The organism is Salinisphaera sp. PC39 (genome assembly GCF_040361335.1).
Classification (GTDB): Bacteria; Pseudomonadota; Gammaproteobacteria; order Nevskiales; family Salinisphaeraceae; genus APNM01.
In genome coordinates, this window is sequence record NZ_APNM01000002.1 from 169,340 (window position 1) to 225,814 (window position 56,475).

Sequence of the window (56,475 nt, forward strand, 5' to 3'; positions counted from 1 at the left end):
TAATCAACGTGATCAGTGATCAGTGAGCCGTGATTGGTCGGATAAGTGGTTCTTGCGAATCACGGATCACCAATCACGAATCACAACGACTTTAGGAGTTTAGTAATGGCTGCTAGCAAAGAAGAGGTACTTGAGGCGATCAGCGAGATGTCCGTGATGGACATCGTCGAGCTGGTCGAGATGATGGAAGAGAAGTTCGGTGTGTCCGCCGCGGCGCCGGTCGCCGTGGCCGCCGGCGGTGCCGCCGGCGGTGAGGCTGCCGAGGCCGCCGAGGAGAAGACCGAGTTCGACGTCGTCATGTCCAGCTTCGGCGAGAACAAGGTCGGCGCCATCAAGGCCGTGCGTGCCATCACCGGCCTGGGTCTCAAGGAGGCCAAGGAGCTGGTCGAGGGTGTGCCCGCGACCGTCAAGGAAGGCGTGGCCAAGGACGACGCCGAGGAAATGAAGAAGCAGTTGGAAGAGGCCGGAGCGACCGTCGAGCTCAAGTGATTGATTTTTGCTGCCAGAAATCAATCACTCCGGCCGCGCGATACGAGAGCCGGGGTCTCCTTCGGGAACCCCGGCGCTCTGACGAGGTCGGAGCGGCTTGATTGCCGCACAAAGATCGATCTCCCGCGGTCAGGGCTGCGGCATGCGTGCGGATGTCCGACGCGCGTTCCCAGCCCGGCCGGTGGGTGATATCATAGAGTGAGACTTGTTTCCGACCGCATTCCGACACTAGAACCCGGGATTGGGCTGGTGGCCTTCGCCGCCGGCCCTTTGCCGTTTTGTCGCGAAAGGGGTCCGGCGGTTGGCCGGGCCTCCCAGGGCCGCTGCCTCCCCGCAGCGTGACGCAACGAGGTTTTGACTGTCATGGCCTACTCCTTCACCGATAAAAAGCGCATCCGCAAGGATTTCGCCAAGCAGCGCTCCGTCCTGGAGCTGCCGTTCCTGCTGGCGACGCAGCTGGATTCGTACCGCCAGTTCCTGCAGGAGGGCGTGGCCTCCAACGGACGCGCCGAGGTCGGGCTGCACGGTGCCCTGTCGTCGGTTTTCCCGATGGCCAGCTATTCCGGCAGCGCCGCCCTGGAGTACGTCAGCTATCGCCTGGGCGAGCCGGTGTTCGACGAGAAGGAGTGCCGCGTGCGCGGGCTGACCTACTCGGCGCCCCTGCGCACCACCGTGCGCCTGGTGATCTACGACAAGGACAGCAAGGCCAACCCCAAGCCGGTCAAGGACATCAAGGAGCAGGAAGTCTACATGGGCGAACTGCCGCTCATGACCGACACCGGCACCTTCATCATCAACGGGACCGAGCGGGTTATCGTCAATCAGTTGCACCGCTCGCCCGGTGTCTTTTTCGATCATGACCGCGGCAAGACCCACTCCTCGGGCAAGTTCCTCTACTCCGCCCGGGTGATCCCCTACCGCGGCTCCTGGCTCGACTTCGAGTTCGATCCCAAGGACAACGTCTTCGTGCGCATCGACCGGCGCCGCAAGCTGCCGGCGACCATCCTCCTGCGCGCGCTCGGCTACGACACCGAGCAGATGCTGGAGATGTTCCACGAGACCAACATGTTCCACCTCGGCAAGGACAAGGTCGAGATGGAACTGGTGCCGGAGCGCCTGCGCGGCGAGACCGCGACCTTCGACATCAAGGCCGGCCGCAAGACCATCGTCGAGGAAGGGCGCCGTATCACCGTGCGCCATATCAAGCAGCTCGAGGAGGCCGGCGTCGACAAGCTGGTGGTGCCCGAGTCCTACCTCGTGGGCAAGATCCTCGCCCGCAACATCGTGGACCAGGACACCGGCGAGCTGCTGGCGGGCGCCAACGACGAGATCACCGATGAGCTCGTGGCGCAGTTGCGCGAGGCCGGCGTGGTCGACGTGCCCACGCTCTACATCAACGACCTCGATCACGGGCCGTACATCTCGAATACCCTTCAGATCGACCCCACCACCTCGCAGCTCGAGGCGCTGGTGGAGATCTACCGCATGATGCGTCCCGGCGAGCCGCCGACCAAGGATGCCGCGGAGGGCCTGTTCCAGAACCTGTTCTTCAACCCCGAGCGCTACGACCTGTCCGCCGTCGGCCGGATGAAGTTCAACCGGCGCCTCGGTCGCGACGAGGTCACCGGCGAGTCGGTGCTGTCCAACGAGGACATCGCCGACGTGCTGAGGGAGTTGATCAGCATCCGCAACGGCATCGGCGCAACCGACGACATCGACCACCTGGGCAACCGTCGCGTGCGCTCGGTGGGCGAGATGGCCGAGAACGCCTTCCGCACCGGTCTGGTCCGGGTCGAGCGCGCCGTGCGCGAGCGCCTGAGCCTGGCCGAATCCGAGGGCTTGATGCCGCAGGACCTGATCAATGCCAAGCCGGTGGCGGCCGCGATCAAGGAGTTCTTCGGCTCCTCGCAACTGTCCCAGTTCATGGATCAGAACAACCCGCTGTCCGAGGTCACCCACAAGCGCCGGGTCTCGGCGCTGGGTCCGGGCGGCCTGACGCGCGAGCGCGCCGGCTTCGAGGTGCGCGACGTGCACCCGACCCACTACGGCCGCATCTGCCCGATCGAGACCCCGGAAGGTCCGAATATCGGCCTGATCAACTCGCTGTCCGTCTATGCCCGCACCAACGAGTACGGCTTCCTGGAGACGCCGTACCGGAAGGTCGTGGACGGCAAGGTCACCGAGGAGGTCGAGTACCTGTCGGCGATCGAGGAAGGGCGCTACGTGATCGCCCAGGCGAACGCCAAGACCGACGAGAAGGGCAATCTCACCAGTGAGCTGGTGTCCTGCCGGCATCAGAACGAGTTCACCATGGCCTCGCCGGAGCGCGTCCAGTACATGGACGTGTCGCCGAAGCAGATCATGTCGGTGGCGGCCTCGCTGGTGCCGTTCCTGGAGCATGACGACGCCAACCGCGCGCTGATGGGTTCCAACATGCAGCGCCAGGCCGTTCCCTGCCTGCGGGCCGAGAAGCCCCTGGTGGGTACCGGCATCGAACGCAAGGTGGCGATCGACTCCGGCAATGCCGTGACCGCCCGCCGCGGCGGCCTGGTCGACAAGGTCGACGCCGCGCGCATCGTGGTCCGGGTCGGCGACGACGAGACCAACCCGAACGAGCCGGGCGTGGACATCTACAACCTGGTCAAGTACACCCGCTCGAACCAGAACACCTGCCTCAACCAGAAGCCGCTGGTGAAGCCGGGCGACGTGATCGAGCGCGGCGACGTGCTCGCCGACGGCCCGTCCACCGACCTGGGCGAGCTGGCGCTGGGCCAGAACTTCCTGGCCGCCTTCATGCCCTGGCACGGCTACAACTTCGAGGATTCGATCCTGATCTCCGAGCGGGTGGTCGAGGAAGACCGCTTCACCTCGGTACACATCGAGGAGATGACCTGCGTGGCCCGCGAGACCAAGCTCGGGCCCGAGGAGATCACCGGCGACATCCCCAACGTCAACGAGGCGGCGCTGCAGAAGCTGGACGAGTCCGGGATCGCCTACATCGGCGCCGAGGTCAAGGCCGGCGATATCCTGGTGGGCAAGGTCACGCCCAAGGGCGAGACCCAGCTCACGCCGGAGGAAAAGCTGCTGCGGGCCATCTTCGGTGAGAAGGCCTCGGACGTGAAGGACACCTCGCAGCGCGTGCCGCCGGGCATGGACGGTACCGTGATCGACGTGCGCGTGTTCACGCGCGACGGCGTCGACAAGGATGCGCGCGCCCTGTCGATCGAGGATGACGAGATCACCTCGGTGCGCAAGGACCTGAACGATCAGCTCCGCATCTTCGAGGACGACATCTTCGACCGTCTGCGGACCATGCTCCTGGGCAAGACCGCCGACGGCGGCCCGTCCAAGCTCAAGGCCGGCGCCAAGATCACGGCCGCCTACCTGGACGAGCTGGAGCGCGACAAGTGGTTCGACATCCGGCTGCGTAACGAGGAGGCCCAGGCCCAGCTCGAGGCCATCGCCAAGCGTCTGAAGGACCAGAAGGCCGAGTTCGACCGTCGCTTCGCCTCCAAGAAGGAGAAGATCACCCAGGGCGACGAGCTGGCCCCGGGCGTGCTCAAGATGGTCAAGGTCTATCTGGCGGTGAAGCGTCGCTTCCAGCCGGGCGACAAGATGGCCGGCCGCCACGGCAACAAGGGCGTGGTCTCCCAGATCGTGCCGGTCGAGGACATGCCGCACCTGGAGGACGGTACCCCGGTCGACGTGGTGCTGTCGCCGCTGGGCGTGCCCTCGCGCATGAACATCGGCCAGATCCTGGAGGTGCACCTGGGCTGGGCCGCCAAGGGCCTGGGCGAGCGCATCGACGAGATGCTCGAGCAGCAGCGGGCCGTGTCGGACCTGCGCAAGTTCCTCGAGGAAATCTACGCCGGCGACGGTGCGCGTCAGGAGGACATCGGCAGCCTCACCGACGACGAGGTGCTGACCCTGGCCCGAAACCTGACCAGCGGCGTGCCCATGGCCACCCCGGTGTTCGACGGCGCGCACGAGGACGAGATCCGGCGCATGCTCAAGCTCGCGGGCCTGCCCGAGACCGGTCAGGCGACCCTGATCGACGGGCGCACCGGCGAAGCCTTCAGCCGGCCGGTGACCGTGGGCTACATGTACATGCTCAAGCTCAACCATCTGGTGGACGACAAGATGCACGCGCGTTCCACCGGGCCGTACTCGCTGGTTACTCAACAACCTTTGGGCGGCAAGGCCCAGTTCGGCGGCCAGCGCTTCGGCGAGATGGAGGTCTGGGCCCTGGAGGCCTACGGCGCGGCCTACACCCTGCAGGAGATGCTGACGGTGAAGTCCGACGACGTCTCCGGCCGGACGCGGATGTACAAGAACATCGTGGACGGCAACCACCAGATGGAGGCCGGCATGCCGGAGTCCTTCAACGTGTTGACCAAGGAGATCCGGTCGCTCGGGTTGGACATCGAGCTCGAGGAAGACGAATGACGGACAGTCGCGCAAGCGACACCGCGTCCTTTCCCCTGCTTGCGGGGGAAACCGAAAGAGGGCTGCAGTGAGTTTGCCCCTCACACCGGCCCTCTCCCCGGCGGGGAGAGGGGGACGGTACTTGATTGAAGCCCTCTCGCCGCCGGTGAGAGGCGTGAAGGAATTATTGGCGCACCCAGCGTGAGAATGCCATGCGAGACCTACTGAACCTGTTCAAGACCCAGGACCACGTCGAGGAGTTCGACGCGATCAAGATCGGTCTGGCGTCGCCGGACACGATCCGGTCCTGGTCCTTCGGCGAGGTCAAGAAGCCGGAGACCATCAACTACCGTACCTTCAAGCCGGAGCGCGACGGCCTGTTCTGCGCCCGCATCTTCGGGCCGGTGAAGGACTACGAGTGCCTGTGCGGCAAGTACAAGCGCATGAAGCACCGCGGCGTGATCTGCGAGAAGTGCGGCGTCGAGGTCACCCAGACCAAGGTGCGGCGCGAGCGCATGGGCCATATCGAGCTGGCCTCGCCGGTCGCGCACATCTGGTTCCTCAAGAGCCTGCCGTCGCGCATCGGCCTGCTGCTGGACATGCCGCTGCGCGGCATCGAGCGGGTGCTGTACTTCGAGGCCTACGTGGTCATCGATCCCGGCATGACGCCGCTGGAGACGGGCACCCTGCTCACCGAGGAGGAGTACCTGGACACCGTCGAGCAGTACGGCGACGAATTCGACGCGCGCATGGGCGCCGAGGCCGTGCTGGAGCTGCTCAAGCATCTCGATCTCTCGACCGAGGCGGCCAAGCTCCGCGAGGAGATGAACGCCACCGGTTCGGAGACCAAGATCAAGCGCCTGGGCAAGCGCCTCAAGCTGATCGAGAGCTTCCTGCTGTCCGGCAACAAGCCGGAATGGATGATCCTCACGGTGCTGCCGGTGCTGCCGCCCGACCTGCGGCCGTTGGTGCCGCTGGACGGCGGACGCTTCGCCACGTCGGACCTCAACGACCTGTACCGGCGGGTGATCAACCGCAACAACCGTCTGCGCCGGCTGCTGGAGCTCAACGCCCCCGACATCATCGTGCGCAACGAGAAGCGCATGCTGCAGGAGTCGGTGGACGCGCTGATCGACAACGGCCGCCGCGGTCGCGCCATCACCGGCTCCAACAAGCGCCCGCTCAAGTCCCTCGCGGACATGATCAAGGGCAAGCAGGGCCGTTTCCGGCAGAACCTGCTGGGCAAGCGCGTGGACTACTCGGGCCGTTCCGTGATCGTGGTCGGCCCCACGCTCAAGCTGCACCAGTGCGGCCTGCCCAAGAAGATGGCCCTGGAGCTGTTCAAACCGTTCATCTTCTCGCGCCTGCAGCGCCTGGGCCTGGCCTCGACCATCAAGGCCGCCAAGAAGATGGTCGAGCGCGAGGAGCCGGAAGTCTGGGACATGCTCGAGGAGGTGATCCGCGAGCACCCGGTCATGCTCAACCGCGCGCCCACGCTGCACCGCCTGGGCATCCAGGCCTTCGAGCCGGTGCTGATCGAGGGCAAGGCGATCCAGCTCCACCCGCTGGTCTGCACCGCCTTCAACGCCGACTTCGACGGCGACCAGATGGCGGTGCACGTGCCGCTGTCCCTGGAGGCGCAGCTCGAGGCCCGCGTGCTGATGATGGCCTCCAACAACATCCTGTCGCCGGCCTCCGGCGCGCCCATCATCGTGCCCACGCAGGACGTGGTGCTGGGCGTGTACTGGATGACCCGCGAGCGCGTGAACGCCACGGGCGAGGGCATGATCTTCGCCGACGTCACCGAGGTGCGCCGCGCCTACGATTCCGGCGTCGTCGATCTCCAGGCCAAGGTCAAGGTCCGCATCGCGGACGTGACCCTGGGCGAGGACGGCGAACGGGTCATCGGCGAGCCCGAGCTGGTCGAGACCACTGTCGGCCGTGCCCTGCTGTCCGAGATCCTGCCGCCCGGCATGCCCTTCTCGCTGATCAACCGCGAGCTGGACAAGAAGCAGATCAGCGAGGTGATCAACGGCGCCTACCGCAATGTCGGCCTCAAGGAGACCGTGATCTTCGCCGACCAGATCATGTACACGGGCTTCCGGATGTCGACCAAGGCCGGCATCTCCATCTGCCTGGACGACATGGTCGTGCCCCCGGAGAAGGACGCGATCCTCGAGCGCGCCGAGGACGAGGTCAAGGAGATCGAGGAGCAGTACACCTCCGGTCTCGTGACCCAGGGCGAGCGCTACAACAAGGTGATCGACATCTGGTCGCGCGCCAACGAGCAGATCGCCGGGGCGATGATGGACCGGCTCGGCACCGATGCGGTGACCGATGCCGAGGGCAACGAGGTCGAGCAGACCTCGTTCAACTCCATCTTCATGATGGCCGATTCCGGCGCCCGCGGCTCCGCCGCGCAGATCCGGCAGCTGGCCGGCATGCGCGGCCTGATGGCCAAGCCGGACGGTTCGATCATCGAGACCCCGATCACCGCGAACTTCCGCGAGGGTCTCAACGTCCTGCAGTACTTCATCTCCACCCACGGCGCCCGCAAGGGCCTGGCGGACACGGCGCTCAAGACCGCCAACTCCGGCTATCTCACCCGGCGCCTGGTGGACGTCTCCCAGGACGTGGTCGTCACCGAGAACGACTGCGGCACCGAGGAGGGCGTCTGGATGTACCCGATCGTCGAGGGCGGCGACGTGGTCGAACCCCTGCGCGAGCGGGTGCTGGGACGGGTCGTGGCCAGCGATGTGACGCTGCCCGGCAGCGACGGGGTGCTGGTCGAGGCCGGTACCCTCCTGGACGAGGCCCTGGTGGAGTCGCTGGAGCAGAATTCCATCGACGAGATCCACGTGCGCAGCCCGATCACCTGCGAGACCGCCTTCGGCGTGTGCGCGCAGTGCTACGGCCGCGACCTGGCACGCGGGAACAAGGTCAACATCGGCGAATCCGTGGGCGTGATCGCCGCGCAGTCGATCGGCGAGCCGGGCACGCAGTTGACCATGCGGACCTTCCACGTGGGCGGCGCCGCCTCCCGCGCGGCCGCGGCCGACGGCGTCGAGGCCAAGTCCGACGGTACCGCCAAGCTGCACAACATCAAGACCGTGGAGCATGCCGAGGGCGGGCATCTGGTCGCGGTGTCGCGTTCCGGCGAGATCGGCGTGCTGGACGCCAATCACCGCGAGAAGGAGCGTTACAAGATCCCCTACGGCGCCACCATCCGGGTGGCGGACGGCGACCCCGTGGCTTCGGGCGACCGTCTGGCGGACTGGGATCCGCATACCCACCCGATCGTGACCGAGGTGGCCGGCACGGTGAAGTTCCAGGACTTCATCGAGGGCGTCACCGTCGCCCGCGATGTGGACGACATCACCGGCCTGTCCACCCTGGTGGTCACCGAGACCCAGTCCCGCGGTCAGCAGGGCAAGGACCTGCGGCCGGTGGTCAAGTTGGTCGACGACAAGGGCAAGGACCTGCACTTCCCGGGCACCAGTATCCCGGCGGCCTACTCGCTGCCGCCCAAGGCGATCGTCGTGGTCGAGGACGGCCAGCAGACGGTGGTGGGCGACATCCTCGCCCGTATCCCGCAGGAGTCGTCTAAGACCCGCGACATCACCGGCGGTCTGCCGCGGGTGGCCGACCTGTTCGAGGCGCGCAAGCCCAAGGTGCCGGCGATCCTGGCCGAAGCCGCGGGCACCATCCGCTTCGGCGAGGGCACCAAGGGCAAGCAGCGGCTCAAGATCGTGGACGCCGACGGCCACGAGACCGAGCTGCTGATCCCGAAATGGCGCCAGATCAACGTGTTCGAGGGCGAGCACGTGGAGAAGGGCGAGATCATCTCCGACGGCGAGCCGATGCCGCACGATATCCTGCGTCTGCAGGGCATTCCCAAGCTGGCGGAGTACCTGGTCAAGGAGATCCAGGACGTCTACCGCCTGCAGGGCGTGCGCATCAACGACAAGCACATCGAGGTGATCATCCGGCAGATGCTGCGACGGGTGGAGATCGTCGATCCGGGCGATACCCGCTTCCTGCAGGGCGAGCAGATCGAGTACCAGAGCCTGCTGGAGGAAAACCGGCGGGTGCGGGCCAAGGACGAGCAGCCGGCGACGTGCGAGCGCCTGTTGCTGGGCATCACCAAGGCCTCGCTGTCGACCGAGTCCTTCATCTCGGCGGCCTCCTTCCAGGAAACCACCCGCGTGCTCACCGAGGCAGCCGTGCGCGGCGCCCGCGACGATCTGCGCGGCCTGAAGGAGAACGTCATTGTCGGTCGCCTGATCCCGGCCGGCACCGGCCTGGCGTACCACGAGCAGCGCCGTCGCGAGCGCGGCGGCCTGCTCGACCTGCCGCCGGCATCGGCGTCGGCCGAGGAGGCCGAGGCCGAGACCGAAGTCTCGGATGGCGCCGCTGCGAGCGACACGGCCAAGGATCAAGGCGAGGAGTAGGGCGTGACCGTGCGGCCGCGAGGCCGCACGGATTTCATGTTTCGCGACGGACGGTCGCGACCGTCACGAGGTCGAGGGCGGCACATGAGGCATGAAACGCGACACACGAAACAGACGTGCGCCGAGGGCGCGCGCCTTGACACGAAGCGGCCGGCACTTTAATATCCGCCGCCTCACCGCGGCAGGCCGGCCCGTTTCGGCCTGCCATTTTATTACTGGAAACAAGGTTTTAGCGAACAGTGGCTACGGTTAATCAGTTGGTCCGCAAGGGCCGCAAGGACAAGCCGGAGAAAAACAGCGTTCCCGCGCTGCAGGGCTGTCCGCAGCGCCGGGGCGTATGCACCCGTGTGTATACGACCACGCCGAAGAAGCCGAACTCGGCCCTCCGGAAGGTGGCGCGCGTGCGTCTGACCAACGGCTACGAGGTCACGAGTTACATCGGCGGTGAGGGGCACAACCTCCAGGAGCACTCGGTGGTGCTGATCCGCGGCGGTCGTGTGAAGGACCTGCCCGGTGTTCGCTACCACACCGTGCGCGGCGCCCTGGACGCCTCCGGCGTGGAGGCCCGGCGTCAAGGCCGTTCCAAGTACGGCGCCAAGAAGCCGAAGTCGTAAGGAGATAGCCCATGTCCCGACGCGCCGCCGCCCCGAAGCGGGAAATCCTTCCCGATCCGAAGTTCCACAGCGATCTTCTCGCCAAGTTCATGAACATGATCATGAGCCACGGCAAGAAATCGAAGGCCGAGGCCATCGTCTACGGCGCCCTGGCCAAGATCGCCGAGCGCAAGAAGACCGACGACCCGCTGGAGGTCCTCGAGCAGGCGCTGGACAACGTGCGCCCCGCGGTCGAGGTGAAGTCGCGCCGCGTCGGCGGTGCCACCTACCAGGTGCCGGTCGAGGTGCGCGCCGTGCGCCGTACCACCCTGGCCATGCGCTGGGTGATCGACGCCGCCCGCAAGCGCGGCGAGCACTCCATGGCCGACCGCCTCGCCGGCGAGCTGCTGGACGCCGCCGAGTATCGCGGCGCCGCGGTCAAGAAGCGCGAGGACACGCACCGCATGGCGGAGGCCAACAAGGCCTTCTCGCATTTCCGCTGGTAGCGGCCCCAATTTACGACGTTTGAGACGACTCTCATGGCCCGCAAGCATCCCATCGAGCGCTATCGCAACATCGGCATCATGGCTCACATCGATGCCGGCAAGACCACCACGACCGAGCGCATCCTCTATTACACCGGCATCTCCCACAAGATGGGCGAGGTGCACGACGGCGCCGCCGTGATGGACTGGATGGCGCAGGAGCAGGAGCGCGGCATCACCATCACCTCGGCCGCCACCACCTGTTTCTGGCAGGGCATGGAGCAGCAGTACCCGGAGCAGTACCGGGTCAACATCATCGACACCCCGGGCCACGTGGACTTCACCATCGAGGTGGAGCGCTCGCTGCGGGTGCTCGACGGCGCCGTGTGCGTGCTCGACGCCAACGCCGGCGTGGAGCCGCAGACCGAGACCGTCTGGCGGCAGGCGAACAAGTACCACGTGCCGCGGATGGTGTTCGTCAACAAGATGGACAAGCTGGGCGCCGACTACTATCGCTGCGTGGACATGATCAGCGAGCGCCTGGGCACCAAGCCCGTCTCGATCCAGTTGCCGATCGGCGCCGAGGACGAGTTCGAGGGCGTGGTCGACCTGATGCGCATGCAGGCGATCTACTGGAACCAGGAAGACTTCGGCCAGACCTTCGAGGCGCGCGAGATCCCCGACAATCTCAAGGCGGATGCCCAGAAGTACCGCGAGGAGATGATCGAGGCGGCGGCCGAGGCCAATGAAGAGTTGATGGACAAGTACCTCGGCGGCGGCGAACTGACCGACGACGAGATCAAGGCCGGCCTGCGCCAGCGGGTGCTCTCCACGGAGATCTGCCTGTGCCTGTGCGGCACGGCCTTCAAGAACAAGGGCGTGCAGGCGCTGCTCGATGCCGTCATCGACTACCTGCCGTCGCCGGTGGACGTGCCGGCGATCCGCGGCGTGGACGCCAACGACGAGGACAAGCCGATCGAGCGCCACGCCACGGACGACGAGCCGTTCTCGGCGCTGGTGTTCAAGATCGCCACCGACCCCTTCGTGGGTTCGCTGGCCTTTATCCGGGTCTACTCGGGCGTGCTGTCCTCCGGCGATTCGATCTACAACCCGATCGACGGCAAGAAGGAGCGCATCGGCCGCCTGTTGCAGATGCACTCGAACTCCCGCGAGGAGATCAAGGAAGTCCGCGCCGGCGATATCGCCGCGGTGGTGGGCCTCAAGAGTGTGACCACGGGTTACACCCTGTGCGCGCTGGACTCGCCGGTCATCCTCGAGCGCATGGAGTTCCCGGAGCCGGTGATCTCCGTGGCGGTCGAGCCCAAGACCAAGTCCGACCAGGAAAAGATGGGCATGGCGCTGGGCAAGCTGGCGCAGGAGGACCCGTCCTTCCGTGTGCGCACGGACGAGGAGTCCGGCCAGACCATCATCTCCGGCATGGGTGAGCTGCACCTGGAGATCATCGTCGACCGCATGAAGCGCGAGTTCAAGGTCGAGGCCAACGTGGGCGCGCCCCAGGTGGCCTACCGCGAGACCATCCGCCAGCCGGTCAAGCAGGAAGGCAAGTTCGTGCGCCAGTCCGGCGGCCGCGGTCAGTACGGCCACGTCTGGCTCGAGATCGAGCCCCAGGAAGAGGCCGGCGCCGGCTACGAGTTCATCAACAAGATCGTGGGCGGCGTGGTGCCCAAGGAATACGTCGGCGCGGTGGACAAGGGCGTGCGCGAGGCCATGGACAACGGCGTGATGGCCGGCTATCCGATGGTCGATGTCAAGGTCACCCTGTACGACGGCTCGTATCACGACGTGGATTCCAACGAGACCGCCTTCAAGATCGCGGGCTCGATGGCTTTCCGCGAGGGCGCCCGCAAGGCCTCGCCGGTGATCCTGGAGCCGATGATGGACGTCGAGGTGGTCACGCCCGAGGAGTACATGGGCGACGTCATGGGCGACCTCAACCGCCGCCGCGGCACCATCAAGCACATGGGTGACGGTCCGGCCGGCAAGGTGCTGTCCGCCGAAGTGCCGTTGTCCGAGATGTTCGGCTACGCCACCGACCTGCGTTCCATGAGCCAGGGTCGCGCGACCTACACCATGCAATTCGAGAAGTACTCGGAGGCGCCCAACAGTGTCGCCGAGACCCTGATCCAGAAACAGCCCGAGAGTGCGTGACGGGGATCGGGGGTTCGCGAGTCGAACCCGCCATTCGCCGGCACGAACGAGCGAGCGAACGGAATTACGACTCACATGGGCGTGGCAACGCTAGCGCGCCCGGTTTGATCGACTAACCAGACGAAGGCAAGCAGCAATGTCCAAGGCAAAATTCGAGCGCACCAAGCCGCACGTAAACGTGGGCACGATTGGTCACGTGGACCATGGCAAGACGACGCTGACGGCGGCGTTGACGGTGGTGTCGAACAAGCTGTTTGGATCGGAGGCGCGAGCTTTCGACCAGATTGACAACGCGCCGGAAGAGAAGGCGCGCGGCATCACGATTGCGACGGCGCACGTGGAGTACGAGTCGGAGAAGCGCCACTACGCGCACGTGGACTGCCCGGGTCACGCGGACTACGTGAAGAACATGATCACGGGTGCGGCGCAGATGGACGGCGCGATTCTCGTGGTGAGTGCGGCGGACGGTCCGATGCCGCAGACGCGCGAGCACATTCTTCTGGCGCGCCAGGTGGGTGTGCCGTTCATCGTGGTCTACCTGAACAAGGCGGACATGGTGGACGACCCGGAGCTTCTGGAGCTGGTGGAGATGGAAGTCCGGGAGTTGCTGGACGCCTATGATTTCCCCGGCGACGACACGCCGATCATCGTGGGCAGCGCGCTGAAGGCGCTGGAAGGCGACGAGGGCGAGCACGGGATCGAATCGATCGCCAAGCTGGTTCGGGCGATGGACGAGTACATTCCGGAGCCCGAGCGCGCGGTGGACGGCGACTTCCTGATGCCGGTGGAGGACGTATTCTCGATTTCGGGCCGCGGCACGGTGGCCACGGGCCGCGTGGAGCGCGGCATCGTCAAGGTGGGCGAGGAAATCGAGATCGTCGGCATCAAGGACACGGTCAAGACCACGGTCACGGGCGTGGAGATGTTCCGCAAGCTGCTTGACGAGGGTCAGGCGGGTGACAACATCGGCGTGCTGCTGCGTGGTGTGAAGCGCGAGGACATCGAGCGCGGCCAGGTTCTGGCGAAGCCGGGCAGCATCACCCCGCACACGAAGTTCGAGTGCGAGGTGTACGTGCTGAAGAAGGAAGAGGGCGGCCGCCACACGCCGTTCTTCAAGGGCTATCGTCCCCAGTTCTACTTCCGCACGACGGACGTGACGGGCACCTGCGAGCTGCCGGCGGACGTGGAGATGGTGATGCCGGGCGACAACGTGACGATGAACGTGGAGCTGATCCACGCGATCGCCATGGAAGAGGGCCTGCGCTTCGCGATCCGCGAGGGCGGCCGCACCGTGGGTGCCGGCGTGGTGACGAAGATCACCGAGTAAGACGGTGACTGGTGATTCGTGATGGGTGATTCGCGGGAATCGCCTCGCTAGCTGCGCATCACGGATCACCAGTCACGAATCACGGCCGGCAGCGCTTGCGCCTGCCGGCAGATATGGTAGTATTCGCGCCCCTTCGGTGGGTGCGGAAAGTTACGGCAACGTGACGCCGGCCGGCCCCGAGGGCCGGACAGGCCACTGCTCAGGAATCACGGAATTCAAATGGCGACGAGTCAAAATATCCGCATCCGGCTCAAGGCTTTCGATCATCGTCTGATCGACAAGTCCGCGCGGGAGATCGTCGAGACCGCCAAGCGCACCGGCGCCCAGGTCCACGGTCCCATCCCGCTGCCGACCAAGAAGGAGCGGTACACCGTGCTGGTATCGCCGCACGTCAACAAGGACGCGCGCGACCAGTACGAGATCCGCACCCACAAGCGGATGATGGATATCGTCGAGCCGACCGAGAAGACCGTGGACGCCCTGATGAAGCTGGACCTGGCGGCGGGTGTCGACGTGCAGATCAAATTGCAATGAAGAGGTGATCGGCGGTCCGGGCCTTCTGGCCGGATCGTCACCGGGCGCGACAGCGCCCCCGCGTAAACGGACCTCTCCAACAACTTGAACTGTCGCCCCCGCTAGCGAGTGGCGATAAGCAAGAAGGTGTTTCAGATGAGTATCGGACTTGTTGGCCGCAAGCGCGGCATGACGCGCGTGTTCACCGACGACGGCGTGGCGGTGCCGGTGACCGTGGTCGAGGTGTCGCCGAATCGCGTCACCCAGATCAAGGCGCCGGAGACCGATGGCTATCGCGCGATCCAGGTGACCGCGGGCGAGCGCAAGCCGTCGCGCGTGACCAAGCCGCTGGCGGGCCATTACAAGAAGGCCGGTGTCGAGGCCGGTCGCGGGCTCTGGGAATTCCGTGTCGAGGGCGACGAGCTGCCCAAGGTCAAGCGCGCCGTCGCCGCCGAGGCGGAAGCCGAGGGCGAGGACGCGGAGCCGCAGTTCGAGGAAGTCGAGCTGGGTATCGGTGACGAGCTCAAGGTGGATCTGTTCGAGGCCGGCCAGGTCGTGGATGTGACCGGCCGCTCCATCGGCAAGGGTTACGCCGGTGTGATCAAGCGTCACAACTTCCGTTCGCAGCGGACCACGCACGGTAACTCCAAGGCGCATCGCGCGCCCGGCTCCATCGGCCAGAACCAGACCCCGGGTCACGTCTTCAAGGGCAAGAAGATGTCCGGTCATCTCGGCAACGCCCGGACCACGGTGCAGAACCTCGAGGTCGTGCGCGTGGATCCCGAGCGCAACCTGCTCCTGATCCGGGGCGGTGTGCCGGGCGCCAAGGGTGCGGACCTGATCATCCGGCCGGCGGTCAAGCAGGCGCGGTAAGACGAAGAGACGATTATGGAACTCGCGGTAGCCAAAGAATCCAGCGGTGTGAAGGTGTCGGACGCCACCTTCGGCGCCGATTTCAAGCCGGCGCTGGTGCATCAGGTGGTCACGGCCTATCTGGCCGCCGGCCGGGCGGGCACCAAGGCCCAGAAGACGCGCGCCCAGGTGCGCGGCGGCGGCAAGAAGCCGTGGCGCCAGAAGGGCACGGGCCGGGCGCGTGCCGGCACCATCCGCAGCCCGCTGTGGACCGGTGGCGGCAAGATCTTCGCGGCGTCGCCGCGTGATTACGGCCAGAAGGTCAATCGCAAGATGTACCGTGGCGCGCTGCGCTCGATCCTGAGCGAGCTTCTGCGCCAGGAGCGTCTGGTGGTGGTCAAGGATCTGGCGGTGCCGGAGCGCAAGACCAAGGCGCTGCTCAAGCAGCTCGACGACCTGGGTGTCGGGCACAAGGGCCTGATCGTGGTCGCCGAGCGCAACATCGACCTCGAGTACGCCGCGAACAACGTGCCGTACCTGGAGGTCGCCGATGTCGCGGGGCTGGATCCGGTCTCGCTGGTCGGGGCCGAGAAGGTCGTCGTGACCGTGGATGCGCTGCAGAAGATCGAGGAGTGGCTGTCGTGAATCAGGAAAGGCTGCTGCAGGTGCTGCGCGCGCCGCACGTCTCGGAGAAGTCGACCATCGTCGCCGACAGCGACAACCAGGTCGTGTTCGAGGTCGCGCCGGACGCCGCGAAGCACGAGATCAAGGCTGCCGTCGAGCAGTTGTTCAAGGTCAAGGTGACGGGCGTCACCACGCTCAACGTCAAGGGCAAGATCAAGCGTTTTCGCGGCCGCCCGGGCAAGCGTTCCGGCTGGAAGAAGGCCTACGTCTCGCTTGCCGAGGGCGAGGAGCTGGATTTCCTCGGCGGCGCCGCGGAATAACGGGAGCGAACAGACATGGCACTCAAGAAAGCCAGACCGACATCGCCGGGTCGCCGTTTCGTGGTCGGCGTGGAAAACGCCGACCTGCACAAGGGCAAGCCGTATCCGGGGCTGGTCGCCAAGAAGAGCAAGACCGGCGGCCGCAACAATACGGGCCGGATCAGCACGCGTCATCGCGGCGGCGGCCACAAGCAGCGCTACCGTCTGGTCGACTTCAAGCGCGACAAGGAGGGCGTGCCCGCCAAGGTCGAGCGCCTGGAGTACGACCCGAACCGCAGCGCGAATATCGCCCTGCTGCTGTATGCCGACGGTGAGCGTCGCTACATCATCGCGCCCAAGGGCCTGAAGGCGGGCGATCCCGTGCAGACCGGCAACGAATCGCCGATTCGCGCGGGTAATGCGCTCAGCCTGCGCAGCATCCCGGTCGGCACCACGGTGCACTGCGTCGAGATGCGGCCGGGCAAGGGCGCGCAGCTCGCGCGCAGCGCGGGTGCCGCCGCCCAGCTCGTGGCGCGCGAGGGCGATTACGCCACGCTGCGCCTGCGCAGCGGCGAGATGCGCCGGGTGTATGCCGGCTGCAAGGCCACGGTGGGCGAGGTCGGCAACGACGAGCACAACCTGCGTTCGCTGGGCAAGGCCGGCGCCAAGCGCTGGCGCGGCCGTCGGCCGACGGTGCGCGGCGTGGCCATGAACCCGGTGGATCACCCGCATGGCGGCGGCGAGGGCCGCACCAGCGGCGGCCGGCACCCGTCGAGCCCGTGGGGCTGGAAGACGAAGGGTTACAAGACCCGCGCCAACAAGCGCACGGACGACATGATCGTGCGGCGGCGCGGCAAGCGTAAGAAGCGTTAAACGAGTCAGCAGCGGAGCAGTCAATGCCGCGTTCGATCAAGAAAGGGCCGTTTGTCGATCTGCACCTTGCACGCAAGGTGGCGGCGACCGAGGGTGCCCAGACCAAGCGTCCGATCAAGACCTGGTCGCGCCGGTCGATGATCACGCCCGACATGGTGGGCCTGACCATCGCCGTGCACAACGGCCGTCAGCACGTGCCCGTCTTCGTGTCCGAGAACATGGTCGGCCACAAGCTGGGTGAGTTCGCACCCACCCGGACCTTCAAGGGCCACGTCGGGGATCGCAAGGGCTAGCACCATGAGTACCGAGACAGTCGCAAAACTGCGTTTCGCGCGTATCTCGCCGCAGAAGGCGCGCCTGGTCGCCGACCAGGTTCGCGGTCTGCCGGTCGAGCGTGCCCTGGAGCTGCTGCAGTTCTCGCCCCGCAAGGGTGCCCGCATCCTGCACAAGGTGCTGGAGTCGGCGATCGCCAACGCGGAGCACAACGACGGCGCGGACGTGGATGAACTGAAGGTGAGCGAGATCATGGTCGACGAGGGGCCGACCCTCAAGCGGATCAAGCCGCGGGCGCGCGGGCGCGCCGACCGCATTTTCAAGCGCACCAGCCACGTCACGATTCGCGTGGCGGACAAGTAACGAGGCAGCTATGGGTCATAAAGTCCATCCAACCGGCTTCCGGCTCGGCGTCACCACCGAGTGGAGCTCGCGCTGGTACGCGGAGAACCGCGGTTACCGCGATACGCTGAACACGGACCTCGAGGTGCGCGATTTCATTCGCGAGAAGCTCTCGCACGCCTCGGTCAGCCGCATCCAGATTGATCGTCCGGCGCGTTCGGCGCGGATCACGATCCATACGGCGCGGCCGGGCATCGTGATCGGCAAGAAGGGCGAGGACATCGACAAGCTGCGCACCGAGGTGTCGCGCAAGATGGGCGTGCCCGTCCATCTGTCGGTCGAGGAAATCCGCAAGCCCGAGCTGGACGCACGATTGGTCGCCGAGAACATCGCGCAGCAGCTCGAGCGCCGGATCATGTTCCGGCGCGCGATGAAGCGCGCGGTCGGCAACGCCATGCGCCTGGGTGCCGGCGGTATCCGCGTGAACGTGGCGGGCCGTTTGAACGGCGCCGAGATCGCGCGCTCCGAGTGGTATCGCGACGGCCGCGTGCCGCTGCACACCCTGCGCGCCGACATCGACTATGGCGTCGCCGAGGCCAAGACCACCTACGGCGTCATCGGCGTCAAGGTCTGGATCTTCAAGGGCGAGGTTTTCGAGGCGGACAAGAAGGCGGCCGTGGCGGAGAAAGCCGAGGCGGCCGAAGCCCCGGCACAAGGTTGATACGACATGTTGCAACCCAAGCGCACCAAGTTTCGCAAGCAGCAGAAGGGCCGCAACCGCGGTATGGCGCAGCGCGCCAACCAGGTCAGCTTCGGCGAGTACGGCCTCAAGGCCGTCGACCGCGGCCGCGTGACCGCGCGCCAGATCGAGGCCGCGCGGCGTGCGATGACGCGCCACATCAAGCGCGGCGGCAAGATCTGGATCCGCGTGTTCCCGGATGTGCCGGTGACCAAGAAGCCCATCGAGGTCCGCATGGGCAAGGGCAAGGGCAACGTGGAGTACTGGGTGGCCAAGGTGCAGCCCGGACGCATGCTCTACGAGATGGAAGGCGTGCCGCGCGAAGTCGCGCAGGAAGCCTTCCGGCTGGCCGCCGCGAAGCTGCCGGTCCGTTGTGCCTTCGTGGACCGCAAGATTCTTTGAGGAAGACGGCATGAAAGCGGCTGAACTCAGAAAGAAATCGGCGGACGAGCTCCGCAAGGAACTGCTGGAACTGCGGCGAGAGCAGTTCAACCTGCGCATGCAGGCGGCGACCGGCCAGTTGGCGGGGTCGCATCAGTTCCGGGAAGTGCGCCGCAACATCGCACGGGTCAAGACCGTGCTCGGCGAGCAGCAGGGTGATTCGGCATGAGCGAGCAGAACAGCGAGCAGCAGGCGGCCACGAACCAGCGGGTGCTGGCGGGTCACGTCATCGGCAACAAGATGGACAAGTCCATCGTGGTGGCGGTCGAGCGGCGCGTGAAGCACGAGCTGTACGGCAAGTACGTTCGGCGCACGACCAAGATCGTGGCGCACGACGAGAACAACGAGTGCAATCCCGGCGATTTCGTCGAGATCGCGGAGTGCCGTCCGATCTCCAAGAGCAAGTCCTGGCGCTTGGTCCGGGTGGTCGAGGCCGCCGGCGAGCTCGAGACGACGGGCTGAGGAATCAAAGGCGATGATCCAGACTGAAACGGTACTCAACGCGGCGGACAACAGTGGCGCGCGCCGGGTCCAGTGCATCAAGGTGCTGGGCGGCTCGCACCGCCGTTACGCACGCGTGGGCGACATCATCAAGGTCACGGTGAAGGACGCCATCCCGCGCGGCCGCGTCAAGAAGGGCGACGTGCTCAAGGCGGTGGTGGTGCGCACCCGGCGCGGCATCCGGCGTTCGGACGGCTCGCTGATCCGCTTCGACAATAACGCGGCGGTTCTGCTCAACAACCAGAACGAGCCGGTCGGCACCCGTATTTTCGGTCCGGTGACGCGCGAATTGCGCGAGAAGTTCATGCGCATCATTTCGCTGGCTCCCGAGGTGCTCTAGTCATGGCGATGCAGAGAATCCGAAAGGGCGACGAGGTCGTGATCATCGCCGGCAAGGACAAGGGCCGGCGTGGCACCGTGCTCCGGGTCCGCGACGACGACCGCGTGGTGGTCGAGGGTCTGAACCTGGCCAAGAAGCACGTGAAGGCCGATCCCAACCAGGGAATCGCCGGCGGCATCGAAGAACGGGAAATGCCGCTGCATATCTCGAATGTGATGTTGTACAACCCGGACAGCGGCCGCGGCGAGCGCGTGGGCTTCAAGTACCTCGGCGAGGGCGGCGACCGGCGCAAGGTGCGCTACTACAAATCCACCGGTGAAGTCGTCGACGCGTAACCATGGGCGAAGCTATGACGGAAAACACACCCGAGACCGCGCGGCTGAAGGCCGAGTATCGCGAGCGGATCGTGCCGGCGCTGATGGAGCGCTTCGGCTACTCCAGCCCGATGGCCGTGCCGCGCGTGGTCAAGATCACGCTCAACATGGGCGTCGGCGAGGCCGTGGCCGACCGCAAGGTCATCGACCACGCCATGCAGGACATGGCGGCCATCGCCGGTCAGCAGCCGGTGATGACGCGTGCGCGCAAGTCCGAAGCCGGGTTCAAGATCCGCGAGGGCTGGCCGATCGGCTGCAAGGTCACCCTCCGCCGTGGTCGCATGTACGAGTTCCTGGACCGGCTGGTGAACGTGTCGCTGCCGCGCATCCGCGATTTCCGCGGGCTCAACCCGCGGGCGTTCGACGGCCGCGGCAACTACAGCCTCGGCGTCAAGGAGCAGATCGTGTTCCCGGAGATCGACTACGACAAGGTCGATGTCCTGCGGGGCATGGACATCGTGATCACCACGTCGGCCCGGAACGACGAAGAGGGACGGGCGCTGTTGGAAGGCTTCAACTTCCCGTTCCGCAAGTAAACGCGAGTAACGAGTTATGGCAAAGAAAAGCATGATCGCACGCGAGAAGAAGCGCGCGGAGACGGTGGCGAAGTACGCCGCCAAGCGCGCGGAGCTCAAGGAGCGCATTCGCGATCCCGAGGCGACCATGGAGGAGCGCTACGCGGCGGTCCAGGAACTGCAGCGGCTACCGCGGGACGCGTCTCCGGCGCGGCTGCGGAATCGCTGCGAGGCGACCGGTCGTCCGCGCGGCTATTACCGGAAATTCGGTCTGGCGCGCAACAAGCTGCGCGAGGCCGCCATGCGCGGCGAAATCCCCGGGCTGGTGAAGTCCAGCTGGTAACCGTCGTGTCGCAAACGTACAGCGTGGGTATCGATATATGAGTATGACTGACCCCATCGCCGACATGCTCACCCGCATCCGGAACGGGCAGTCGGCCGAGAAGGACCAGGTCGAGATGCCGTCGTCCAAGCTCAAGGTGGCGATCGCCGAGGTGCTCAAGGACGAGGGCTACATCGCCGACTACCGGGTGACGGAAGTCGACGGCAAGCCGCGCCTGCAGGTGGTGCTCAAGTACTTCCAGGGCCGGCCGGTGATCGAGCGGCTGGAGCGTGTCAGCAAGCCGGGACTGCGGGTCTACCGCGGCAAGAACGATCTGCCGACCGTGGTCGGCGGGCTCGGCGTGGCGATCGTCTCCACCTCGCACGGGGTCATGACGGACAGCGCGGCGCGCGCGGCCGGTCACGGCGGCGAAGTGCTGTGCACGGTCGCGTAAGAGGTTTTTAACTATGTCCAGAGTCGCAAAGGCACCGGTAGAGATTCCCAGCGGCGTCGAGATCGCCGTGGCGGCGCGCGCGGTGCGGGTCAAGGGCAAGAACGGCGAGCTGTCGTTCGACCTGCCCGATGGCGTGGACCTCAAGGTCGAGGAGGGCGTGGCCCGGGCCGAGCCCACCGGCCGCGAGAAGAACCTGGCCATGGCCGGGACCGTGCGCGCCATCGTCGCCAACATGGTGCACGGTGTCACCGAGGGCTTCGAGCGCAAGCTCGAGTTGGTCGGCGTCGGCTACCGCGCCCAGGCGCAGGGCCAGAAGCTGAACCTCTCGCTGGGCTTCTCGCACCCGATCGACTACGCCGTGCCGGACGGCGTGACCGTCGAGACGCCCAGCCAGACCGAAATCCTGGTCAAGGGTGCCGACAAGCAGGTGGTGGGTCAGGCCGCGGCGGAGATCCGCGCCTTCCGGCCGCCGGAGCCGTACAAGGGCAAGGGCGTGCGCTACGCCGACGAGCGCATCATCCGCAAGGAAGCGAAGAAGAAGTAACGCACGCCGACATACATCGGAAAGGTCACGACGATGCACAGGAAACAGATTCAACGTTTGCGCCGCGCGCGCCGCACCCGGATGAAGATCCGGGAGCTGGGAGCGCACCGCCTCGCGGTGCACCGTACGCCGCGGCACATTTACGCCCAGATCCTGACGCCGGACGGCGGCAGCACCCTGGTGACCGCCTCGACCGTGGAGAAATCGCTGCGCGAGGCGGTCGGCAGCACGGGCAATGCCGAGGCCGCCGCCGCCGTGGGCAAGGCGATCGCCGAGAAGGCGAAGGCCGCGGGTATCGAGGAAGTGGCCTTCGACCGCTCCGGCTTCGCCTATCACGGGCGCGTCAAGGCCCTGGCCGACGCCGCACGCGAGAACGGACTCAAGTTTTAATGAACGTGATTCGTGATCTGTGACTGGTGACTGGGCCTGCCGGCCACCTTTCTGACCAATCACGAATCACCAATCACCAATCACCGAGATAGTTATGGCAAAGGTGGAACGTACCGAAGGCGATCTGCTCGAGAAGCTCGTCGCCGTCAATCGCGTCGCCAAGGTGGTCAAGGGCGGCCGTCAGTTCGGCTTCACCGCGCTGACCGTGGTCGGCGACGGCGAGGGCCGCGTGGGCTTCGGCTACGGCAAGGCACGCGAGGTGCCGCTGGCCATCCAGAAGGCGATGGAGGCCGCGCGCAAGAACATGGTATCGGTGCAGCTCGCCGGCAACACCATCCAGCACGAGACCGTCGGCCGGCATGGCGCCACCAAGGTGATCATGCGGCCGGCCTCCGACGGTACCGGCGTGATCGCCGGCGGCGGCATGCGCGCGGTGCTGGAAGTGGCCGGTGTGGGCAACGTGCTCGCGAAGAGCTACGGCTCGCGCAACCCGATCAACGTGGTTCGCGCGACCGTGAACGCCCTGAGCGAAATGCACGATCCGCACTACATCGCCGCCAAGCGCGGCAAGAGCGTCGACGAGCTCGTCTCCGCCTAGGGAAAGCGATCATGGCCAAGAGCAAGACCGAACGACTGAAGCTGACCCTGGTCAAAAGCCCCGCCGGGCGGTTGGCCAGGCACCAGGCCTGCGTGCGCGGGCTCGGCCTGCGGCGCATGCATCACAGCGTGACCGTCGACGCCACGCCCGAGAACCTGGGCATGGTGAACAAGGTGAGCTACCTGCTCAACGTCGAAAAGGTTTAAATGAAAATGAACCACAGAGGCACAGTGGCACAGAGAGAAAACTGCTGATTACGACGCAGGCCTGATCATCTTTTTTGTCATTGTCCCTGTGCCTCCGTGTCTCTGTGGTTAATTTGAGGCTTTATCATGCGTTTGAATGACCTACATCCCGGCGAAGGTGCCCGCAAGTCGGCCAAGCGCGTCGGTCGCGGCCCCGGTTCCGGCCTGGGCAAGACCGCCGGCCGCGGCCACAAGGGCCAGAAGTCGCGCTCGGGCGGCTATCACAAGGTCGGCTTCGAGGGCGGCCAGATGCCGCTGCAGCGGCGCGTGCCCAAGCGAGGTTTCCGCTCGGTCACCCCGCAGGCCGCGGAGGTGCGGCTGGATTCGCTCGGCCGCCTGTCCGGCGATGTCGATCTGATGGCGCTGAAGCAGGCCAAGATCGTGCCGCGCGACGCGGCGCGTGCCAAGGTGATCGCCTCGGGCAAGATCGAGTCCGCGGTCAACCTGAAGGGCGTCGCCGCCAGCGCCGGCGCGGTCAAGGCGATCGAGGCCGCCGGCGGCTCCGTGGAGAACGGCTAGGCCATGGCGCGGGGTCAGCCCAACATGGCCGGCATGCTGCCGGATGCCGGCAAGCTGACGGAGGTGCGGCAGCGCCTGCTGTTCCTGCTGGGCGCCCTGATCGTGTTCCGCATCGGCACCTTCATCCCGGTGCCCGGGATCGATCCGGAGCAGCTCGCGCGCATGTTCGAGCAGCAGTCGGGGACCATCCTGGACCTCGGCGTGATGTTCACGGGCGGTGCGCTGGAGCGCCTGTCGATCTTCGCCCTGGGCGTGATGCCCTACATCTCCGCGTCGATCATCATGCAGTTGATGACGGCCACGGTGCCGACGCTCAAGGAGATGAAGAAGGAAGGCGAGGCCGGCCGCCGCAAGATCACCCAGTACACGCGCTACGGTGCCCTGGGCCTGGCGACGTTCCAGGCGATCGGCACCGGCATCGCGCTATGGAATCAGGGGATCGCCCTGCCGGGGCTGACGCAGTACGGCTTCATCTTCACCACGGCGATCTGTCTCGCGACCGGCGCCATGTTCCTGATGTGGCTGGGCGAGCAGGTGACCGAGCGCGGGATCGGCAACGGTATCTCGATGCTGATCTTCGCCAGTATCGTCTCCGGGCTGCCTTCCGCCCTGGGCGGCACGCTGGACCTGGTGCGCACCGGCGAGATGAATCCCGTGACCGCGGTCGCGATGCTGCTGGGCGCGCTGGCGGTGACCGGCTTCGTGGTCTTCGTCGAGCGGGCGCAGCGCCGGATACCGGTGCATCACGCCCAGCGCCAGCGCGGTCGCCGTATGTACTCGGCACAGACCCAGCATCTGCCGTTGAAGCTGAACATGTCGGGCGTGATCCCGCCGATCTTCGCGTCCAGCATCATCCTGTTCCCCGCGACCCTGATCCGGTTCCTGGGCGAGGGCGGCACGGTCGCGAACTGGGTGGCCAACGCGATCTCGCCGGGGCAGCCGCTGTATGTGCTGTTCTACTCGCTCATGATCGTCTTCTTCTGCTTCTTCTACACCGCGCTGGTGTTCGATTCGCGGGAAACGGCCGAGAACCTGAAGAAGTCGGGTGCCTTCATCCCCGGCGTGCGGCCCGGCATGCAGACCGCGAACTACATCGACACGGTGCTGACGCGGCTGACCGTGGCCGGCGCCGCCTACGTCACGGCCGTGTGCCTGCTGCCCGAGATACTGATCCTGCAGTACAACGTGCCGTTCTACTTCGGCGGCACCTCGCTGCTGATCATCGTGGTCGTCGTGATGGACTTCATGTCCCAGCTACAGGCGCATCTGATGTCGCATCAGTACGAAGGGCTGATGAAGAAGGCGAACCTGAAGTCCCACGGCAAGGCCGGGATGCTGCGTTAAGCATGTGATTGGTGACTGGTGATTGGTGATTCGTGGGCTTGCCAATCACGGATCACGGATCACGAATCACGGAGTTTTTAGGAAATGAAAGTCAGAGCATCGGTCAAGAAGATTTGCCGCAACTGCAAGGTGGTGCGTCGTCATGGCGTGGTCATGGTGATCTGTTCCACCGATCCGCGGCACAAGCAGCGCCAGGGCTAGACACGGGTCTGGCCGATTGGCATTGATTTTGACGTGCGCGGACGGTATATTGGCCGGCTTTTCGGGCGGTTTTCCTCCCGTTTCCGCCGGTCACCGGTAGCGACACTGATTCTTTAATCTAGGGAATCCCTGACGGGGAGAACGTTCGAATGGCGCGAATCGCTGGAGTCAATCTCCCGATCAACAAGCATGCCGCGGTCGCACTGACCGCGCTGTACGGCGTGGGCCCGACCCGGGCGGCCAGCATCTGCGAGGCCGCCAGCGTGGCGCCCGACACCCGCATCAAGGACCTCACCGAGGGCGAGGTCGAGGCGCTGCGGGCCGAAGTGGGCAAGTACACGATCGAGGGCGACCTGCGGCGCGAGGTGTCGATGAACATCAAGCGGCTGATGGACCTCGGCTGCTATCGCGGGCTGCGCCACCGGCGCGGTCTTCCGGTGCGGGGACAGCGGACCCGGACCAACGCGCGCACCCGCAAGGGGCCGCGCCGGCCGATCCGCCGCTAGGGCGTACGCTCTCCCCGGCGCATAACAGGCAACCGGCCGCCACGGCGGCTTCCACCGAAGATAGACGGACACGATTATGGCGACAGCCACCGGCAGTAGCACCCGATCCCGCAAGGCGAAGGCCAAGCGCAACGTCGCGGACGGCATCGCGCACGTCTACGCGACCTTCAACAACACGGTCATCACCATCTCGGACCGGCAGGGCAACGTCTTGTCCTGGGCCACGTCCGGGAGCAGCGGGTTCAAGGGGTCGCGCAAGAGCACCCCGTTCGCGGCGCAGGTCGCGGCGGAGCGTGCCGGACAGGCGGCCGCCGAGTACGGCGTCAAGAATCTCGAGGTACGCGTCAAGGGCCCCGGCCCGGGGCGCGAAGCCGCCGTCCGTTCGTTGAACGGCGCGGGTTTCAAGGTCACCAGCATCATCGATGTGACGCCGATCCCGCACAATGGCTGCCGGCCGCCTAAAAAGCGCCGCGTTTAACAGGACAGGATTCGATCGACTATGGCCAAGTACACCGGTCCCAAGTGCAAGCAGGCCCGCCGCGCCGGAACGGACTTGTTCCTGAAGGCGCGCGGACGTTCGCTGGAAGGCAAGTGCAAGCTGGATACGCCGCCGGGCGCCCAGGGCCCGCAGCGCCGCCAGCGCCTGTCCGACTATGCCCTGCAGCTGCGTGAAAAGCAGAAGCTGCGGCATATGTACGGCGTGCTGGAGCGTCAGTTCCGGAACTATTACAAGAAGGCGTCCAAGTCCAAGGGCGCCACGGGTACCACGCTGCTGCAGTTGCTGGAGCGCCGGCTCGACAACGTCGTGTACCGGATGGGCTTCGCCAGCACGCGCGCCGAGGCGCGTCAGCTCGTCAGCCACAAGGCGGTGGCGGTCAACGGCTATCCGGTGAACGTGCCCTCCTACCAAGTGTCCGAGGGCGATGTGATCGAGATCCGTGAAAAGGCCAAGCACCAGTCGCGGATCCGGACCGCGGTCGAGGTCGCCACCCAGCTTGGTATCGGCGAGTGGCTCGAGGTCGACGACAAGAAGCTGCAAGGCACCTTCAAGACGGTGCCGGATCGGGATCAGATCCTGCAGGACATCAACGAGAGCCTGGTCGTCGAGCTCTACTCCAAGTAAACACCGCCGCCATCCGCGAGAGGTCCCAACGACATGCAGTCAGCTGCCAATCAATTGCTCAAGCCGCGCCTGGTCGAGGTCGAGCAGGTCAACGAGCGCCGCGCCAAGGTGGCGCTGGAGCCGCTCGAGCGCGGCTACGGCCACACGCTGGGCAACGCCCTGCGTCGCATCCTGCTGTCCTCGATCCCGGGCGCCGCGATCACCGAGGTCGGCATTGAAGGCGTCCTGCACGAGTACTCGACCGTCGAGGGCATGCAGGAGGACGTGATCGACGTCCTGCTCAACCTCAAGGGCGTGTCGGTGCGCATGCACAGCCGCGAAGAGGCCGAACTGCATCTGCAGAAGTCCGGCAAGGGAGTGGTCACGGCCGCCGACATCACCACGGACCACGACGTCGAAATCGTGAATCCGGACCACGTGATCGCGCACCTGACCTCGGGCGAGCTCAAGATGAGCATCAAGGTCAAGCGCGGGCGCGGCTACCAGCCGGCCCAGAGCAAGGCCGAGCCCGGCGAAGAGGATACGGGCGCGAGCGAGATCGGCGCCCTGCGCCTGGACGCCTCCTTCAGCCCGATCCGCCGCGTCAGCTACAGTGTCGATCGCGCGCGCGTCGAGCAGCGCACCGACCTGGACAAGCTGGTCCTGGACATCGAGACCAACGGTAGCATCGAGCCCGCCGAGGCGGTGCGTACCGCGGCCGGCATCCTGCACGACCAGCTCTCGGTCTTCGTCGACCTGGAAGCGCAGGAAGACACGGGTCGCGGCGGCGACGTGGAGGAGGTCAATCCGATCCTGCTCAAGCCGATCGACGAGCTGGACCTGACCGTGCGCTCCACGAACTGCCTGAAGGCGGAGAATATCCACTTCGTCGGCGACCTGGTGCAGCGCACCGAGACCGAGCTGATGAAGACGCCCAACCTGGGCAAGAAGTCGCTGACCGAAATCAGCGAAGTGCTCGCCGAGCACGGCCTGCAACTGGGGATGACCCTGGAAGACTGGCCGCCGGCGGAGCTCGAGAACGCCACCACGACTTCCTGAGGAGAGCGGAGCATGCGTCACCGCAAGAGCGGCACTAACCTGGGGCGTGATGCCAGTCACCGCCGCGCCATGCTGCGGAATCTCTCGGCGTCCCTGTTCAAGCACGAGCTGATCCGGACCACCTTGCCCAAGGCCAAGGAACTGCGCCGTGTCGCGGAGCCGCTGATCACGCTGTCGAAAGAGGACAGCGTCGCCAACCGTCGGCTGGCCTTCTCGCGCCTGCGCGACAAGGAGGCGGTGGGTAAGCTCTTCGCCGATCTCGGGCCCCGCTACGCGCATCGGCCCGGCGGCTACCTGCGTATCCTCAAGTGCGGCTTCCGGCCCGGCGACTCCGCGCCCATGGCGTATGTCGAGCTGGTCGACCGGCCCGACCCCGAGACCGAGACCGAGGGCGAGGGCACAAGCGCGGCGACCGCCGAGGCCTGACACGCCGGGCATGTTCCGGAAGTCAGAAAGGCCGGCCCAGTGCCGGCCTTTTTGTTGCGCGTCGACGCCATTGTCGCGACATTCCAAACTTGCATATCCGGGGGTATCTGGTGACTATCCGCTATCGCACCGTTTTCGTCCTGCTGACGCTCCTCGCGGCCGGTCAGGCGAGCGCCGACACGCTTTATCTGCGCGACGGCAGTGTCGTCAACGGTTCGCTCCTGACCCTGCGGGACGGCATTTATCGTTTCGACACCAAGTTCGCCGGCGAACTGGAGATTCCGCAGAAGCAGGTCACGGGTGTGCGGACCGACGAGCCCCATACCGTCGTACTCGACGGCGGCGACGAGCTCGGCGTGCGACTGGCGTATGACGAGACCGGGGGGCAACGCCTGGTCAGCGAGCGATTCGGCACGCGCGAGCTGATGCCCGCCGATATCGCGGGCGTCCGCGACCTGGGTGCCCCGGACCCCGCTTTGGTCGAGGCGCGTGAACGGTTGTCGCGCGATCCCTGGTCGGGTCGCATGGCGTTCGGGCTTTCCGGCTCCTCCGGCAACACCGACAGCCGGAGCATCAATTTCCGGGCCGAAGCGCTGCGGGAAACCAACGGCGATCGCCTGAGCCTGTCGCTGCGCACCCTGCGCCAGCGGGACGACGGCGAGCAGACCGAGAACGAAACCATCGCCAAGGCCCGACTCGAACGCGATTTCACCCGGCGCTTTTTCCTGTTCGGGCAGACCGAGATCGAGAAGGACGAATTCGAGAACATCGACCTGCGGTTCCGGGCCACGCTCGGTCCGGGTTACTTCTTCATCCGCGAGAAGAACCACACCTTCAAGGGCCGTCTCGGTCTGGGCTACGAGCACGAGGCCTACGACGACGGTGGCAACGATTCCAGCATCGTCATGACCTTCGGCTGGGACTACCTGCGCGTGCTCACGGACTGGTTCCGGTTCACCCACGAACTGACCGTGATCCCGCAGGTGGACGATGAGCCCAGCGAGAATTTCCGTATCGATTCGTTGTTGGGCGGCGAACTGCCGCTGGGCACCGGCTCGCTGTGGAAGGTGCGTGCCGAGTACGGGCATCAATACGACAACAACCCCGAGCCCGGCGTCGACGAGCTGGATACGACCTATCTCCTCAGCATCGTCCGCGACTTCGAATAACCCGCCGGATCGTCCCCGCGGCACCGCCGTGACCGGGCCTTCAAGGCCCGGTTGCGGAATATTGCCATTCCTGTTGTAAGATAATTCGTACATAACGAGATATCGTCGGCACGCGCCGATGGTTGCGAGAAAGGCGGGGCGCATACGGATCGGTCCGTGAGGGCCCCGGAGGGGAATCGGTCGGGGTCGTGCAGGGACCGTGCGTTCCCGACACGGGCAAGAGGGGGAGCCCGATGCGGGGGAAGAGGTACGCGCGTATCCGTATCCGTGTCCTGGCGTTGGCCGGATGCGTGGCACTATCGAGCTACGCGCCCGATAGCCGGGCGTTGCAATTCGAGTCGGACTGGTTCGGCGGGATAAGCGGCACGCTCAACACCAGCCTGTCGCTGGGGGCACAGTGGCGGCTGCAGGACCGCGATCCGGGCCTGATCGGCAAGGCCAACCTCGATCCGGATCTCTGTCCCTCCGCCTGCCAGCCGCACGCCTCGACCGCGCCCGGCGACGTCGACGGGCGCGTTCAGCTAGGTCTGGAAGGCGAAGGCAACGCCGTCAACCAGATCGGTGTCGACGCGCCGGGCGCCGCCAGCGTCAACCACGACGACGGCAATCTCAATTTCGACCAGTATGAAATCACCCAGGCGCCGTTCCAGATCACCCAGGACCTGGAGCTGAACTTCGGCGAAGTCGGACCGGTCGGCGACGTCACCTTCTTCGGCCGCTACAACGCCTTCCACGATTTCGCCAACCACGGCCGCGACATCTACCATCCCGGTTTCTACACGGAAGCCGACCGCGCCCGGGACGACGCGTGCCGTGACGCCGATCCGAGCACGTCCTGTGTCTATGCGGACGATCCCACGGCGCCGAGTTTCGGCTTCCCGACCGTGGGCACGGCCAAGTTCGAACCGGCCGACGACCGCTACGACGAGCTGCTCGGCCGCGATCTCGACATCCTGGATTTCTACGTCGCGGGCTACGTGCCGGTGCCCTTCCTGGGCAACGACGCCAAGGTCACGATCGGCGAGCAGACCATCAACTGGGGCGAATCCACGCTGCTGGTGATCAACTCGCTGAATACCATCAACCCGCCGAACGTGAACGCCCTGTTCCGGCCGGCGTTCCTGGAGCTGGCGACAGTGTTCGAGCCGGTGGGGGCGATCCGGGCGAGCATGCCGCTGACGCTCAACACCAGCTTCGAGATGTTCTACCAGTACGACTGGGAGAAGGTGGAGATACCGCCGCGCGGCGGTTTCCTGTCGTTCCAGGATGTCACGCTCGGCGGCGACGACGACATCGTCAATCCGGGCTTCGGCCAGGTCGGCGACGACCGCGACGGCAATGCGCGACTGGAGCAGCAATTACTCACCGCGGTCGCCGACGTCGCCGGCGATATCCGCGTGCGCGAACGCGATGCTTCCGAGGGCGGACAGTACGGTTTCGCCTATACCTGGTACCTTCCGACGTTCAACAACGGCACCGAGTTGCGTTTCTACTACGCCAACTACCACAGCCGGCTGCCGTATCTCTCGGCCTATGCCGGCAACGAGTCCTGTCTCCAGGCGGCGCCCACCGGCAACACCAGCATCGACACCCAGAACCTGACCAACGCCTGCCCGAACGCCGATTTCGCGCATTTCTTCGGCGCCGTGGGCGAGCATCAGGGCGGCGCCCAGGGGGCCCAGGCGGCCACCGCGCTGGGCGAGGCACTCAATGCCGCGGAGCTGGACCAGGCCATCGGCGAGAGCGGGGCGGGGATCCCTTGCCCCGCCGATGCCGAGCCCGGCACCGGCCCCTGCGCCGAACTCTACGATCTCGACAGCTTCGAGGGGTTGCTCGAATACCCCGAGGACATCAAGCTTTTCGGCATCAGCTTCAACACCAGCTTCGGCAGTATCGCGGTGCAGGGCGAGGTGGCGTACCGGCCCAACCTGCCGTTGCAGGTCGACGACGTGGACGTGGTGTTCGCGGCGGCCCAGCCGGTGGCGCCGCTGGGTTGCGCCAAGCAGAACCGCGGTCCCGATTGCGTGCCGGGCAGTTTCGACGAGCGCTACGAGATCGGCTTCCCCGCCGTCGGTGATTTGCTGCAGAGCATGGCGGATGGCGGCGATACCGTCGGCCTGGTCGGCAGCATGCTGGGCGTGGACACCGCCACCGCCGAGACCATCGTGGACGACTTCTCCGCCGCCCTGGCCGACGCCGGCCTCGATCCGGCGGTGCTCGCGGCGCAGTTCCAGGGCATGGCGATACCCGAGAACGTGATGCTGTCCGACCCGCCCGGCCGCCGGGTCGCCTTCCCGGATTACCTCACGGAATATCGCGACCGCGAGCCGGGGGATGTCGAGCCGGGCGAGTATATCCGGGGCTACGAGCGCTTCCAGGTGCTGCAATACAACCTGGGCGGCACCTACGTGATCGGGCCGGGCAACTGGATCAAGTCCAACCAGATCATCCTGCTGTTCGAGGTCGGCGCCACGCAGGTGCTCGGGTTCCCGGATCGGGACGAGTTGCAGATCGAGGGGCCCGGCACGTATACCCATGCCAGCGTCGGCAACGACGGCACCGGCGCGCCGCCGTGCCCGGACGGCGTGCAACAGGGCACGTCCGCGCAGGAGAGCGGCAACACGACCCTGTGCGGGCCGTTCCAGGCGCGCTTCAATCCCACCCAGCAGACCGACGGCTTCGCCACGGCCTTCTCCTGGGGCTGGCGAGTGATCGGGATCATCCGCTACGAGAACGTGCTGCCGGGCATCTCGTTCCAGCCGATATTCGTGATTGCGCACGACGTCGAGGGCACGGCCCCGGGGCCGGGCGAGAACTTCCTGGAGGGGCGCCAGATGTACGTGCTCAACGTGGAGATGCGCTATCGCCAGAACTGGAGCGTCACCGGCGGCATCACCGTCTTCCGCGGCGCCGAGCCCTACAACCTGCTGGCGGATCGGGATTTCTTCCAGCTCGGTATCCAGTACCGGTTCTGAGGGCGAACGGCCGTCGTGCGCCGGTCGGCGTGCTTGCCATGCACGACATGGTTTGATATCAACTGGCGGCAGGCGAATGAAAAGATATTCGCCGTAAGATTATTCGTACATAAACGATTCGCCGGTCCGTTACCGGTCGGGTGTGGGGGCAGCGGGCGTATTCCCCGCCGTTCCCCGCCATTGCGAGAGCGAGCGCGACGTTTTCGGGGAGCGCGCGAGCAGCCCGGCCAGGGCCTAGGGAGGAGGAGAATCCCATGCAGGGATGCCGACGTGTATCGATCCGTCTGGGGGCCGTCGCGGGGCTGCTGTTCGCGGCACTGCACGCGCCGGACGGGCAAGCCATCCGCTTCGATTCGGATTTTCTCGGGGGCATAGAGGGCACGCTCAACACCAGCTTCTCGCTGGGCGCCCAGTGGCGCATCCAAGATCGCGATCCCAACCTGATCGGCGTGTCCAACCTCAACCCGGACGTCTGCCGTTCGGCCTGCCAGCCGCACCTGTCCACGCCGCCCGAGGTGGGTGAGGAGATGGGGCAGGCCCAGCTCGGCCTGGAGGCCGAGGGCAATTTCGTCAATCAGCTCGGCCTGGACGCCCCCGGCATCCAGAGCATGAACCACGACGACGGCAACCTGAACTACGACAAGTGGGAGGTCACGCAGGCCCCGTTCCAGGTGACCCAGGACCTGGAACTCAACTTCGCCGGCGATCTGTTCTTCTTCAGCGATATCACCTTCTTCGGGCGTTACAACGCGTTCCACGATTTCGCCAACTACGACCGCGAGCAGTACTACCCCAACTTCTACACCCCGGCCGATCGCGCCGAGGACGACGCCCGCCGCGACAGCGGCGAGTACGGCTTCCCCACCAGCGGCCGGCCGGTGTTCCGGGAGTCGGGCGACAAGTGGAACGAGTATTTGGGACAGGACATCGACCTGCTCGACTTCTACGTCTCCGGCTATTTCCCGGTGCCGTTTTTGGGCAACGACGCCAAGCTGACCATCGGCGAGCAGACCATCAACTGGGGCGAGTCCACGCTGCTGGTCGTCAATTCGCTGAACACCATCAATCCGCCGAACGTGAACGCGCTGTACCGGCCGGCGTTCCTGGAGCTGGCAACGGTGTTCGAGCCGGTGGGGGCGATCAAGGTCAGCATGCCGCTGACGCTCAACACCAGCTTCGAGATGTTCTACCAGTACGACTGGGAGAAGGTGGAGATACCGCCGCGCGGCGGCTTCCTGTCCTTCATCGACGTCACCCTGGGCGCGGACGACAACAATATCGCCCCCAACTTCGCCCAGACCGCGGATGACCCCGAGGGTAACGCCCGCGTCGAGCAGCAACTGCTGACCGCGATCGCGGATATCGACGGCGAGGTGCCGGTCCACGAGAAGAACGCATCGCGCGGCGGCCAGTACGGCTTCGCCTACACCTGGTTCCTGCCCGCCTTCAACAACGGCACCGAGCTTCGCTTTTACTATGCCAACTACCATAGCCGGCTGCCGTACTTCTCCGCCTACGCCGGCGACGAATCCTGCTGGCAGAGTGCGCCCACCGGCAACACGTCGGTGGACACGCTCAATCTGTCCCTGGATTGCCCCAATGCCGACTTCGCCCATTTCCTGGGCGCGGCCGGCGAGAGCGTGGGTCAGGACGCCGGCGGCGCGGCGCTGACCTCCCTGGGCCAACTCCTGAACGCGGCCAACCTGGACCAGATGCCGAGCGCCTCCCAGCCCAACGGCGAGCCCTGCCCGGCGGACGCGCCGCCCGGCACCGGCCCCTGCGCCGAGGGCTATGTGCTGGACAGCTTCGAGGGGCTGCTCGAATACCCCGAGGACATCAACCTCTACGGCATCAGCTTCAACACCAGCTTCGGCGATATCTCGGTGCAGGGCGAGGTGGCCTACCGGCCCAATCTGCCGCTGCAGGTGGATGACATCGACGTGGCCTTCGCCGCGCTGCAGCCCTCGGCGCCGGTCGGCTGCACCGGCGCCAACCGCGGCGAGGATTGCGTGCCCGCGAGTTACGATGACCGTTTCGAGATCGGCATCCCCGCCGTGGGCGACGTCCTGGAGGCGATCGGCGACGGCGGCGACGTGGTCGGCGTGGTCGGCAACCTGCTGGGCGTCGATACGGCCGTGGCCGAGGGCCTCGTCGACAGCCTGACCGGGGCGCTCGCGGATACCGGACTGAACCCGACCGAGCTCGCGAACCAGCTCAGTGCCGCCCAGGTCCCGGAAAACGTGGTGCTGTCCGATCCGGTCGGCCGGCGCAACGCCTTCCCGGACTTCCTGACCCGCTATCGCGGCCGCGAGCCCGGCGACGTGGCCGCCGGCGAGTATATCCAGGGCTACGAGCGCTTCCAGGTGCTGCAATACAACCTCGGCGGCACCTACATCATCGGCCCGGGCAACTGGATCAAGTCCAACCAGATCATCCTGTTCTTCGAGGTCGGCGCGACCCACGTGCTCGGTTTCCCGGAGAAGGACGAGCTGCAGATCGAGGGTCCGGGCACGTACAACCACGCCAGCGTGGGCAACGACGGCACGGGTGCCCAACCCTGTCCGGACGATCAAAAGCCGCAGGGCGATTCCGGCCGCGACGACCTGGGCCAGGCCAACAGCACCATCTGCGGGCCCTACCAGCTCCGGTTCAATCCCACGCAGCAGACCGAGGGCTTCGCCACGGCCTTCTCCTGGGGCTGGCGCGTGATCGGCATCATCCGCTACGAGAACGTGCTGCCGGGCATCTCGTTCCAGCCGTTGTTCGTGATCGCGCATGACGTCGACGGCACCGCGCCGGGGCCGGGCGAGAACTTCATGGAAGGCCGGCAGATGTACTCGCTGAACGTCGAGATGCGCTACCAGCAGCGCTGGAGTGTGATCACCGGCGTGACCATCTTCCGCGGCGCCAAGCCCTACAACCAGCTCGCCGACCGCGACTTCTTCCAGCTCGGCATCCGTTACCAGTTCTGAATGCCGGGATTCCGCGGGGCCGCCGTTAGTGCGGCCCCGCGCGGCCTTCGGTCGGCCCCGCGTCCTTGCGTCGTGCGGGGGGCGACGCTAACCTTCGCCTACAGCGGCGATCGGTGAATGCCGATCCGGCGGCAAGCGCCGGCCGCACAACAAGATTCAAACAGAACGATATCCAGCGAGACCGCAGCGCCGGGCCCCGGCCCGGACCACGGAGGGGACACGTGTGCCGCGCAACGCGCGGCGAGCGGTTCAGTGCGCGTGACACGCGCAGGGAAAGGGAGGACACAATGCGGAGGGGAACCCCACGCGCGCGCGTGCTGTGCGCCGCGATCATGGTGCTGTCCGCGGCACCGGCCCAGGCCATCCGTTTCGATCTCGACTATTTCGGCGGCATCTCCGGCTCGCTCAATACCGAGTTCCAGCTCGCCGCGCAGTGGCGCATGGAGGAGCGCGCCGACCACCTTGTCAGCAAGGCGAGCCTCGACCCGAACGTCTGCAACAGCAGCCCGTCGCCACTGGGCAGCTTTCCGCAGCGGCCGCCGTCCACGACATCCTGCCAGGGACACGCGGCGCGCGAGATCACCGGCAACGACCTGTTGTTCCCGGGGCTGACCGCCGCCAACGGCGAGGGGCCGGCGGCTAACCAGGCGGGCGTGGACGCGCCCGGCGCGCACTCGGCGAACCACGACGACGGCAACCTGAACTTCGACCAGTACGACGTCACCCAGAGCCTGGCCCAGGTCAAGCAGGACCTGTCGCTGGAGTGGGGGCGCTGGGAGTTCTTCACCCGCTACCTGTATTTCTACGACCATACCAACGACGACAAGGGGCAGTACTACCCCAACGTGGTCACGGTCGACACCGCCTCGCCCATCGACGGCAACGTCACGACCGCGTCGCAGGCCCGCGGCGAGGCGGCGACCATCGATTTCGACGACCTGCCCAAGCAGGGCAACCTGGAGACCCTGAAGGGCCGGAGTTTCCGGCTGCTGGATTTCAACCTGAGCGGCTTCGTCGAACTGCCCTTCACCGACGGCCACCGGCTGGATATCAAGGTCGGTCGCCAGAGCATCAACTGGGGCGAGTCCACCCTGCTGGCGGTCAACAGCCTCAACAGCATCAATCCGCCCAACCAAGCGGCGCTCTACCGTCCCGGCTTCCTGGCGCTGGACGAGGTCCTGGTGGCCACCGACGCCTTCAAGGTGGCGACCTATCTGACCGACAGCGTCAGCATCGAGGCCTTCTATCAGTACGCCTGGCAGGGGGCCGAGATCCCGGCACAGGGCACCTTCCTGTCCACCGTCGACCTCGGCGTGGGCGAGGCCGGTTTCCTGGAGAACGGCCAGACCGCGCGGACCCTCAACATCGGTTTCGGTCAGGTCCCCGAGGATCCCACCTTCGACCCGGACAGCGAACTGTCGGGCGAGGGCGCGGGCCAACCCATCGGCGACAGCGACTACGGCATCCAGCGCCTGGAGCAGACCCTGCTGTCGGCGGTGGCCAACACCGGCTCCACCATACCGTTGCGCGACCCGGCCGAGCCCGAGGACGGCGGCCAGTACGGTGTCGCGTTGACCTGGTTCGCCCCGGATTTCAACAACGGCACCGAGTTCCGGTTCTACTACGCCAACTATCACAGCCGGCTGCCGTACCTGAGCTTCTACGCCGGCCAGCCGAGCTGCGCGGCGGCGGGCACCACCGGCCGGCTGCAGCCCACCCGCGGCGGCACCGTCGGCCTGCTCGGCGTGCTCGGTTCGTGCCCGGACAGCGATGTCGCCTATTTCACCGATGCCCTGACGTCCGCCTCCCTGGGCGGGACGACGTTGCCGCCCGAGGTCCTGGACGTGCTCAGCGGTCTCGCCGGCGTGGCGGGTGGCGACGGGCGCGGCGATACCGGTTCCGCCTATCGTCTGGATTCGCCCGAGGCCCAGCTCGAGTATCCCGAGGACATCAAGATGTTCGGGATCAGCTTCAACACCAGCTTCGGCGACATCTCCATGCAGGGCGAGATCGCCTATCGGCCCAACCTGCCGCTGCAGGTGGATGATATCGACCTCGCCTTCGCGGCCCTCAACGTGGCCGCACCGCCCGGCTGCGACGCCCCCACGGAGACCTGTGCCCCCGGCAGCGCCGAGGACGGCACGGTGATCGGCGTGCCCGGGGCCGATCTCGCGGAGTTGTCAGGCCGTCGCCGCGCGTTCCCGGATTTCGTCTCCCGCTATCGCGGCACCGAATACCTGACGCCGGGCGAATACATCCGCGGCTACGAGCGTTTCCAGGTGCTGCAGTACAACCTCGGCGCCACCTATATCATCGGCCCCGGCAACTGGCTCCGCACCGACCAGATCATCATGCTGTTCGAGGTCGGCGCCACCCAGATCCTGGATTTCCCGGACCGCTGCGAGTTGCAGATCGAGGGCCCCGGCACCTTTACCCATGCCAGTCCGGGCACCGACGGCACCGGCACGCCCTCGGTCGACGGCGTGGCCGCCGGCGATGTCTGCGCCCCGGCCGATACCAGTCCCATGGACGGCGCGGACGGCGTGCGTTTCAATCCCACGCAGCAGAAGGACGGCTTCACCACCGCCTTCTCCTGGGGCTACCGCATCGTGGCCATACTGCGCTACGAGAATATCCTGCCGAGCATCAGCATCGAGCCCACGATCATCCTCGGGCACGACGTCGACGGTACGGCGCCGGGACCGGGCGAAAACTTCATCGAGGGCCGGCAGCAGTACATCGCCAACATCGAGATCCGGTACGGCCAGCGATGGAGCGCCGCCGTCGGCTATGCCGTGTTCCGGGGCGGCAAGCCGTTCAACCTGATGGCCGACCGGGACTATGCCCAGGTGGGTCTCCGGTATCGGTTCTGAGGCCGATGCAAGGCGCCGCCGCGCAAGCGTGCGGCGCCTTGCGCCGGTCCGGGGGGTCTGTTAGTAATAGCGGCAAATACGCTTGTCGTATGCCGGCTCCGATCGAGCGGGCCGGCCGGCGACACGAGAAACGTACAACAACAAGCTTGCGAGAAGGCCGGGCATCGGCCGGATTGCGGGTCGGGAGGAGCCGTACCAGGAGACGGCGCGTTCCTTTCCTGTCTGGAGTCGGGAATGAGTACCACAGCAGGGGACGCCGTCCGTCAGTCCCGCCGCATCCGCCGGCGGCTTCCGCCTTCCCCAATCGCAGACGACGTCGCACCGCGGGCCGCTTACGGCCGGCGGCGACGGTGGGTATCGATCCATAGCAGAGTGAGCGATCGCATCATGAAAAGCTTCGGCGCAACCACCAGCCGCCCGTGCCACCGCTGGGCGGCGTTCGGCCTGATGCTGGCCCTGGCCGGCGGGTCGCTGCCGGTCGCGGCCCAGGAGAACGGCGAGTACGGGGCCGACGCGGACAATCCGATGCCGGCCGAGATGATGCCGCGCGCCCCCTACGAGCTGCTGCTCGATGTCGAGAACACCGGCGACGGTGTCGTGGCCGTGGGCGCCCGCGGTCATGCGCTGCATTCCGACGACGGCCTGACCTGGGAGCAGGGCAAGGTGCCGGTGCGGGCGACGCTCACCGCCGTGGATTTCGTCGACGGCAAGCACGGCTGGGCCGTGGGGCATGCCGCGACCATCATCGCCACCGAGGACGGCGGCAAGACCTGGGAGCTGCAGAACTACGAGCCGGAGCTGGAGCAGCCGTTCCTCGACGTGCTCTTCTTCGATCGCGAGCGCGGTCTCGCCATCGGCGCCTACGACATGTTCTACAAGACCGAGGACGGCGGCGAGACCTGGACCGAGTACGAGCCGACCCTGTCCATGGGCGAGTGGCACCTCAACGCCATCACCCGCCTCGACGACGGCACCCTGGTGATCGCCGGCGAGACCGGCCTGCTGTCCAAGTCCACCGACGGCGGCGAGACCTGGCAGTTGATCGAGGGACCGTATTCCGGCACCTACTTCGGCGTCGAGCAGCTCGGCCCGAGGGGCCTGCTGCTGTACGGCCTGCGGGGGCATGCCTTCGTCATCGACGATATCGCCAAGGCCGCCGAACTGCCCGCCGATACCGATCTCGGCTACAAGTTCAAGACGCCCCCGACCATGTCCTCGGGCGGCGGCGAGACCTCCACCGCCGAGGACAAGGAAGCCGCCAAGGCCGAGGCGGAGCGCCAGCAGGCCGAGGCGCGCGCGCAGGAATCCGCCTGGCAGGTGGTGGACAACGCCCCCTCCGTGCTCAGCCTGTTCGGCGGCACGACCCTGGCCGGCGGGGGCTATGTGCTGGTCGGCGTCAACGGCGTGATCTGGGAGAGCCGGGACCGCGGCCCCGACGTCGAGCCGCTGGCGAACACCCGCGAGGGCAGTCTCTCGGACGTGACCGAGCTGGACAACGGCGATCTGGTGTTCGTGGGCGACAACGGCGCCTTCCTCTACCGCCGCGCCGACTAGGCCGCGGTTGCCCCGCAGCTTCCAGCGCAACGATTTCCTAGGAGTTTCCGGATGATCACGCAACAACATATCCTCCGTGCCATCGAGCCCCTGATCTACGGCAAGCGCTGGTTGAGCATGGCGGTGCTGCTGGTGCTCACGGTCATGTTCGGCTATCTGGCCTCGCAGACGCGGATCGACGCCGGTTACCTCAAGTCGATCCCGACCGAGCATCCGTACATGGAGACCTTCCTGGAATACCGGGAGGACCTCGGCGGCGCCAACGTGATCCTGGTCACGCTGATGTGGCACGGCGAGGGCAAGATCTATAACGAGGAATTCCTGGCGACCCTCAAGGAAGTCACCGACGAGGTCTTCTTCCTGCCGGGCGTGAACCGGGCGCGGGTGCAGTCCATGTTCACGCCTAACGTACGCTATATCGAGGTGGTGGAAGGCGGCCTGTCCGGCGGCAACGTGGTCCCCGCGGACTACCAGCCGACCCAGGAGATGTTCGATCTCGTCGAGACCAATACCGGCAAGGCGGACATCATCGGCCGGTTGGTGGCCGAGGACGAGGACGGCGCCATGGTCCAGGCCCAGCTCCTGGACATCGATCCCCGTACCGGCGAGGAGCTGGACTACGTCGAGGTCTCGCGGCGGCTGGACGAAATCCGCGCCCAGTACGAGACCGAGAACATCTCCATCCACATCATCGGTTTCGCCAAGGTGGTCGGCGACATCGTCGACGGCGCCCTCAAGGTATTCGTCTTCTTCGGCATCACCCTGGTGCTCACGGCGATACTGCTCTGGGCCTACCTGGGCTCGCCCAAGCTGGCGGCGGTGGTCCTGGTGGCCTCGATCATCTGCGTGATCTGGGAGTTCGGGCTCCTGACGGCGGCCGGCTTCGGCCTGGATCCGTTCGCGATCCTGGTGCCGTTCCTGGTGCTCGCGGTCTCGGTGTCCCACGGCGTGCAGTACGTCAACGCCTGGGTCCACGAGATGGCGGACAACAACCGCAACAACTTCGATGCCTCGCTGGTGACCTTCCGGCGCCTGTTCATCCCGGGCACCACGGCCCTGGTCACCGACCTGGCGGGCTTCCTGACCATCCTGCTGATCCCGATCGACATCGTGCAGGAGATGGCGCTGAACGCCGCCTTCGGCATGTTCGCCATCATCATCACCAACAAGGTGATGGTGCCGATCTGGCTCACCTACATCAGCATCAAGGATCCGGAGGCCTTCAAGCAGAAGCAGCTCGCCCGCGACCACTTCTACGACGGCGTCTGGCACTGGGTCTCCAACTTCACCCGGCCGTCCTACGCCGTGCCTGTGCTGCTGGTCTGCGGCGTGGCCCTGGGCTGGGCGGTCTGGAAGTACGACGAGCTGCAGATCGGCAGCTTCACCGAGGGTGTGCCCGAGCTGCGGCCGGATTCCCGCTACAACCGGGACAACCACGTCATCGTCAACAACTTCTCCCTGGGCACCGACCAGCTCAAGGTCATGGCCGAGACCGATCCCGAGGCCTGCATCAACTATGAGGTGATGGAGGAGATCGACCGCTTCGCCTGGCGCATGCAGAACACCAAGGGCGTGATGTCGACCATGTCCCTCGGGCAGGTCGCCAAGCAGATCAACGCCGGCTTCAACGAGGGCTGGCTCAAGTTCAAGATCCTGCCGCGCAACCGCTACGTGCTGTCGCAGGCGATCACCCCGGTGCCGTCGTCCACCGGCCTGCTGCTGCCCGACTGCAGCGTGATGCCGGTGATCGTGTTCACCGCCGACCACAAGGCGGAGACCATCCAGCACATCGTCAAGGAGGTGAAGAAGTTCCGCAACGAGCCCGAGAACCGGGACACCGAGGTGGACTTCGCGCTGGCCTCCGGCAACGTCGGCGTGATGGCGGCGACCAACGAGGTGATCGAGGACAAGGAGATCGAGATCCTGCTCTGGGTCTATCTGGTGATCTTCATCCTCATGCTGCTGTCCTTCCGCAGCCTGGCGGCGGTGATCTGCATCGTGGCACCGCTGTCGCTGGTGTCGATCATGGGCTACGGCGTGATGACCCTGGCCGGCATCGGCCTCAAGGTCGCCACCCTACCGGTGCTGGCGCTGGCCGTGGGCATCGGCGTGGACTATGGCGTCTACGTCTACAGCGTCTTCCAGGAGGGCGTGCGCGACTTCGGCCTGTCCCTGCGGGACGCCTATTTCCGGACCATGCAGAAGACCGGTAAGGCCGTGGTGTTCACGGGCATCGCCCTGGGCATGGGCGTGGCCACCTGGCTGTTCTCGGATCTGCAGTTCCAGATCGACATGGGCGTGCTGCTGATCTTCATCTTCACGGCCAACATGCTCGGCGCCATCTTCGTGCTGCCGGCGCTGGCCTGCTTCTTCATGAACTATCCCAAGCCGGAAGGCGGCTACAACCGGCTGGAGGATATCGACGAGAGCCGGTCCAAGGCGCACTGACGTATGCCGGACGGGGGTGCGAGGCGATGCCGCGTCGCCCCGTACCCCCGCCGCACACCGCCCCTGTGGTCATGGTAATATGACCATGGTCACCAGAAGGGCGGAGGTCGTCATGCGTGTCTCGAAAGCCAAGTTCAAACCCCGGGCGCTCGAGTATTTCCGGCGCGTCGAGGAGACGGGGGAGGAGCTGGTCGTCTCCGACCGCGGCCGGCCCACCATACGGATCGTGCGTTACCGCGCACGCGCGCAGGATCCGTTCCAGGCCCTGCGCGGCTCGGTGAAGCGCTATGACGATCCGGAGGCCCCGGTCGCCCAGGACGATTGGGACGCCCTGCGTTGATCCTGCTGGATACTCACGCCTGGATCTGGTGGGTCGCCGATCCGGATCGCCTGTCCGCCCCGGCGGCCGAGGTGCTCGCGCGGGCGCGGGAGCAGGGCGGGCCGGTCTACCTGTCGAGCATCAGCGTCTGGGAAGTGGCGATGCTGGTAGACAAGGGACGGCTCGAATTAACCATGGACGTGGAAGATTGGGTCGCGCATTCCGAGGCCGTACCCTGGATCGAGTGCGTGCCGGTGACCAACCATCTAGCCCTGCGTTCCGTGCGCCTCCCGGATGGTCTGCATCCGGACCCGGCCGACCGGCTGATCGTCGCGACCGCCCGTTATCTTGGCGTGCCGTTGGTTACCCGCGACCGCAAATTGCAGGACTATCCCCACGTTCAGACCCTGTGGTGATCGCCAGGTCCGCGCGCCGGACCCAATCGCTGAGCCGGCGCGGAGGCCCTTCGTGAAGCGTCGGGGACGATGGCTGGAGGATGGCGAGCAGGTATTTTTGACCGTCGCGCTCGCCACGGCCCTGCTCTGGTTGTTGCTGCGGGCGCTCGCGTTCTTCTGCGCCCAGATGACCGACCACGCCCTCACGCCCGATTGGGCCTGGCTTTACCGTGCCGGTCTGTACCTGCTGGAAGCACGGCGGCTGCCGGCCACCGATCTATTCTCCTGGACCCATCCCGACCGCGAATGGGTGCTTTACCAGTGGCTTTTCGAGGCCGGCTCGGCCGCCGCCTATCAGTGGCTGGGCCGGGCCGGGGCCGTGGCCGGACTGTCGTTGCTCGCCATCGCCCTGTACGTGCTGGTGCCCGCCTGGCATGCCCGCCGGCGGGGTGTGCCGGTGCTGCTCACCGCGGTCCTGGGCAGCCTGGTGCTGGTACCCGTTGGGGTGAATTTCGGGCTGCGGCCGATGGCCGTCACCACGGCCGGCCTGCTGGTCCAGTACCTGCTCGTCACCCGTTGGCGCGAGGGCGGTCTCGGCACGCCGGCACTCGCGGCCTGCCTGGCCGGCTTGTATGTGGTTTGGGCCAACGCCCATCTGGGGGTGGTTCTCGGGCTGCTGTCGCTGGGGCTGTTCGCGCTCGGCGACGCCCGGCAGCGGCACCCGGCCCCGCGGGCGTACGCCGCGCCGGCCCTGGCGGCGTTCGGTGCTACGCTGGTGAACCCTTACGGGCCCGGCATCTACGTCTACCTCGCCGGGCTGTCGCTCAAGACTCCCATGAACCGCCAGATATCGGAGCTGGCGCCGCCGGACATGGGCAGCGCCCCCTTCGTTCTGGCCGGCGCGCTGCTGATCCTGTTCCTGCTGGACCTGCTGCGTGGCCGCCGGGGCTATGCCGGGCACGAGATCCTGCACCTGCTGGTGTTCGCCGCCCTGGCGGCGTTGTCGCTACGGATGGTGGTGTGGGCGGGGCTGTTCTACGTCCTGGTGGTACCGGCCGGTCTGTGGCGCGCCGTCCAGGCGTACCCGCACCACCTCGCGGGTATCCGCGCCGCCCTGGCGATGCTGGCCCGCGCCGACCGGGTATTGCTGCCGGCACTGGCCCTGGCCGCGCTGGCGCTCGCCACCTGGGTCGTACCCCTGGAGCGGCCCGTCCGGATCGCGCACTGCGACGACTTGCGGCCGGCGATCCGCTATCTCGATACGACCTACCCGCGTGACATCCGTTGGTTCAGCGACGAGGTCGCCGGCAGTTGCGCACTCCTGCATGCGCCGGACAGGCCGGTGTTCGGCGATACCCGTTTCGATTTCTATCCGCAGGACTTCGTGCTCGACTGGTTCGCGGCGATCAAGGGACGGGACGGCTGGCGGGCATTCCTGGACGATTGGGACGTGGCGGTCGTGTTGGTATCCACCCGGCGGCCGCTGGCCGCGGCGCTGCGCGCCGACTCCGGGTACGTCGTGGTCCACGAGGACCGGCACGCCGTGGTGGTGGAGCGGCGGCCGGTCGCGGGGCCCTGAGAGTGTCTACAAGATCAACCGGCATGAGTGAGCCGTCTGGCCAGTAGCCAAGCTCCCGCCGTCCGGGGCCGGGCTTTGATTGGCGGAACATGAAACCACAGAGGCGCACGGAGGCGCGCAGGGGTTTTTGATGGGCGCTTGTCGAGGCGCTTCCCGGAAGAAAGAATCCACAGATTACGCCGATGTACGCAGATTGAAGAGCAGCCCTAACCAATCTGCGTTAATCGGCGTTCATCTGCGGATAAACAAATGCCCTGGTTCGGCCCGGCACCGACCGCGCAGCGCCCCGGCGACCGAATTGCCGGGTTGGCAACGGACCTTGGTGGGCGGTTCCCGGAAGAAATAATCCACAGATGACACAGATGGACGCAGATTGAAGATCAGTCCCAACCAATCTGCGTTAATCGGCGTAATCTGTGGATAAACAAATGCTTTGACTCGGCACGGCGCTGACCGCGCAGCGCCCCGGCGACCGAACTGCCGGGTTGGCAACGGACCTTGGCGGACTATCCGCCTCTTCCGCTTGAAAACCGTGATCGTGTCCGGGACAGGCTTTCGTGCCGGATCCGGTATCCCGACAATCCCTGGTTCGACGAATCTTTCCCTGGATCCCGGATAGCCCCCGGATCGAGTCCGGGGCAGGCTTCTTTGCGGCTTCCGGGACAACAGTCAGTTTCCTCTGTGTCCCTCTGTGCGCCTCTGTGGTTGATTTTCTGGCTGGCCGTGTGCGAGGCGCTTTCCGCCGTCGTGCTCTTTGGCAGGGGAATGCCGGGAACGTGTCGCTTATCCCGCCTGCGTACGCTACGTTTTACAAAACCCGCTGATCGGGCGGCGGTGTCAGCAGCCGCAATCCACTTCGATGGTCTCGGGTTCGGCCGTATCCAGCCGCAGCGCCGTGAGCGTGCCGCCCCAGACACAGCCGGTGTCGATGCCCCAGACATGGTGCTCGGGCCACGCTACTCGTCCCAGGGCGGACCAGTGACCGAAGACGACCCGGCGGTCGCGGCTGGCGCGCCCGGGCAGGGCGAACCAGGGGACGAGGTCGTCGGGTGCGTCCTCGAGGGTGCCCTTGTAGCCGAGGTCGAGGCTGCCGTCGGTGCGGCAGAAGCGCATGCGGGTCAGGCAGTTGACGATCACCCGCAGGCGGTCCCAGGCGCGCAGGTCGTCGCGCCAGCGGTCCGGTGTGTCGCCGTACATGCGCTGCAGGAAGGCCCGGTAATCGGGGCCCCGCAGCGCAGCCTCGACCTCGGCCGCGCGGGCGCGCGCCATGGCCGGGTCCCACTGTGGTGGCAGCCCGGCATGGACCATGGTCCAGCCAAGGTCGGGATCGGTATGCAGCATGGGCCGGTGCCGCAGCCATTCCAGCAGGGGCTCGCGGTCCGGTGCCGTGAGGATCGGTTTCAGCGTGGGGTTGGCCCGCGCCTCGGCGTCGGGATGCTGCGCCAGGGCGAGCAGGGCGAGATCGTGGTTGCCGAGGACCGTCACCGCGGCGTCGCCGAGACGGCGTACCTCCCGCAGGCAGTCGAGCGAGCCCTCGCCGCGGTTGACCAGGTCCCCCACCAGCCACAGCCGATCGCGCTCCGGGTTGAAGTCCAGGCGCTCAAGCAGTGTCAGAAACTGCCGATAACAACCTTGGAGATCACCGACAGCGTAAGTCGCCATAGGATAACAATCTGTTGCCAAACTGCGGTCGTCGAGGCACTGTTTAGGCCGTTCGTCCGCACGCGAGCGTGAATGCAGAGCGCAAAGTGTGGCATAACTGCGTAGCGGTCTGAACAGTTATTCAAATGATTATGCAACTATGGAGGGAGTCATGCTGAACTTGATGCTTATTATGATGCGTGCGAATGGTGGTTTTCATAATCGCCAGCGTGGAGCCACGCTGATCGAATACGCACTAATTATCGCCGCGATCGCTCTTGTAGTGCTAGTAGGATCTATGGCGATAACTGGGGACTTGACTTCGTTCTTCGATACTGTTGGTGGGGAGCTTGAGTAGACTGGGCGCATGTTCTCATGTTCGAAGATTATCTTATGTTTCTGAGAAATTATTTCGAACATGTAGCCGCTGAATTGGATATATGCAGGCCACTAGGCTATGCGATTCAATGATATCCGACTGATGGGCGTGGCGTCGCGGCATGGAAGCCGCGGCGCCACGCTGGTTGAATTTGCTTTCATTTTGCCGGCTGTATTGCTTTTGCTCTACGGTATCGTGTTGTACAGCATTGTTTTGGTCACGCAGCAAGCTGTCGCATATGGTGCAGAACGTGGTGCTCAAATCGCTGTAAGTGTTGATCCAAGGTTAGATGAGTCCGTTTATCTGCAACATGCCGAAGAACTCGCAAGAGCTGAAATCCAAGACGTGATTGGTTTTCTGCCTGGCGTGATGAACGGCGTTCAGGTCGAGTTAGTTGAGCCAGTCGGATCGGCAATTGGCCAAGAACTCCGTGTGACTATTCAATACCCCTTCTCAAATTGGGGATTGCCCACTCCCGCCATCCTACCGCTGCCGGCGACTATGAGGGGTGTTGGTGTTGCGAGAGTGTTGATATGAATAGATGTGCTCTGCGCTGCACGTCTGAGCGTCAAGCCGGAGCGGCATTAGTAGAGTTTGCTTTCGTATTGCCAATATTGCTAGCGATCCTGGTAGGTACCATTTATTACGGCTACGTTTTCTTGTTGAAAGCTGCGGTTACTCACGCCGCCCGTGAGGGCGCGCAGGTCGCGGTGGCAGTAGATCCATTGACCGATAATTATATGAATTCGGCACGGCAAGAGGCCGAACGAGCTGCATGCGCAAGCCTGACTTGGTTGCCAAACGCCTCTGAATTGGGGCTTGACGACAATTGCACTCTCGTCAGCTTTCCTGACCCTGTGGGTGGAAATGACCGGATTCGTGTTCAGGTGACTTTGCCGCTTACGTCAACTGGAGGCAGCGCGCTGCTGCCCCAGGCCAACCTGCCCGTCGTGGGGGCCGTGCCGCCCCTGCCGGCCACGCTCGTCGGGGTTGCGGAAGTAGGCTTGTAGGTTTTAAATCAAGGTAGTTACGGCACTTGCGGGGGATCGGGCCGTCACCGCCGGGGCGTGAGTCTCCCCGGCCATCCCGCAGCGGTGCCAGCGCGACAACAATGGGCATGGAAACCAGCGCCCTCGGGAGATAGCAATGAGCAGCACCGCGCTCAAGACACTCGCCGTCATTCTGGTGGTGGCGGCGGCCGTACTCGGCTTCGTCGCGTATTACTTCAGCCAGGGTCTGACGCAGGCGCCGGACACGGCCGAGCAGCAGCCGCCGCAGCCCGGCGAAAACCAGGTGCTGGCGGTGGTGGCCACCCAGCGCATCGCCCCGTACCAGCCGATCCCCCAGGAAGCGGTGGCCCTGATGCCGATCTCCGTGCAGCCGCCGCAGTACTACACCGACGTCGGCGAGGTCGCCGGCCGCACGCCGCTGCGCAGCGTGCCGGTGGGGGCACCCGTGACCGAAGAGGCCTTCGGCACGGCCAATATCCTGGCGCAGGCGATACCGGCCGGTACCCAGGCGATGTCGCTGGAAATCTCCGACGTGATCGCGGTCGGCGGCTTCGTTCGTCCCGGGGACATGGTGGACGTGCTGGTCTACATCCGCGCCTCCGGCCGCGAGGTCGAGGAGAGCCAGGCCCGGGTCCTGCTCGAGAAGGCGCGCGTGCTCGGCTACGAGGAGCGCCTGATCAACGTCGACGAGGAGGGCGCCCAAGGCGGTGACGAGGGCCGCCAGCGGCGCCAACGCACGGCGGTGCTCGCGGTGCCCGAGGACGACACCACGCGGGTCATGCTGGGGGCCAGTCTCGGCGAGTTGCGTCTGGCCCTGCGCGGTGACGGGCCGCGGGTGCGGACGGCCGGCGGCGATGCGGCGGAGGCGGACGGCGACGCGCCCGAGGCCCTGGCGCCGACCGGGCAGGCCGCGGCCGGTGACGCGGCGAAGGACGAGAAGGGCCAGGACGGCGAGCAGGACGAGAAGGACGATAAGGAAGAGCAGAAGGTCATTACGCTCCGGGAGTTGGCGGAGATCGAGGACAGGCGCGGAGACGACGCCGACCGGCCCAAGCCGCCGCCGCGCGCGATCATCGAGGTCTACATGGGGACCGAATCCCAGCGGATCAGCCGCCCCTACTGAGCCCGATCGACGCCCCGCTTCCGGAGAAGGGACGCATATCATGAGACAACGCACCACTCGATCCATCCTCGCGCTCGCCCTGCTGGCGGCGCCCCTTCTCGCGCGCGCCGAGGTCGTGCAGGTCGGGGTCGGCGAGCAGGAACTGATCCGCACGGATTCGCGCATCACGCGGGTCGCGATGGGGGATCCCGAGATTGCCGGCGCCAACGTACTAAGCGTTCGTGAGGTGATGCTCACCGGCAAGAAGCGCGGCGATACCAGTCTGACCGTGTGGACACGCGGCGCGGACGAGCCCACCCGCTATGCCATCGTGGTCGCTTCCGGCGATCTGCCGGACGTGCTGATCGACGACAAGCGCGCCGCGCTCAAGACCCAGGTCCAGACCGACATCCGCATCGCCGAGGTCAGCCGCAGCGCGCTGCGCCAGATCGGTTTCAATTTCATCAGCAACCCGGCCGGCGAGCAGGCCGTACGGGTGTCGCCGCCCGGCTCCTCCGGCGGGATCAGCAACGAGGGCGGCGGTATCAACCTGCAGAGCAGCACCGGCTTCCAGCCCATCGGCGACGCCTTCAACCTGCTGCTGTCCGACAGCGACCAGGACACCGCCGGTCTGCTTAGCATCCTGGAGCGGCGCGGTCTGATGCGCACCCTGGCGCAGCCCTCGCTGGTGGCCATGAGCGGTCAGACCGCCACCTTCCTGGCCGGCGGCGAGTTCCCGATCCCGGTCACCCAGGGCGGAGGCGGCGGCAGCGCCACCTCCATCACCATCGAATTCAAGGAATTCGGCATCCGGCTGGCGTTGACGCCCACGGTGCTGCAGGAGGACCGCATCGTCCTCAAGGTCGCGCCCGAGGTCAGCGAGCTGGATTTCGATTCCGGCGTGACCCTGCAGGGGATCACCGTGCCGGGCATCCGCGTGCGGCGCACCGACACCACGGTCGAGCTGGGCGACGGCGAGAGCTTCATCGTCAGCGGTCTGGTCGACCAGAATCTGGCCGCGACCGTGGACAAGGTGCCCGGCCTGGGCGACATCCCCGTGCTGGGCGCGTTCTTCCGCTCCACAAGCTACGACCGCCAGGACCGCGAGCTGATCATGGTGGTCACCCCGCATCTCGTCACCCCGCTCAAGCGCGGCACCGAGGTGCCCATGCCGGGCGACGAATACGAGGATTACGACCCGGGTCCCACCGAGCTGTTCCTGCACGAGACCGGCGAGTTCGAGCCCGGAAGCGGCGGCAGCACCGGCTTCACGCGGTAATCCGATGGCGGAATACGCACTTCTGGTCGCCGACGATCCGGCCTACCGCGACTGGCTGGACGATTGCCTCGAGGGCGAGCTCAGCCTGTTGTCGGCCGATGCCCGCGACGCCGAGGGGCTCGCCGCCGAGGTCCGCGACACGCCCGATATCGGCGTGGTGTTCGTCCAGTTCGAGGAAGCCGAGGCGCGGCAACGCGCGGGCCTGGTCGAGGGACTGCTGGCGCGGCACCCCGACCTGCCCGTGATCGCGGTCGGCGATCGCGAGGCTTCCGACGCGGTGCTGGCGGCGATGCGGGCCGGCGTGCGCGATTACCTGGTGCGCCGCCGCGACGACGCCAACCTGGGCGAGCTGGTCCAGCGCGTGATGCGCCGGGCGCCGAGGGCGGCCCCCGAGGCCCGCGGGGCGGGCCGTACCTACGCCGTGGTCAGCACCACGCCGGTGCCGGGCGTGCCCTTCCTGGCCGAGCACCTGGCGCTGCCGCTGGCGGAGGCCGCCGGCGAGGGCCGGCGGGTCCTGCTGCTGGATCTCAGCACGCCGGGCGGATCGTCGCTGGTGTTCCTGGACGTGGACCAGGGCTATACCGCCCTGGACGCCCTGCGCGACGCCGAGCGCTGCGACGAGACCCTCGCCGACACCGCCTTCTCGCGCTATCGCGACCGCCTCTACGTGCTGGGCCTGCCGGAAGAGGTGGTGGGCCCGCCCCATATCGATCCGGAAAAACTGGGGCTGCTGCTGGACAATTTCGCCGGCATCTTCAGCCAGGTGATCGTCGCCGCGGACGCCGGTGTCGGGATCGAGGCGCTGGCCACCGTGATCACGCGCGCCGAGAAGACCATGCTGCTGTCCAACCAGTCGGTGCTGCAGAGCCGGCAGAACAAGCACTTGCTGCACGCGCTGCGCCAGGTCGATTGCCCGCTGGACCGGGTGGAACTCGCGATCGACAATTACCAGGAGCGGGTCGGTCTCGATCCCGAGCGCATCGCCACGCTGCTCGACCTGCCGCTGCAGGCGCGGTTCACCGGTCGCACGCAGGCGCGGATCGAGGCGATGAACGCCGGTGAGCCCCTCTACGACCAGACGCCCAAGGACAACTATTGCCGCGAGGTGCGCGAGCTGCTGGCCCGCTGGACCGGCGAGAGTCTCGTGCGCGAACAGCGGCGCGGTCTCCTGGGCCGGCTCTTCGGTTAGGCCGCCGGAGGTCCCGGAATGGCATCCCTCGTCGAGAACACCGAGCGCTTCCGCCTCAGCGACGAGTACCAGTCGCTGAAGGCGCGGCTGCACCAGCACCTGATCCGGTTGCTGGAGGACCGCGGCATCCAGATCGAGGAGTGGTCGCGGGGCAAGTCGCGCGATTTCATCCGCAGCCAGGTCCGGACCTACGTCAAGGAACAGCGCCTGGCCGTCAACCAGCGCGAGGCGGACCTGCTCGCCGAGGACACCCTGGACGAGCTGGTGGGTTTCGGCCCGATCCAGAACCTGATCGACGACGAGGACGTCAACGATATCGTGGTCAACGGTCCCGACCAGGTCTTCACCGAACGCGCCGGCGTGCTGCGCAGCGAGGCCGTGCGTTTCAACGACGATGCCCACGTCATCCGGGTGATCCAGCGCATCCTGGCGCCGCTGGGCCGGCGCATCGACGAATCCACGCCCATGGTGGACGCGCGCCTGCCGGACGGTAGCCGCGTGAACGCCATCATCCCGCCGATCGCCCTGGACGGGCCCTGCGTGTCGATCCGGAAATTCCGCGCCAACCCGCTGACCGAGGATGACCTCGTACGCCTGAAGTCGGTGTCGCGCGAGATCCTGGCCTTCCTGCAGGACCGGGTGGTACGGCGGAACAACATCCTGGTCATCGGCGGCACCGGCTCCGGCAAGACCACGTTTCTCAACCTGATCAGCCAGTGGATCCCCGAGGACGAGCGCATCATCACGATCGAGGACGCCGCCGAGCTGCGCCTGCACCACGAGCACGTCGTGCGCCTGGAGACGCGTCCGCCCAACCTCGAGGGCGAGCGCGAGATCACGGCCCGCGACCTGGTGCGCAACGCCCTGCGCATGCGCCCGGACCGGATCATCGTCGGCGAGGTGCGGGGCAACGAGGTCCTGGACATGCTCCAGGCCATGAACACCGGTCACGACGGCTCCATGACCACGTTGCACGCCAACGGCCCGCGCGACGCCATCCACCGCCTGCAACTGCTGGCCGGTTTCGCCGGCTTCATGGGCGACGAGCGGACCCTGCTGCATCAGATATCCTCGGCGCTGGACATGATCGTGCATGTCTCCCGCCTGTCCGACGGTCGGCGGCGGCTGATGTCCGTGCAGCGGGTCGGCGAGGTCGTGGGCGAGGATCTGGAGATGACCGAGCTGTTCGCCTACGATCCCGAGGCCGACAGCCATCGCGACCTGCGCACGGAGGGCGCGCCATGACCGGTCTGTTGCTGTTCGCCATCCTGGCCCTGCTGCTGCTCGCGGCGGGGCTGGCACTCTATGCCAGCGGCCGCGCCCGGCGCGAGAACGAGGCCCTGGCCGAGCGCGTCGGCCGGCTCGGCACCGGCGAGGCGATCGACGAGCTGGCCGGTATGCACCAGCTCCAGCAGGTGCGCAACCCGCTGACGCGCTATCTGTGCCGCCGGTTCTGGGGGGCGGGCGTCGACCTGTCGCCGCGCAACGCCAACGTCGCCCTGGGCGTGGCCGGTCTGGTATTCCTGTTGTTGCTGCTGGTCAACGCCGCCGCCGCGGTGCTGATCGCGGTCTCGGCGGCGGCGGTCACGGCGCTGCTGCTGCAACAGCGCATCAATGCCCGGCGCCGCCGGATCAACGAGCAGCTCCCCGATTTCCTGGAATACGTGCTGCGCGCCCTCACCGCCGGCAACACGCTGGAGGAGGCCCTGCAGAACGCCGCCCTGGAGAGCGTGGACCCGATCCGCTCGCTGTTCCTGAGCGTGTCGCGGCGGGTGCGGTTGGGCGCGCCGCTGGACGGCACGTTGATCGAGGCCGCCGAGGTCCAGCAGCTACGTTCCCTGCACATCATGGCCCTGGCAGCGCGCGTCAACCGGCGCTACGGCGGTTCCATGCGGCGCGTCGTCAAGAGCATGAGCCAGGCCATTCGTTCGCGCGACGCCGCCGCGCGCGAGCTCAAGGCCCTGACCGGCGAGACGCGCTTCTCCGCCTGGGTGGTCGCCGCCATCCCGATCGGCATCGGCGTGTTCTTCTACAGCATGAATCCCGGCTATTACGCCGAGATGCTGGACGGTACCGGCGGCCGTATCGCCATCGGCGTCGCCGTCGGCCTGCAGGTCCTGGGCGTGATCCTGATCTGGCGCATGCTCGCCTCGGTGCAGGAGGCGGACCTGTGAGCGGGTTGATACCGCTCCTGTTCGGGCTGGCCGCGGCCCTGGCCGTGCTCGGGGCCGGTCTGGCGTTCTTCTTCGTGGCGCGCGCCATGCAGCAGCAGCGCCTGGGCCGGCGCCTGACCGCCGATCACATGCGCGGCAGCCGCATCGGCGGGGCGGGGCAGCAGCGGGAATGGCTCGCCCGGCTGGCCGAGCAGGGTCAGTACATCGACCGGCGGGTGCTGCAGAAGCCCGAGGAGACCACCGCGCTGCTGGCCCAGGCCGGCTGGCGGGACATCGGCCCGCGCGCGACCTTCTACGCCGCGCAGGTCCTGCTGCCGCTGCTGACCCTGGCCGGCGGCGTGCCGCTGTGGCTGTTGCTGCGGGGATCCACCGACGCCACGACGGCCGGTTTGATGGTGCTGGTGCTGGTGATCCTGGCGATCCTGGCGCCGCGCTACGTCCTGCGCATCGCCGCCAAGCGTCGGCGCGAGCGCATGCGGGGCGAGGTGCCGCTGTTCGTGAACCTGCTGATCCTGCTGTTCGAGGCCGGCCTGAGCACGCGCCAGGCCCTGACCAGCCTGGTCCGCGACGGCGGCGGCACCCTGCCCGAGCTGGTCGAGGAACTGCGACCGGTGCTGCGGCAGATCGAGGCCGGCGCGGATACCAACCAGTTGCTGTACGATCTGGGCAAGCTCATGGAGGTGCCCGAGCTGGAGAGCGTGCTGGGCATCCTGCGGCAGGTGGAACGTTACGGCGGCGAGATCCGCGAGCCGCTGGCGGACGTGCTCGAGACCATCGAGGAGCGCCGCACCCTGGAACTGCGCGAGGAGGTCAACATCCTCTCGGGCAAGATGACGGTGGTGCTGGTCGCCTGCTTCTTTCCGGCGCTGTTGATCATCATCGTGGGGCCGGCATTCATGTCCATCCTCGCGGGGCTGTCCTCGCTATGAGCGCATTCCGGGCAGGCATCGTTCTCGCTGCGGTCGCGATATCCGCCGGCTGTGCCGCGCCGCGGGCGCCGGTGGGCGGTTCCGACAAGGCCCTGCTGGACGCCGCCCGCGGCCCCGACGAGAACCGGCGCCTGCACACCGACCTGATCCAGGAGATGATCGAACAGGATCGGCTCTACGCCGGCCTGGCCCACCTGGAGGCGCAGGAGAAGGAGTTCGGCAGCAGCCGCGAATTGCGGCTGTTGCGCGCCGAGATCCTGCGCAAGCTGGGACGGACCGCGGAGGCCGAGACCCTCTACGAAGGCCTGCTGAACACCGAGTACGCGGGACGCGCGCAACACGGGCTGGGCCTGATCTACGCCCCGCGCAATCTCGAGCTGGGCACGCGCTATCTGCGGCGCGCGGTGGAATCGCGGCCGACCGACGCCCGTATCCGCAACGACCTGGGTTACGCCCTGATGCGGCAGGGCGAGCTGGAAGAGGCCCGGCTGCATCTGGCCACGGCCTTCCAGCTCGACAACGGCGCCGAGCTCTCGCGCAACAACTACATCCTGCTGCTCCTGTTGGAAGGCAGGGAGGCCGAGGCGCGGCGCGTGGCCACCAAGGCTGCGGTTCCGGAAACCCTGATGGCGGACCTGCGCGAGCAGGCCCGCACCTTGGAAGAGCGCGCGGCCTCGCGTGCGTCGAGCCCATTGGTGGGCGGCGGCGGCGGATGACGCTATGGCGAATGGGTTACGCTAATGGAAATCCCAATAACGGGGTAGCGATATGAGACTGACGATCATGATGCTCCTGGCGGCCATCGCCGGCACGGCGGCCGCGGCGGGCCCGACCGACGTCGGCAAGGCCACCCAGGATGCCCTGGCGATGCAGCGCGACGGCGACGAGGCGGCGCCCGTGCGGCCGATGCTCGAGGATGCCGCGGACCGGGCATACGAGCGCTACCTCGAAAGCTTCTCGCACCCGATCCCGGAACGCTACGAGGGTCGCGAATCGTTCAGCAGTGACGGGTGACCCCCCGTCCGAGCCGATGACGGAGTGGCACGATGGTGGCGCGCCGGTCCGGGGATGGCGCCGGGGGTGCTGACGGTCAGCGGCTCCGGCGCGAGGTGACGCCCGCGCGCGCACAGGAGTCGCGTGCCCTGCTGCGCGAGGCGGCGCCCATCGCCCTGTGGGTGGCGGCCCTGGCGGTCGCCCTGCTGCTGCCGTTCCTGCTCTATGGCAGTTTCAGTGCCGGTCTCGACCGGCTCGATCGGCGGGTCGTGGCGGCCGCCGGCTCGGAGCTGGCGCCCCGGATCCGGCAGGACCGTATTCCGCGCGAGCTGGTCACCGGCGCGCGCGGGCTCCTGGAGCGGCCCGACCTGGGCCTGAATTACCTCACCCTGCGCAACGCCGACGGCGTGATCCTGCTCTCGGACGGTCGTTTCGAGGGTGTCGGCGACGCCCTGCCGGCGGCGCAGGCGCGGCAACTGCGCGGCTGGCTCTACCGGCTGGCCAGCGACGACCGCCGCATTGCCCTGCGGCACGACGGCGAGGCGCTCGGCTACATGAGCTATGGCATCGACCTGCGCCGCGCCGCCGCCGGGCTGCCGCTCTGGTTCTGGCCCGCCTTGCTGATTTGGCTGGCGGCGCTGCCGGTCGCCGTGCTCAGCTTCGCGCCGGCCCGCGGGACGCTGTCGCGACTGCTGACGGAATGGCGGGGGACGCGGCCGGCGTCGATCGACGAACCGTCGGAGCCGCAGGCCGCCGTTTACGAACGCGCGGCGCCGGCGACGACCTCGACGCCGGCCGCCGCGCGCGCCACCGGCACCGGGGAGGACGACTGGCAGCGGATCGCCGACGCCCTCGGCCTGGGCGTGATCGTCTGCGACAGCCTGGGGCGGGTGCGCACGATCAATGGCGTCGCCGGCTCGCTGCTCGATCGCCCGGCCGACCTGCTGCGGGGCCGGTTGGTCGACGAGTTGGCCGATTTCACCGATGACGAGGGCCGGGTCCGCGCCTCGCCCCTGCAGCGCTGCCTGAGCGGCGAGAACGGCCCGGTGCGGGATACGCTGCGGATCGGCGAGCACCGCCGCCTGGGCATGGCCGCCGCCCGCCTCGAGCGCAGTCGCATCCAGGCCTTGTTGTGGCCCGCCGAGCCGGCACCGGCCGCC

General features: G+C 66.5%; 58 protein-coding genes (2 of these 58 only partly in view). 57 read left to right on the top strand and 1 reads right to left on the bottom strand.

All coding sequences use genetic code 11. The annotated features are described in order from the left end of the window. The 45 genes from rplJ to PC39_RS03385 all read left to right on the top strand — a co-directional run. A protein-coding gene (rplJ, locus tag PC39_RS03165; RefSeq protein WP_353251909.1) for a 50S ribosomal protein L10 crosses the window boundary here: on the top strand, positions 1-3 show its 3' portion. Its footprint begins 525 nt before the window's first position; only the last 3 of its 528 coding nucleotides appear in the window; its start codon lies off the left edge, out of view; it ends in the stop codon at positions 1-3. Between the two features lie 102 nt (positions 4-105). After that, complete coding sequence (gene rplL / locus PC39_RS03170) at positions 106-489, top strand: 50S ribosomal protein L7/L12 (RefSeq protein WP_353251910.1); 384 nt, start codon at positions 106-108, stop codon at positions 487-489. A gap of 363 nt (positions 490-852) precedes the next feature. After that, a complete protein-coding gene (gene rpoB, locus PC39_RS03175) occupies positions 853-4,935 on the top strand; it encodes a DNA-directed RNA polymerase subunit beta (RefSeq protein ID WP_353251911.1) in 4,083 nt (1,360 codons plus the stop codon). A gap of 191 nt (positions 4,936-5,126) precedes the next feature. After that, positions 5,127-9,365, top strand: a complete 4,239-nt coding sequence (gene rpoC / locus PC39_RS03180; protein WP_353251912.1) for a DNA-directed RNA polymerase subunit beta' — start codon at positions 5,127-5,129, stop codon at positions 9,363-9,365. A gap of 239 nt (positions 9,366-9,604) precedes the next feature. Then, the gene (gene rpsL, locus PC39_RS03185; RefSeq protein ID WP_353251913.1) at positions 9,605-9,979 is read left to right on the top strand and encodes a 30S ribosomal protein S12; all 375 of its coding nucleotides are present in this window, start codon (positions 9,605-9,607) and stop codon (positions 9,977-9,979) included. Positions 9,980-9,990: 11 nt separating this feature from the next. Beyond that, positions 9,991-10,464: a 30S ribosomal protein S7 gene (rpsG, locus tag PC39_RS03190; RefSeq protein ID WP_353251914.1), complete on the top strand. Its 474-nt coding sequence runs from the start codon at positions 9,991-9,993 to the stop codon at positions 10,462-10,464. A gap of 33 nt (positions 10,465-10,497) precedes the next feature. Then, positions 10,498-12,612 carry an elongation factor G gene (gene fusA / locus PC39_RS03195; protein WP_353251915.1) on the top strand — a complete coding sequence of 705 codons (2,115 nt, stop codon included), beginning with the start codon at positions 10,498-10,500 and terminating at the stop codon, positions 12,610-12,612. Positions 12,613-12,748: 136 nt separating this feature from the next. After that, complete coding sequence (gene tuf / locus PC39_RS03200; protein ID WP_353251904.1) at positions 12,749-13,939, top strand: elongation factor Tu; 1,191 nt, start codon at positions 12,749-12,751, stop codon at positions 13,937-13,939. Positions 13,940-14,158: 219 nt separating this feature from the next. After that, a complete protein-coding gene (gene rpsJ / locus PC39_RS03205) occupies positions 14,159-14,473 on the top strand; it encodes a 30S ribosomal protein S10 (RefSeq protein ID WP_353251916.1) in 315 nt (104 codons plus the stop codon). Positions 14,474-14,608: 135 nt separating this feature from the next. Then, positions 14,609-15,325 (top strand): 50S ribosomal protein L3, encoded by a 717-nt coding sequence (gene rplC, locus PC39_RS03210; RefSeq protein ID WP_353251917.1) that lies wholly within the window; start codon positions 14,609-14,611, stop codon positions 15,323-15,325. A 15-nt stretch (positions 15,326-15,340) separates the two neighbouring features. Continuing rightward, positions 15,341-15,949 carry a 50S ribosomal protein L4 gene (rplD, locus tag PC39_RS03215; protein ID WP_353251918.1) on the top strand — a complete coding sequence of 203 codons (609 nt, stop codon included), beginning with the start codon at positions 15,341-15,343 and terminating at the stop codon, positions 15,947-15,949. Next, a complete protein-coding gene (rplW, locus tag PC39_RS03220; RefSeq protein ID WP_353251919.1) occupies positions 15,946-16,248 on the top strand; it encodes a 50S ribosomal protein L23 in 303 nt (100 codons plus the stop codon). Before rplD ends, rplW begins: the two co-directional genes overlap by 4 nt. Before the next feature lie 15 nt (positions 16,249-16,263). Then, the gene (gene rplB / locus PC39_RS03225; protein WP_353251920.1) at positions 16,264-17,100 is read left to right on the top strand and encodes a 50S ribosomal protein L2; all 837 of its coding nucleotides are present in this window, start codon (positions 16,264-16,266) and stop codon (positions 17,098-17,100) included. A 23-nt stretch (positions 17,101-17,123) separates the two neighbouring features. Further along, complete coding sequence (gene rpsS / locus PC39_RS03230) at positions 17,124-17,393, top strand: 30S ribosomal protein S19 (protein WP_353251921.1); 270 nt, start codon at positions 17,124-17,126, stop codon at positions 17,391-17,393. A gap of 4 nt (positions 17,394-17,397) precedes the next feature. Further along, entirely contained in the window at positions 17,398-17,736 is a 339-nt protein-coding gene (rplV, locus tag PC39_RS03235; RefSeq protein ID WP_353251922.1) for a 50S ribosomal protein L22, read from the top strand. A 10-nt stretch (positions 17,737-17,746) separates the two neighbouring features. Further along, entirely contained in the window at positions 17,747-18,436 is a 690-nt protein-coding gene (gene rpsC, locus PC39_RS03240; RefSeq protein ID WP_353251923.1) for a 30S ribosomal protein S3, read from the top strand. A 6-nt stretch (positions 18,437-18,442) separates the two neighbouring features. After that, positions 18,443-18,856 (top strand): 50S ribosomal protein L16, encoded by a 414-nt coding sequence (gene rplP / locus PC39_RS03245; protein ID WP_353251924.1) that lies wholly within the window; start codon positions 18,443-18,445, stop codon positions 18,854-18,856. Between the two features lie 10 nt (positions 18,857-18,866). Then, complete coding sequence (gene rpmC, locus PC39_RS03250) at positions 18,867-19,064, top strand: 50S ribosomal protein L29 (RefSeq protein WP_353251925.1); 198 nt, start codon at positions 18,867-18,869, stop codon at positions 19,062-19,064. Beyond that, a complete protein-coding gene (gene rpsQ / locus PC39_RS03255; RefSeq protein ID WP_353251926.1) occupies positions 19,061-19,357 on the top strand; it encodes a 30S ribosomal protein S17 in 297 nt (98 codons plus the stop codon). Before rpmC ends, rpsQ begins: the two co-directional genes overlap by 4 nt. Before the next feature lie 13 nt (positions 19,358-19,370). Continuing rightward, positions 19,371-19,736, top strand: a complete 366-nt coding sequence (gene rplN, locus PC39_RS03260; RefSeq protein ID WP_353251927.1) for a 50S ribosomal protein L14 — start codon at positions 19,371-19,373, stop codon at positions 19,734-19,736. 8 nt (positions 19,737-19,744) lie between these two features. Beyond that, positions 19,745-20,071 carry a 50S ribosomal protein L24 gene (gene rplX, locus PC39_RS03265; protein ID WP_353252043.1) on the top strand — a complete coding sequence of 109 codons (327 nt, stop codon included), beginning with the start codon at positions 19,745-19,747 and terminating at the stop codon, positions 20,069-20,071. A gap of 14 nt (positions 20,072-20,085) precedes the next feature. Continuing rightward, the gene (rplE, locus tag PC39_RS03270; protein ID WP_353251928.1) at positions 20,086-20,646 is read left to right on the top strand and encodes a 50S ribosomal protein L5; all 561 of its coding nucleotides are present in this window, start codon (positions 20,086-20,088) and stop codon (positions 20,644-20,646) included. A gap of 16 nt (positions 20,647-20,662) precedes the next feature. Further along, positions 20,663-20,968 carry a 30S ribosomal protein S14 gene (rpsN, locus tag PC39_RS03275; protein ID WP_353251929.1) on the top strand — a complete coding sequence of 102 codons (306 nt, stop codon included), beginning with the start codon at positions 20,663-20,665 and terminating at the stop codon, positions 20,966-20,968. 37 nt (positions 20,969-21,005) lie between these two features. Then, positions 21,006-21,401, top strand: coding sequence for a 30S ribosomal protein S8 (gene rpsH, locus PC39_RS03280; protein ID WP_353251930.1), 396 nt, complete (start codon positions 21,006-21,008; stop codon positions 21,399-21,401). A 13-nt stretch (positions 21,402-21,414) separates the two neighbouring features. After that, positions 21,415-21,945: a 50S ribosomal protein L6 gene (rplF, locus tag PC39_RS03285; RefSeq protein ID WP_353251931.1), complete on the top strand. Its 531-nt coding sequence runs from the start codon at positions 21,415-21,417 to the stop codon at positions 21,943-21,945. Between the two features lie 33 nt (positions 21,946-21,978). After that, positions 21,979-22,335, top strand: coding sequence for a 50S ribosomal protein L18 (gene rplR / locus PC39_RS03290; protein WP_353251932.1), 357 nt, complete (start codon positions 21,979-21,981; stop codon positions 22,333-22,335). Positions 22,336-22,429: 94 nt separating this feature from the next. After that, positions 22,430-22,933: a 30S ribosomal protein S5 gene (gene rpsE / locus PC39_RS03295; RefSeq protein WP_353251933.1), complete on the top strand. Its 504-nt coding sequence runs from the start codon at positions 22,430-22,432 to the stop codon at positions 22,931-22,933. Between the two features lie 11 nt (positions 22,934-22,944). Continuing rightward, the gene (gene rpmD, locus PC39_RS03300; protein ID WP_353251934.1) at positions 22,945-23,139 is read left to right on the top strand and encodes a 50S ribosomal protein L30; all 195 of its coding nucleotides are present in this window, start codon (positions 22,945-22,947) and stop codon (positions 23,137-23,139) included. A gap of 126 nt (positions 23,140-23,265) precedes the next feature. After that, positions 23,266-23,697 carry a 50S ribosomal protein L15 gene (gene rplO, locus PC39_RS03305; protein WP_353251935.1) on the top strand — a complete coding sequence of 144 codons (432 nt, stop codon included), beginning with the start codon at positions 23,266-23,268 and terminating at the stop codon, positions 23,695-23,697. Between the two features lie 3 nt (positions 23,698-23,700). Next, on the top strand, positions 23,701-25,041 hold the full coding sequence (secY, locus tag PC39_RS03310) for a preprotein translocase subunit SecY (protein WP_353251936.1): 1,341 nt from the start codon (positions 23,701-23,703) through the stop codon (positions 25,039-25,041). 84 nt (positions 25,042-25,125) lie between these two features. Beyond that, a complete protein-coding gene (gene rpmJ, locus PC39_RS03315; protein ID WP_353251937.1) occupies positions 25,126-25,242 on the top strand; it encodes a 50S ribosomal protein L36 in 117 nt (38 codons plus the stop codon). Positions 25,243-25,391: 149 nt separating this feature from the next. Then, on the top strand, positions 25,392-25,748 hold the full coding sequence (rpsM, locus tag PC39_RS03320) for a 30S ribosomal protein S13 (protein WP_353251938.1): 357 nt from the start codon (positions 25,392-25,394) through the stop codon (positions 25,746-25,748). A 76-nt stretch (positions 25,749-25,824) separates the two neighbouring features. Continuing rightward, positions 25,825-26,226, top strand: a complete 402-nt coding sequence (rpsK, locus tag PC39_RS03325; RefSeq protein ID WP_353251939.1) for a 30S ribosomal protein S11 — start codon at positions 25,825-25,827, stop codon at positions 26,224-26,226. A 21-nt stretch (positions 26,227-26,247) separates the two neighbouring features. Then, positions 26,248-26,871 (top strand): 30S ribosomal protein S4, encoded by a 624-nt coding sequence (gene rpsD, locus PC39_RS03330; protein WP_353251940.1) that lies wholly within the window; start codon positions 26,248-26,250, stop codon positions 26,869-26,871. Between the two features lie 33 nt (positions 26,872-26,904). Beyond that, the gene (locus PC39_RS03335; protein WP_353251941.1) at positions 26,905-27,909 is read left to right on the top strand and encodes a DNA-directed RNA polymerase subunit alpha; all 1,005 of its coding nucleotides are present in this window, start codon (positions 26,905-26,907) and stop codon (positions 27,907-27,909) included. Between the two features lie 12 nt (positions 27,910-27,921). After that, a complete protein-coding gene (gene rplQ, locus PC39_RS03340) occupies positions 27,922-28,335 on the top strand; it encodes a 50S ribosomal protein L17 (RefSeq protein WP_353251942.1) in 414 nt (137 codons plus the stop codon). A 110-nt stretch (positions 28,336-28,445) separates the two neighbouring features. Then, positions 28,446-29,504: a DUF481 domain-containing protein gene (locus PC39_RS03345; RefSeq protein ID WP_353251943.1), complete on the top strand. Its 1,059-nt coding sequence runs from the start codon at positions 28,446-28,448 to the stop codon at positions 29,502-29,504. Between the two features lie 233 nt (positions 29,505-29,737). Next, positions 29,738-32,479, top strand: a complete 2,742-nt coding sequence (locus PC39_RS03350; RefSeq protein ID WP_353251944.1) for a DUF1302 domain-containing protein — start codon at positions 29,738-29,740, stop codon at positions 32,477-32,479. Between the two features lie 254 nt (positions 32,480-32,733). Beyond that, entirely contained in the window at positions 32,734-35,451 is a 2,718-nt protein-coding gene (locus PC39_RS03355) for a DUF1302 domain-containing protein (protein WP_353251945.1), read from the top strand. A gap of 287 nt (positions 35,452-35,738) precedes the next feature. Further along, a complete protein-coding gene (locus tag PC39_RS03360; protein WP_353251946.1) occupies positions 35,739-38,324 on the top strand; it encodes a DUF1302 domain-containing protein in 2,586 nt (861 codons plus the stop codon). A gap of 387 nt (positions 38,325-38,711) precedes the next feature. Then, entirely contained in the window at positions 38,712-39,878 is a 1,167-nt protein-coding gene (locus PC39_RS03365; protein WP_353251947.1) for a YCF48-related protein, read from the top strand. A gap of 51 nt (positions 39,879-39,929) precedes the next feature. Further along, a complete protein-coding gene (locus PC39_RS03370; protein WP_353251948.1) occupies positions 39,930-42,326 on the top strand; it encodes an efflux RND transporter permease subunit in 2,397 nt (798 codons plus the stop codon). 112 nt (positions 42,327-42,438) lie between these two features. After that, positions 42,439-42,666 carry a type II toxin-antitoxin system Phd/YefM family antitoxin gene (locus PC39_RS03375; protein WP_353251949.1) on the top strand — a complete coding sequence of 76 codons (228 nt, stop codon included), beginning with the start codon at positions 42,439-42,441 and terminating at the stop codon, positions 42,664-42,666. Beyond that, positions 42,663-43,061, top strand: coding sequence for a type II toxin-antitoxin system VapC family toxin (locus PC39_RS03380; RefSeq protein ID WP_353251950.1), 399 nt, complete (start codon positions 42,663-42,665; stop codon positions 43,059-43,061). The genes PC39_RS03375 and PC39_RS03380 overlap by 4 nt, the downstream gene beginning before the upstream one ends. Before the next feature lie 52 nt (positions 43,062-43,113). Beyond that, on the top strand, positions 43,114-44,619 hold the full coding sequence (locus PC39_RS03385) for a hypothetical protein (protein WP_353251951.1): 1,506 nt from the start codon (positions 43,114-43,116) through the stop codon (positions 44,617-44,619). An 837-nt stretch (positions 44,620-45,456) separates the two neighbouring features. Here the strand turns inward: PC39_RS03385 and PC39_RS03390 are convergent. Then, positions 45,457-46,281 carry a symmetrical bis(5'-nucleosyl)-tetraphosphatase gene (locus PC39_RS03390; protein ID WP_353251952.1) on the bottom strand — a complete coding sequence of 275 codons (825 nt, stop codon included), beginning with the start codon at positions 46,279-46,281 and terminating at the stop codon, positions 45,457-45,459. Between the two features lie 151 nt (positions 46,282-46,432). On the opposite strand from PC39_RS03390, the gene PC39_RS03395 reads away from it, so the two are divergent. The 12 genes from PC39_RS03395 to PC39_RS03450 form a co-directional block, all read left to right on the top strand. Next, complete coding sequence (locus PC39_RS03395) at positions 46,433-46,618, top strand: Flp family type IVb pilin (RefSeq protein ID WP_353251953.1); 186 nt, start codon at positions 46,433-46,435, stop codon at positions 46,616-46,618. A 99-nt stretch (positions 46,619-46,717) separates the two neighbouring features. After that, positions 46,718-47,176 carry a TadE/TadG family type IV pilus assembly protein gene (locus PC39_RS03400; RefSeq protein WP_353251954.1) on the top strand — a complete coding sequence of 153 codons (459 nt, stop codon included), beginning with the start codon at positions 46,718-46,720 and terminating at the stop codon, positions 47,174-47,176. Then, positions 47,173-47,649, top strand: a complete 477-nt coding sequence (locus PC39_RS03405) for a TadE/TadG family type IV pilus assembly protein (protein WP_353251955.1) — start codon at positions 47,173-47,175, stop codon at positions 47,647-47,649. The genes PC39_RS03400 and PC39_RS03405 overlap by 4 nt, the downstream gene beginning before the upstream one ends. A 136-nt stretch (positions 47,650-47,785) precedes the next feature. Further along, positions 47,786-48,772, top strand: a complete 987-nt coding sequence (cpaB, locus tag PC39_RS03410) for a Flp pilus assembly protein CpaB (protein WP_353251956.1) — start codon at positions 47,786-47,788, stop codon at positions 48,770-48,772. 40 nt (positions 48,773-48,812) lie between these two features. Next, positions 48,813-50,030: a type II and III secretion system protein family protein gene (locus PC39_RS03415; protein ID WP_353251957.1), complete on the top strand. Its 1,218-nt coding sequence runs from the start codon at positions 48,813-48,815 to the stop codon at positions 50,028-50,030. A 4-nt stretch (positions 50,031-50,034) separates the two neighbouring features. After that, positions 50,035-51,219: a CpaE/TadZ family protein gene (locus tag PC39_RS03420; protein WP_353251958.1), complete on the top strand. Its 1,185-nt coding sequence runs from the start codon at positions 50,035-50,037 to the stop codon at positions 51,217-51,219. An 18-nt stretch (positions 51,220-51,237) separates the two neighbouring features. Then, entirely contained in the window at positions 51,238-52,464 is a 1,227-nt protein-coding gene (locus PC39_RS03425) for a TadA family conjugal transfer-associated ATPase (RefSeq protein ID WP_353251959.1), read from the top strand. Further along, the gene (locus PC39_RS03430; RefSeq protein ID WP_353251960.1) at positions 52,461-53,393 is read left to right on the top strand and encodes a type II secretion system F family protein; all 933 of its coding nucleotides are present in this window, start codon (positions 52,461-52,463) and stop codon (positions 53,391-53,393) included. Before PC39_RS03425 ends, PC39_RS03430 begins: the two co-directional genes overlap by 4 nt. Next, entirely contained in the window at positions 53,390-54,322 is a 933-nt protein-coding gene (locus tag PC39_RS03435) for a type II secretion system F family protein (protein ID WP_353251961.1), read from the top strand. The genes PC39_RS03430 and PC39_RS03435 overlap by 4 nt, the downstream gene beginning before the upstream one ends. After that, positions 54,319-55,038 (top strand): tetratricopeptide repeat protein, encoded by a 720-nt coding sequence (locus PC39_RS03440; protein WP_353251962.1) that lies wholly within the window; start codon positions 54,319-54,321, stop codon positions 55,036-55,038. Before PC39_RS03435 ends, PC39_RS03440 begins: the two co-directional genes overlap by 4 nt. 52 nt (positions 55,039-55,090) lie before the next feature. Continuing rightward, positions 55,091-55,336 (top strand): DUF3613 domain-containing protein, encoded by a 246-nt coding sequence (locus PC39_RS03445; RefSeq protein WP_353251963.1) that lies wholly within the window; start codon positions 55,091-55,093, stop codon positions 55,334-55,336. A 32-nt stretch (positions 55,337-55,368) separates the two neighbouring features. Then, positions 55,369-56,475, top strand: the beginning of a protein-coding gene (locus PC39_RS03450; RefSeq protein ID WP_353251964.1) for a diguanylate cyclase domain-containing protein. It continues 1,560 nt past the right edge of the window; 1,107 of the gene's 2,667 nt are visible here — the first part of the coding sequence; the start codon lies at positions 55,369-55,371; its stop codon lies off the right edge, out of view.

Excerpts from the sequence above, each read along its gene's own strand:
- rplP (WP_353251924.1), top strand. The coding sequence starts at position 18,443 with ATGTTGCAACCCAAGCGCACCAAGTTTCGCAAGCAGCAGAAGGGCCGC.
- PC39_RS03395 (WP_353251953.1), top strand. The coding sequence starts at position 46,433 with ATGCTGAACTTGATGCTTATTATGATGCGTGCGAATGGTGGTTTTCAT.
- rpsD (WP_353251940.1), top strand. The coding sequence starts at position 26,248 with ATGGCCAAGTACACCGGTCCCAAGTGCAAGCAGGCCCGCCGCGCCGGA.
- PC39_RS03445 (WP_353251963.1), top strand. The coding sequence starts at position 55,091 with ATGAGACTGACGATCATGATGCTCCTGGCGGCCATCGCCGGCACGGCG.
- fusA (WP_353251915.1), top strand. The coding sequence starts at position 10,498 with ATGGCCCGCAAGCATCCCATCGAGCGCTATCGCAACATCGGCATCATG.
- rpsJ (WP_353251916.1), top strand. The coding sequence starts at position 14,159 with ATGGCGACGAGTCAAAATATCCGCATCCGGCTCAAGGCTTTCGATCAT.
- rpsH (WP_353251930.1), top strand. The coding sequence starts at position 21,006 with ATGAGTATGACTGACCCCATCGCCGACATGCTCACCCGCATCCGGAAC.
- PC39_RS03430 (WP_353251960.1), top strand. The coding sequence starts at position 52,461 with ATGACCGGTCTGTTGCTGTTCGCCATCCTGGCCCTGCTGCTGCTCGCG.
- PC39_RS03420 (WP_353251958.1), top strand. The coding sequence starts at position 50,035 with ATGGCGGAATACGCACTTCTGGTCGCCGACGATCCGGCCTACCGCGAC.
- rplB (WP_353251920.1), top strand. The coding sequence starts at position 16,264 with ATGGCACTCAAGAAAGCCAGACCGACATCGCCGGGTCGCCGTTTCGTG.
- rplN (WP_353251927.1), top strand. The coding sequence starts at position 19,371 with ATGATCCAGACTGAAACGGTACTCAACGCGGCGGACAACAGTGGCGCG.
- rplC (WP_353251917.1), top strand. The coding sequence starts at position 14,609 with ATGAGTATCGGACTTGTTGGCCGCAAGCGCGGCATGACGCGCGTGTTC.
- rpsK (WP_353251939.1), top strand. The coding sequence starts at position 25,825 with ATGGCGACAGCCACCGGCAGTAGCACCCGATCCCGCAAGGCGAAGGCC.
- PC39_RS03335 (WP_353251941.1), top strand. The coding sequence starts at position 26,905 with ATGCAGTCAGCTGCCAATCAATTGCTCAAGCCGCGCCTGGTCGAGGTC.
- rpsE (WP_353251933.1), top strand. The coding sequence starts at position 22,430 with ATGGCAAAGGTGGAACGTACCGAAGGCGATCTGCTCGAGAAGCTCGTC.
- PC39_RS03375 (WP_353251949.1), top strand. The coding sequence starts at position 42,439 with ATGCGTGTCTCGAAAGCCAAGTTCAAACCCCGGGCGCTCGAGTATTTC.
- PC39_RS03370 (WP_353251948.1), top strand. The coding sequence starts at position 39,930 with ATGATCACGCAACAACATATCCTCCGTGCCATCGAGCCCCTGATCTAC.
- rpsC (WP_353251923.1), top strand. The coding sequence starts at position 17,747 with ATGGGTCATAAAGTCCATCCAACCGGCTTCCGGCTCGGCGTCACCACC.
- PC39_RS03365 (WP_353251947.1), top strand. The coding sequence starts at position 38,712 with ATGAAAAGCTTCGGCGCAACCACCAGCCGCCCGTGCCACCGCTGGGCG.
- rplL (WP_353251910.1), top strand. The coding sequence starts at position 106 with ATGGCTGCTAGCAAAGAAGAGGTACTTGAGGCGATCAGCGAGATGTCC.
- rplV (WP_353251922.1), top strand. The coding sequence starts at position 17,398 with ATGAGTACCGAGACAGTCGCAAAACTGCGTTTCGCGCGTATCTCGCCG.
- rplR (WP_353251932.1), top strand. The coding sequence starts at position 21,979 with ATGCACAGGAAACAGATTCAACGTTTGCGCCGCGCGCGCCGCACCCGG.
- PC39_RS03390 (WP_353251952.1), bottom strand. The coding sequence starts at position 46,281 with ATGGCGACTTACGCTGTCGGTGATCTCCAAGGTTGTTATCGGCAGTTT.
- tuf (WP_353251904.1), top strand. The coding sequence starts at position 12,749 with ATGTCCAAGGCAAAATTCGAGCGCACCAAGCCGCACGTAAACGTGGGC.
- rplF (WP_353251931.1), top strand. The coding sequence starts at position 21,415 with ATGTCCAGAGTCGCAAAGGCACCGGTAGAGATTCCCAGCGGCGTCGAG.
- rplX (WP_353252043.1), top strand. The coding sequence starts at position 19,745 with ATGCAGAGAATCCGAAAGGGCGACGAGGTCGTGATCATCGCCGGCAAG.
- rpsQ (WP_353251926.1), top strand. The coding sequence starts at position 19,061 with ATGAGCGAGCAGAACAGCGAGCAGCAGGCGGCCACGAACCAGCGGGTG.
- rpsM (WP_353251938.1), top strand. The coding sequence starts at position 25,392 with ATGGCGCGAATCGCTGGAGTCAATCTCCCGATCAACAAGCATGCCGCG.
- rplE (WP_353251928.1), top strand. The coding sequence starts at position 20,086 with ATGACGGAAAACACACCCGAGACCGCGCGGCTGAAGGCCGAGTATCGC.
- PC39_RS03400 (WP_353251954.1), top strand. The coding sequence starts at position 46,718 with ATGCGATTCAATGATATCCGACTGATGGGCGTGGCGTCGCGGCATGGA.
- rplO (WP_353251935.1), top strand. The coding sequence starts at position 23,266 with ATGCGTTTGAATGACCTACATCCCGGCGAAGGTGCCCGCAAGTCGGCC.
- PC39_RS03415 (WP_353251957.1), top strand. The coding sequence starts at position 48,813 with ATGAGACAACGCACCACTCGATCCATCCTCGCGCTCGCCCTGCTGGCG.
- PC39_RS03405 (WP_353251955.1), top strand. The coding sequence starts at position 47,173 with ATGAATAGATGTGCTCTGCGCTGCACGTCTGAGCGTCAAGCCGGAGCG.
- rpmC (WP_353251925.1), top strand. The coding sequence starts at position 18,867 with ATGAAAGCGGCTGAACTCAGAAAGAAATCGGCGGACGAGCTCCGCAAG.
- rpsS (WP_353251921.1), top strand. The coding sequence starts at position 17,124 with ATGCCGCGTTCGATCAAGAAAGGGCCGTTTGTCGATCTGCACCTTGCA.
- rpoC (WP_353251912.1), top strand. The coding sequence starts at position 5,127 with ATGCGAGACCTACTGAACCTGTTCAAGACCCAGGACCACGTCGAGGAG.
- PC39_RS03355 (WP_353251945.1), top strand. The coding sequence starts at position 32,734 with ATGCAGGGATGCCGACGTGTATCGATCCGTCTGGGGGCCGTCGCGGGG.
- PC39_RS03350 (WP_353251944.1), top strand. The coding sequence starts at position 29,738 with ATGCGGGGGAAGAGGTACGCGCGTATCCGTATCCGTGTCCTGGCGTTG.
- rpmJ (WP_353251937.1), top strand. The coding sequence starts at position 25,126 with ATGAAAGTCAGAGCATCGGTCAAGAAGATTTGCCGCAACTGCAAGGTG.
- PC39_RS03425 (WP_353251959.1), top strand. The coding sequence starts at position 51,238 with ATGGCATCCCTCGTCGAGAACACCGAGCGCTTCCGCCTCAGCGACGAG.
- rpmD (WP_353251934.1), top strand. The coding sequence starts at position 22,945 with ATGGCCAAGAGCAAGACCGAACGACTGAAGCTGACCCTGGTCAAAAGC.
- rplQ (WP_353251942.1), top strand. The coding sequence starts at position 27,922 with ATGCGTCACCGCAAGAGCGGCACTAACCTGGGGCGTGATGCCAGTCAC.
- rplD (WP_353251918.1), top strand. The coding sequence starts at position 15,341 with ATGGAACTCGCGGTAGCCAAAGAATCCAGCGGTGTGAAGGTGTCGGAC.
- rpoB (WP_353251911.1), top strand. The coding sequence starts at position 853 with ATGGCCTACTCCTTCACCGATAAAAAGCGCATCCGCAAGGATTTCGCC.
- rpsN (WP_353251929.1), top strand. The coding sequence starts at position 20,663 with ATGGCAAAGAAAAGCATGATCGCACGCGAGAAGAAGCGCGCGGAGACG.
- secY (WP_353251936.1), top strand. The coding sequence starts at position 23,701 with ATGGCGCGGGGTCAGCCCAACATGGCCGGCATGCTGCCGGATGCCGGC.
- cpaB (WP_353251956.1), top strand. The coding sequence starts at position 47,786 with ATGAGCAGCACCGCGCTCAAGACACTCGCCGTCATTCTGGTGGTGGCG.
- PC39_RS03360 (WP_353251946.1), top strand. The coding sequence starts at position 35,739 with ATGCGGAGGGGAACCCCACGCGCGCGCGTGCTGTGCGCCGCGATCATG.
- rpsG (WP_353251914.1), top strand. The coding sequence starts at position 9,991 with ATGTCCCGACGCGCCGCCGCCCCGAAGCGGGAAATCCTTCCCGATCCG.
- PC39_RS03440 (WP_353251962.1), top strand. The coding sequence starts at position 54,319 with ATGAGCGCATTCCGGGCAGGCATCGTTCTCGCTGCGGTCGCGATATCC.